Origin of the sequence: Candidatus Palauibacter sp. (assembly GCF_965208055.1) — a bacterium.
GTDB lineage: Bacteria > Gemmatimonadota > Gemmatimonadetes > Palauibacterales > Palauibacteraceae > Palauibacter.
The window spans coordinates 55,788-113,458 of the sequence record NZ_CBDBNY010000004.1; the positions used below are offsets into that span (position 1 = coordinate 55,788).

38 protein-coding genes and 2 pseudogenes (1 of these 40 only partly in view) are annotated in these 57,671 nt (G+C 65.5%); 16 read left to right on the plus strand and 24 right to left on the minus strand.

Going from position 1 to position 57,671, the window contains the following annotated elements; translation table 11 throughout:
• From ACOGXI_RS00630 to ACOGXI_RS00655, 6 genes and pseudogenes are all read left to right on the plus strand, one after another.
• Nucleotides 1–256, plus strand: the final stretch of a protein-coding gene (locus ACOGXI_RS00630) for a hypothetical protein (RefSeq protein ID WP_419936976.1). Its footprint begins 1,196 nt before the window's first position; 256 of the gene's 1,452 nt are visible here — the last part of the coding sequence; the start codon falls outside the window, past its left edge; it ends in the stop codon at nucleotides 254–256.
• Nucleotides 257–1,210: 954 nt separating this feature from the next.
• On the plus strand, nucleotides 1,211–1,447 hold the full coding sequence (locus tag ACOGXI_RS00635; protein WP_419936977.1) for a hypothetical protein: 237 nt from the start codon (nucleotides 1,211–1,213) through the stop codon (nucleotides 1,445–1,447).
• Nucleotides 1,434–3,875, plus strand: coding sequence for an AAA family ATPase (locus ACOGXI_RS00640; protein WP_419936978.1), 2,442 nt, complete (start codon nucleotides 1,434–1,436; stop codon nucleotides 3,873–3,875). Before ACOGXI_RS00635 ends, ACOGXI_RS00640 begins: the two co-directional genes overlap by 14 nt.
• A 97-nt stretch (nucleotides 3,876–3,972) precedes the next feature.
• On the plus strand, nucleotides 3,973–4,521 hold the full coding sequence (locus ACOGXI_RS00645) for a hypothetical protein (RefSeq protein ID WP_419936979.1): 549 nt from the start codon (nucleotides 3,973–3,975) through the stop codon (nucleotides 4,519–4,521).
• 323 nt (nucleotides 4,522–4,844) lie between these two features.
• Nucleotides 4,845–5,759 (plus strand): annotated as a pseudogene (locus tag ACOGXI_RS00650) (type I restriction-modification system subunit M); the annotation flags it as partial.
• A gap of 65 nt (nucleotides 5,760–5,824) precedes the next feature.
• Nucleotides 5,825–8,665 carry an Eco57I restriction-modification methylase domain-containing protein gene (locus ACOGXI_RS00655; protein WP_419936980.1) on the plus strand — a complete coding sequence of 947 codons (2,841 nt, stop codon included), beginning with the start codon at nucleotides 5,825–5,827 and terminating at the stop codon, nucleotides 8,663–8,665.
• Between the two features lie 71 nt (nucleotides 8,666–8,736).
• On the opposite strand, the gene ACOGXI_RS00660 is transcribed toward ACOGXI_RS00655, so the two are convergent.
• A complete protein-coding gene (locus ACOGXI_RS00660; RefSeq protein WP_419936981.1) occupies nucleotides 8,737–8,859 on the minus strand; it encodes a hypothetical protein in 123 nt (40 codons plus the stop codon).
• A gap of 117 nt (nucleotides 8,860–8,976) precedes the next feature.
• The gene (locus tag ACOGXI_RS00665) at nucleotides 8,977–9,372 is read right to left on the minus strand and encodes a hypothetical protein (protein WP_419936982.1); all 396 of its coding nucleotides are present in this window, start codon (nucleotides 9,370–9,372) and stop codon (nucleotides 8,977–8,979) included.
• A 242-nt stretch (nucleotides 9,373–9,614) separates the two neighbouring features.
• Here ACOGXI_RS00665 and ACOGXI_RS00670 point away from each other — a divergent pair, with 242 nt between their 5' ends.
• Complete coding sequence (locus tag ACOGXI_RS00670) at nucleotides 9,615–9,830, plus strand: Fic family protein (protein WP_419936983.1); 216 nt, start codon at nucleotides 9,615–9,617, stop codon at nucleotides 9,828–9,830.
• A 33-nt stretch (nucleotides 9,831–9,863) separates the two neighbouring features.
• On the opposite strand, the gene ACOGXI_RS00675 is transcribed toward ACOGXI_RS00670, so the two are convergent.
• Together ACOGXI_RS00675 and ACOGXI_RS00680 are read right to left on the minus strand one after the other, a co-directional pair.
• On the minus strand, nucleotides 9,864–10,931 hold the full coding sequence (locus tag ACOGXI_RS00675; protein ID WP_419936984.1) for a 5-methylcytosine restriction system specificity protein McrC: 1,068 nt from the start codon (nucleotides 10,929–10,931) through the stop codon (nucleotides 9,864–9,866).
• Nucleotides 10,928–13,087 (minus strand): AAA family ATPase, encoded by a 2,160-nt coding sequence (locus ACOGXI_RS00680; protein ID WP_419936985.1) that lies wholly within the window; start codon nucleotides 13,085–13,087, stop codon nucleotides 10,928–10,930. Before ACOGXI_RS00680 ends, ACOGXI_RS00675 begins: the two co-directional genes overlap by 4 nt.
• 267 nt (nucleotides 13,088–13,354) lie before the next feature.
• Between ACOGXI_RS00680 and ACOGXI_RS00685 the strand changes: the two genes are divergently transcribed.
• Nucleotides 13,355–14,533: a type I restriction enzyme HsdR N-terminal domain-containing protein gene (locus ACOGXI_RS00685; protein WP_419936986.1), complete on the plus strand. Its 1,179-nt coding sequence runs from the start codon at nucleotides 13,355–13,357 to the stop codon at nucleotides 14,531–14,533.
• A 78-nt stretch (nucleotides 14,534–14,611) separates the two neighbouring features.
• Here ACOGXI_RS00685 and ACOGXI_RS00690 read toward each other — a convergent pair whose 3' ends face one another.
• The 6 genes from ACOGXI_RS00690 to ACOGXI_RS00715 form a co-directional block, all read right to left on the minus strand.
• Nucleotides 14,612–15,355: a DUF3800 domain-containing protein gene (locus ACOGXI_RS00690; protein ID WP_419936987.1), complete on the minus strand. Its 744-nt coding sequence runs from the start codon at nucleotides 15,353–15,355 to the stop codon at nucleotides 14,612–14,614.
• 184 nt (nucleotides 15,356–15,539) lie between these two features.
• Nucleotides 15,540–18,809 carry a helicase-related protein gene (locus ACOGXI_RS00695; RefSeq protein ID WP_419936988.1) on the minus strand — a complete coding sequence of 1,090 codons (3,270 nt, stop codon included), beginning with the start codon at nucleotides 18,807–18,809 and terminating at the stop codon, nucleotides 15,540–15,542.
• The gene (locus tag ACOGXI_RS00700) at nucleotides 18,806–20,719 is read right to left on the minus strand and encodes a phospholipase D family protein (RefSeq protein WP_419936989.1); all 1,914 of its coding nucleotides are present in this window, start codon (nucleotides 20,717–20,719) and stop codon (nucleotides 18,806–18,808) included. Before ACOGXI_RS00700 ends, ACOGXI_RS00695 begins: the two co-directional genes overlap by 4 nt.
• On the minus strand, nucleotides 20,703–21,941 hold the full coding sequence (locus tag ACOGXI_RS00705; RefSeq protein WP_419936990.1) for a DUF6361 family protein: 1,239 nt from the start codon (nucleotides 21,939–21,941) through the stop codon (nucleotides 20,703–20,705). The genes ACOGXI_RS00700 and ACOGXI_RS00705 overlap by 17 nt, the downstream gene beginning before the upstream one ends.
• 90 nt (nucleotides 21,942–22,031) lie before the next feature.
• On the minus strand, nucleotides 22,032–22,907 hold the full coding sequence (locus tag ACOGXI_RS00710; RefSeq protein ID WP_419936991.1) for a hypothetical protein: 876 nt from the start codon (nucleotides 22,905–22,907) through the stop codon (nucleotides 22,032–22,034).
• Nucleotides 22,908–22,990: 83 nt separating this feature from the next.
• Nucleotides 22,991–27,361, minus strand: coding sequence for a Zn-binding domain-containing protein (locus ACOGXI_RS00715; RefSeq protein ID WP_419940129.1), 4,371 nt, complete (start codon nucleotides 27,359–27,361; stop codon nucleotides 22,991–22,993).
• A 216-nt stretch (nucleotides 27,362–27,577) separates the two neighbouring features.
• On the opposite strand from ACOGXI_RS00715, the gene ACOGXI_RS00720 reads away from it, so the two are divergent.
• Entirely contained in the window at nucleotides 27,578–28,258 is a 681-nt protein-coding gene (locus ACOGXI_RS00720; RefSeq protein WP_419940244.1) for a hypothetical protein, read from the plus strand.
• 141 nt (nucleotides 28,259–28,399) lie between these two features.
• Here the strand turns inward: ACOGXI_RS00720 and ACOGXI_RS00725 are convergent.
• From ACOGXI_RS00725 to ACOGXI_RS00750, 6 genes and pseudogenes are all read right to left on the minus strand, one after another.
• Nucleotides 28,400–29,263 (minus strand): annotated as a pseudogene (locus ACOGXI_RS00725) (DEAD/DEAH box helicase); the annotation flags it as partial.
• 7 nt (nucleotides 29,264–29,270) lie between these two features.
• Nucleotides 29,271–32,825, minus strand: a complete 3,555-nt coding sequence (locus tag ACOGXI_RS00730) for an STY4851/ECs_5259 family protein (RefSeq protein WP_419936992.1) — start codon at nucleotides 32,823–32,825, stop codon at nucleotides 29,271–29,273.
• A gap of 132 nt (nucleotides 32,826–32,957) precedes the next feature.
• On the minus strand, nucleotides 32,958–33,320 hold the full coding sequence (locus tag ACOGXI_RS00735; protein ID WP_419936993.1) for a hypothetical protein: 363 nt from the start codon (nucleotides 33,318–33,320) through the stop codon (nucleotides 32,958–32,960).
• 117 nt (nucleotides 33,321–33,437) lie between these two features.
• Nucleotides 33,438–34,766: an AAA family ATPase gene (locus ACOGXI_RS00740; RefSeq protein WP_419936994.1), complete on the minus strand. Its 1,329-nt coding sequence runs from the start codon at nucleotides 34,764–34,766 to the stop codon at nucleotides 33,438–33,440.
• A complete protein-coding gene (locus tag ACOGXI_RS00745; RefSeq protein ID WP_419936995.1) occupies nucleotides 34,759–36,207 on the minus strand; it encodes a hypothetical protein in 1,449 nt (482 codons plus the stop codon). The genes ACOGXI_RS00740 and ACOGXI_RS00745 overlap by 8 nt, the downstream gene beginning before the upstream one ends.
• Nucleotides 36,204–37,286 carry a hypothetical protein gene (locus ACOGXI_RS00750; protein ID WP_419936996.1) on the minus strand — a complete coding sequence of 361 codons (1,083 nt, stop codon included), beginning with the start codon at nucleotides 37,284–37,286 and terminating at the stop codon, nucleotides 36,204–36,206. The genes ACOGXI_RS00745 and ACOGXI_RS00750 overlap by 4 nt, the downstream gene beginning before the upstream one ends.
• 196 nt (nucleotides 37,287–37,482) lie before the next feature.
• Here ACOGXI_RS00750 and ACOGXI_RS00755 point away from each other — a divergent pair, with 196 nt between their 5' ends.
• From ACOGXI_RS00755 to ACOGXI_RS00765, 3 genes are read left to right on the plus strand one after another with little or no spacing between them, the layout of a single operon-like run.
• Nucleotides 37,483–37,836, plus strand: a complete 354-nt coding sequence (locus ACOGXI_RS00755) for a helix-turn-helix domain-containing protein (RefSeq protein WP_419936997.1) — start codon at nucleotides 37,483–37,485, stop codon at nucleotides 37,834–37,836.
• A gap of 31 nt (nucleotides 37,837–37,867) precedes the next feature.
• Entirely contained in the window at nucleotides 37,868–38,914 is a 1,047-nt protein-coding gene (locus tag ACOGXI_RS00760; RefSeq protein ID WP_419936998.1) for a hypothetical protein, read from the plus strand.
• A 16-nt stretch (nucleotides 38,915–38,930) separates the two neighbouring features.
• Entirely contained in the window at nucleotides 38,931–39,125 is a 195-nt protein-coding gene (locus ACOGXI_RS00765; protein ID WP_419936999.1) for a hypothetical protein, read from the plus strand.
• A gap of 43 nt (nucleotides 39,126–39,168) precedes the next feature.
• On the opposite strand, the gene ACOGXI_RS00770 is transcribed toward ACOGXI_RS00765, so the two are convergent.
• A complete protein-coding gene (locus ACOGXI_RS00770; RefSeq protein WP_419937000.1) occupies nucleotides 39,169–40,236 on the minus strand; it encodes a hypothetical protein in 1,068 nt (355 codons plus the stop codon).
• Between the two features lie 209 nt (nucleotides 40,237–40,445).
• Here ACOGXI_RS00770 and ACOGXI_RS00775 point away from each other — a divergent pair, with 209 nt between their 5' ends.
• Entirely contained in the window at nucleotides 40,446–41,657 is a 1,212-nt protein-coding gene (locus ACOGXI_RS00775) for a hypothetical protein (RefSeq protein ID WP_419937001.1), read from the plus strand.
• 6 nt (nucleotides 41,658–41,663) lie between these two features.
• Here the strand turns inward: ACOGXI_RS00775 and ACOGXI_RS00780 are convergent, their stop codons facing one another.
• The 3 genes from ACOGXI_RS00780 to ACOGXI_RS00790 all read right to left on the minus strand — a co-directional run bounded on the left by ACOGXI_RS00780 (nucleotide 41,664) and on the right by ACOGXI_RS00790 (nucleotide 44,759).
• On the minus strand, nucleotides 41,664–41,930 hold the full coding sequence (locus ACOGXI_RS00780; protein ID WP_419937002.1) for a hypothetical protein: 267 nt from the start codon (nucleotides 41,928–41,930) through the stop codon (nucleotides 41,664–41,666).
• A 163-nt stretch (nucleotides 41,931–42,093) separates the two neighbouring features.
• Complete coding sequence (locus ACOGXI_RS00785; RefSeq protein WP_419937003.1) at nucleotides 42,094–42,435, minus strand: type II toxin-antitoxin system ParD family antitoxin; 342 nt, start codon at nucleotides 42,433–42,435, stop codon at nucleotides 42,094–42,096.
• A gap of 92 nt (nucleotides 42,436–42,527) precedes the next feature.
• Nucleotides 42,528–44,759 (minus strand): M28 family peptidase, encoded by a 2,232-nt coding sequence (locus tag ACOGXI_RS00790; RefSeq protein ID WP_419937004.1) that lies wholly within the window; start codon nucleotides 44,757–44,759, stop codon nucleotides 42,528–42,530.
• Nucleotides 44,760–44,968: 209 nt separating this feature from the next.
• Between ACOGXI_RS00790 and ACOGXI_RS00795 the strand changes: the two genes are divergently transcribed.
• Entirely contained in the window at nucleotides 44,969–48,013 is a 3,045-nt protein-coding gene (locus tag ACOGXI_RS00795) for an Ig-like domain-containing protein (RefSeq protein WP_419937005.1), read from the plus strand.
• Nucleotides 48,014–48,217: 204 nt separating this feature from the next.
• Here the strand turns inward: ACOGXI_RS00795 and ACOGXI_RS00800 are convergent, their stop codons facing one another.
• Nucleotides 48,218–49,714, minus strand: a complete 1,497-nt coding sequence (locus ACOGXI_RS00800; protein WP_419937006.1) for a pyridoxal phosphate-dependent decarboxylase family protein — start codon at nucleotides 49,712–49,714, stop codon at nucleotides 48,218–48,220.
• Nucleotides 49,714–51,672 (minus strand): RNA-binding domain-containing protein, encoded by a 1,959-nt coding sequence (locus tag ACOGXI_RS00805; RefSeq protein ID WP_419937007.1) that lies wholly within the window; start codon nucleotides 51,670–51,672, stop codon nucleotides 49,714–49,716. The genes ACOGXI_RS00800 and ACOGXI_RS00805 overlap by 1 nt, the downstream gene beginning before the upstream one ends.
• Before the next feature lie 195 nt (nucleotides 51,673–51,867).
• Between ACOGXI_RS00805 and ACOGXI_RS00810 the strand changes: the two genes are divergently transcribed.
• Complete coding sequence (locus ACOGXI_RS00810; protein WP_419937008.1) at nucleotides 51,868–52,470, plus strand: DUF6624 domain-containing protein; 603 nt, start codon at nucleotides 51,868–51,870, stop codon at nucleotides 52,468–52,470.
• A gap of 76 nt (nucleotides 52,471–52,546) precedes the next feature.
• Here ACOGXI_RS00810 and ACOGXI_RS00815 read toward each other — a convergent pair whose 3' ends face one another.
• Nucleotides 52,547–52,771, minus strand: coding sequence for a hypothetical protein (locus tag ACOGXI_RS00815; protein WP_419937009.1), 225 nt, complete (start codon nucleotides 52,769–52,771; stop codon nucleotides 52,547–52,549).
• Nucleotides 52,772–53,390: 619 nt separating this feature from the next.
• Between ACOGXI_RS00815 and ACOGXI_RS00820 the strand changes: the two genes are divergently transcribed.
• A complete protein-coding gene (locus tag ACOGXI_RS00820; protein ID WP_419937010.1) occupies nucleotides 53,391–55,754 on the plus strand; it encodes an ATP-binding protein in 2,364 nt (787 codons plus the stop codon).
• 51 nt (nucleotides 55,755–55,805) lie between these two features.
• Here the strand turns inward: ACOGXI_RS00820 and ACOGXI_RS00825 are convergent, their stop codons facing one another.
• On the minus strand, nucleotides 55,806–57,614 hold the full coding sequence (locus ACOGXI_RS00825; protein WP_419937011.1) for a solute carrier family 23 protein: 1,809 nt from the start codon (nucleotides 57,612–57,614) through the stop codon (nucleotides 55,806–55,808).
• Nucleotides 57,615–57,671: the final 57 nt, after the last annotated feature.

Sequence of the window (57,671 nt, forward strand, 5' to 3'; positions counted from 1 at the left end):
GTGGCTGCTGGGTAGGGATGGCGTTGGTCGTCGTGAGATCTGGGGTGGGCTGCGCGCGGCGTACAAGACAGGCTCCAAGGCCGTCCACCGCGGCGAAGTGAAGGAGGATGATCGCAACGCTGGAGTTCTCGCAGACGCCCGAAACCAGTGCCGGAGTGGGCTCGTCCGCGTGCTGTGCGAGGGCCCCGTGAAGGACTGGGACGGTCTCGTCCTGAACGGCCTCGAGGCAGTGGGAGATTCGCCGTTGAAGCCTTAACGGACATCGCTTGACGTGCCGTAGTCGGTAGAACGGGGGCCCGCGCCATCGAACACGCGCCCCACTCCAAGCCGCCAAGGGTGGTGCTCCCTCAACCCCGAGTACGACAGCTACCAACGCCCGCCGTTGACAAGCCCGGCACGCCCAGGACCAACGGGAAGGTGGAGCGCTTCATCCGCACCTCGCTCGCGGAGTGGGCCTAGGGCCGGTCCTATCCGCACTCTCGCGTGCGTGCGCGAGTGCTCCGCGTCTGGCTCCGCTACTACAATCTGAGGCGACGACACACCGCCATCGGACGGCTCACACCCATGCAAAGGCTCGTCGAGCTAAGGGCCACCAACGGCCTTGGCATCTACATCTAGCTCGCCCGAGGTTGGCCGTCGGCTGGCGGAACAGGGTTACCCGTAGTAATCTCTCCGCGTCACGTTCGGAGCCGTCGCGTGGGTTCAGGCATTGGCGCAATCACCGGCCCAGCGTTCGGCCGCAACTGCGCTACGTAAACGCGGCTAATTCCGAGATCTCGTAGCAAAGCGCCTCACCTCACACTTATGGAGCATCCAATGCCCCGAAGGTCAATGAGCCCTCGCCCGCCTCGTCCGCCCAAACCACCGGATCGCCCTCAGAACCCTCGAACGCCCCGTCCTCCCGGGAAGAACGAATGGGTCAGGGCACATTGGCGCTGGGATTACACACACCGTCAATGGGAATGGGTCCGCGGCCATTGGCGAAAATAACCGTTGGACTCACGGTGCTGTGTACAGAACCATCTTCCGTTGCTTGGGACCCCGTGACTTGAAACAGCTACTTCAAGAACTGTCACCCTACAATCAATGGGACTGCTTCCGAAAGCCACAGGACGCAAGGTCACTGAGGCTCTGATGCACTTCAGGGAGGATTTGGTGATCAGCGAGTCAGACTGGGCTTCTGCGCCGGACCATACGAAGCAACGAGGCGTTGAAGGACGACGTGAAGGTCGTACGGATGAGGAATTTGGAGGGAACGTCGATGCCGAAAGTGTTAGAGGAAATCCTTGAATCGTTCTACGCTGCGCTCTCGAACGTGGATGCTGTGAACGAGCCAACGCTCGACGAATTGCGCACTCTGTTCGCCTCAGAGAGGACGCTGAAGGCTGACGACTTCGTGGCGATCTTCGAGAGGACGACCGAGGAGACGAGCCATGATTCAGATTGAGTCCGTGACGATACGGGAACTTCGGGGGATTCGTGAGCTTGAGATTGAGCTCGGCCGAAAGAATTTCGTTGTATCTGGACCGAACGGCTCGGGGAAGAGCGGCGTGGTGGATGCCGTTCAGTTTGCCCTCACGGGCGAGATATCTCGGCTTACAGGTAAGGGCACCCGTGGACTGAGCGTTAATCGCCACGGTCCTCACGTCGATCGTCGAGATGATCCAGGGTCTGCTGAAGTTTCGCTTAGCTTGTACGTCCCGGACCTCGACAGGTCGGCAGTCCTGACCAGGAACGTGGAGGATGTAAGGAGGTTCGGCCTCGAGCCGGACGATCCCGAAGTTAGGGCCGTCATCGAGGAGGTAGCCAGCCATCCGGAGGTGACGCTCTCGCGGCGTGAGATCATCAAGTACATCCTTGTCGAGGCAGGGCAACGGTCAAAGCAGATTCAGGCGCTCCTGAAGCTAGAAGGGATCGGACAGACCCGTGGTGTGTTAAAAACCACGTCGAACAAGCTCTCCATCGTGGCGCGGCAGGCGCGGAGTGCCGCCGCCGATTCAAGTGAGGCGCTCTGCCGCCACCTCGATGTGCCCACATTGACACAAGAAAGTGTCCTCGGAGCGATCAATCCGCACCGGCGCGCGCTGGGTCTGGCTGAGATCGCCGACCTGGGGTCAGATACTGATCTGAGCGGCGGTATCCTGCAAGGAGTCCGTGACGCAGGCCTCAACAGGTCGGCCGCGCTTCGGGACGTAGGAGCGTTACAGGAGGTTGGGGCGGGATTGCCCACGCTTACTCCACAGGAAGTGGCGAGTGTCCTACGCGACCTCGCCGCGTTGGACAATGACTCGGCGCTCTTCGAAGCGATCACTCGCCACTCCTTCATAGAGCACGGTCTCGAAATGCTCGAAGGGGCGAAGTGTCCACTCTGCGACACCGGCTGGGAGAATGAGGAAGCATTGAGGCAACACCTGAGGGCAAAGCTCGCCAAAGCGGAGGAGGCGGACGTGCTTAGGGAGCAGCTCACGAACAACGCTGCTGAAATCGCCAACGAAGCGCGGCGTATCGCGGGGCTCGTAGATGCCGTGCAACCTCTGGGAAAACAGTACGGTGCTGCGGCACTTGGCGAGGAACTAGAGAGCTGGTCCTCGGATCTGAAGGACTTTGCGGCCGGGCTAACTTCGGTCGAGTCGATCGCCGAGCAGCGAAGTCGACTAGAAGAGGGCTGGAGTATGGCTCCACCGTCGTTCCAAGATCAATTGGAGATCCTCAGACAAGAGATAGAGGATACACCCGACCAGCATGCGTCGATCGCGGCGCAAACCTTCTTGACGCTCGCGCAGGATCGCTTCTTCGCTTGGCAGGATGCGCAGCACGAGAAGAGGCGTACTGAAGCTGCGGTCGAGGCCGGCAGGGTCACTTACAACACGTACTGCGAAGTGACGGACGCTTACCTGCGTGCCCTGTATGAATCCGTGGAGGAAGATTTTGGCTCCTACTACCGACAGATCAACGCAGAGGACGAAGGTCGATTCGAAGCAAAGCTCGAACCTGCCGAAGGGACCCTCGATCTGGAAGTGGCTTTCTATGACCAGGGTATGTACCCGCCGGGTGCCTACCACAGCGAGGGACACCAGGATGCGATGGGGATCTGCCTTTACCTTGCGCTGATAAGGCAACTGCTTGGCGATCAGTTTCGACTTGCGGTGCTTGATGATGTCGTGATGTCGGTTGATCGGGGACACCGAAAGGAATTCTGCCGACTACTGAAGACGCATTTTCCCGACACTCAGTTCATCATCACGACCCACGATAGAGTCTGGGCGAAGCAGCTACAGACCGAGGGGCTCGTCGGGTCTAAGGGAGGCGTGGCCTTCCACAGCTGGAGCGTGCAGACTGGTCCCATCGTGGAGCAGGCCATTGGGATTTGGGACGACATTGAATCAGCGGTGGCTAAGGGTGACACCGATGTTGCGGCGGCCCGGTTGCGTCGGCACATGGAGTACATTGCGGGCGAACTGGCGGACATGCTAGGAGCGAAGCCGCGGTTCCGAGGTGACTTCTCGTACGACCTAGGCGACCTGTTCCCGGCCGTCATCGCCCGCCACGGAGAGCTACTGAGACTTGCTGCGAAGGCAGCGAATAAATGGAAGAATGAGGAAGCTAAGGAGAGCATTGAGGCTCTGAAAAGTGCACGGGCCGAGGCATTAGCTGCCCACCACAGCGAGGAATGGGTCGTCAACAAGGCCGTTCATTTCAATGAATGGGCGAACTTCACGGCGGCTGAACTCCGGGATGTAGTCGATGCGTTCAAGACATTGCTTGCGGAGCTGCGATGTTCGTCATGCGAGTCGTGGCTTTACGTTACGCCTAGGAAGGGCCACCCGGAGGGTCTGAGATGTCGGTGCGCATCTGTAATGTTGAATCTGGGGTAGGGGAGAGCGCCGAAGCGACCCGTGAACCTGTCGAGCTACTGCACAACGAATAGCTCCAGGAGAATGGAACTACAAACCGCAAGAGGAGTGGAGTCCCATGGCGATGAATTTTGAGGAACTAGACGACGCCACACGTCGATGTATGCTGGAGGAATTCGAACTGGAGATGGCCGGCGACAACCCGTATTACGGACAAAACCTGTCTCCGAGGGGTCGTGAAATCTTCCCGGAACTGATGAGTGAGGCGATCCAGCGCGGTAACGAGGAGACGCTTGCGGCGGCCTTGAATCGGGCGGCTCTCTGGAATCCAGCGGAGCAATACGTCAGGCAGGGGGTGATTCACGAACGGAGGATCAATGTTCAGCAACAGTCAGAGCGCCTCGCGCTCACGGAGTTCAACACATGGTACGTTCGGGGGCTGGCGCGACGTCTGCTTAACGAAGGGGAAACTCAATGCCAGGTGTACCGGGCTGCGATACCCAAATGGGGTGAGCCCGCGGCTTGTCAGGAGCACGAAGGGGAGGTGTTCCCGCTAAGGTCAATCTATGAGGGGCACCGCGCACGGTATTGGCCGACTCAGAATCTTGAAGCGCTATCGATCCCGTTCGCCCCCAATTGCCATCACACAATTCGTCGGGTGACATGAGACGGTAGTCGAACGCGGCCGGGTTCGTGCGAATTCGAGGGGTACAAGTACGGGCATCACCTGTCACCGGGGCCTCGCCCGAGGTCAGCGCTTCAACTGGGCCCGACGGTTGCGGGTCGTGTTCCTGGCAGGATCGGCAACGGCTGTGCTCGGAGACCCGTCCGCGACGGGGCGATGTTCGCGCCCCACCCTCTCTTGGGGGTCTTGCGGTGGGTGTGTCCGCTGCCGTACCTGCATCCGCCAACGGGTCCCTGAACGGCTTATGGTGTGGATCCGCACGTCCCAGCACACCCGACGATTCCACGGAGGGGACGAACCGAAACATGACGAACGGCGATCTGGGCTGGATCACGAACTACATCTGGGGGATCGCGGACGACGTGCTCCGCGATGTCTACGTGCGCGGCAAGTACCGCGACGTCATCCTTCCCATGACGGTGCTGCGCCGCCTCGACGCCGTGCTGGAACCCACGAAGCAGGCCGTCCTGGAGATGAAGGATGCGCTGGACGAGATGGGGATCGCCGACCAGAGGGTGGCTCTGAGGGAAGCGGCGGAGCAGCCATTCTTCAACACGTCGAAGTTCACGCTGCACGACCTGCGGGCGCGGGCCAGCCGGCAGCAGCTCAGGGCCGACTTCGAGGACTACCTCGACGGGTTCTCGCCCTCCGTGCAGGACATCCTCGAGAACTTCGAGTTCCGGAATCAGATCCCGCGGCTCTCGAAGGCCGACGCACTGGGCACGTTGATCGAGAAGCTCACCTCGCCGGACATCAACCTGAGTCCGGAGCCGGTCATGGACACCGACGGCACGGTCCGGCATCCCGGGCTCGACAACCACGGCATGGGGACCGTCTTCGAGGAGTTGATCCGCCGCTTCAACGAGGAGAACAACGAGGAGGCGGGCGAGCACTTCACCCCGCGCGACGCGGTGGAGCTCATGGCGAAGCTCGTCTTCCTCCCGGTCGCCGACGACATCGACGACGGCACCTACCTGCTCTACGACGGCGCCTGCGGGACCGGCGGCATGCTGACCGTGGGCGAAGACGTGCTGCAGCAGCTCGCGGAGGAGCGGGACAAGCAGGTGTCCACCCACCTCTTCGGTCAGGAGATCAACGCCGAGACCTACGCCATCTGCAAGGCCGACCTCCTGCTGAAGGGGGAAGGGGAGGCTGCGGACAACATCGTGGGCGGCCCGGAGCACTCCACGCTCTCCAACGACGCCTTCCCGATGCGCGAGGCCCCCGGGGCGCCCGCCATTCTCAGGCTTGTCCGCTCGGTGGTATCCCGAGAAGGCCGGGCCTCATGACGCCCCCCGACGGCCTCCGCCACCTAGTGACGCGATTCGCGCAGAATCTGAATTCGTACACATCCGGAAAATACAACGAGACACAGCTGCGCCGGGAATTCGTCGACCCGCTATTCGAACTGCTCGATTGGGACGTGAGCAACTCCAAGGGTTACGCAGAGGCGTACAAAGAGGTCGTCCATGAAGATGCAATCAAGATCGGTGGTCGAACCAAGGCTCCGGATTATGCATTCCGGGTAGGAGGCGTCCGACGATTCTTCGTCGAGACAAAGGCACCGCATTGGAACCTTGAGCACGACCCCCGGCCCGCGTTTCAACTCCGAAGATATGCCTGGTCCGCTAAGCTCCCTCTCTCCATTCTCACGGACTTCCAAGAGTTCTCCGTGTACGACACCCGCATCCGGCCGTTCAAGATCGATGGAGCCGCGACGGCTCGGGTAATGTACCTACCTTACTCCAACTACATGAGTCATTGGCACGAGATCGCCGAGATCTTCTCTCGTCAAGCAATTCTCCGCGGTTCGTTTGACGAGTACGCCGAGTCGAAGAAGGCAAGGCGAGGCACCACTGAAGTCGATGAATCCTTCCTTCAAGAGATTGAAGCTTGGCGCGAGGCGCTAGCTAGGAATGTCGCGCTGCGGAATCCTGGTCTGGGGTTGCGACTCCTCAATACGGCCGTCCAGAGGACGATCGACCGCATCGTCTTCCTTCGCATCTGCGAGGACCGAGGAATCGAGCCCTATGGCCAGTTACGTGACCTGACAAGCGGGGGCAACGTGTATCGACAACTTGCGTCGCTCTTCGTCGAGGCCGATGCCCGGTATAACTCGGGCTTGTTTCACTTTCAGGAAGAATCGGGTCGTAGCGAGCCGGATACGCAGACGCTGCATCTCACTATCGACGATCGCGTTCTCAAGAAGATCATATCGCATCTCTACTACCCAGATAGCCCATACGAATTCTCAGTCTTTTCCGCTGACATCCTCGGTCAGGTCTACGAGCAGTTTTTGGGGAAGGTGATTCGGTTGACTCCCGGTCATCGCGCAAAGGTGGAAGAGAAACGGGAGGTTCGGAAATCTGGTGGCGTCTATTACACGCCGACCAATGTTGTGGATTACTTGGTTGAGCGCACCGTGGGCACTCTCTTGGAAGAGGCACGAACGCCCAAGAAAGCGGCGTCGTTGAAGGTTATCGACCCAGCCTGCGGCTCGGGATCCTTTTTGATTCGAGCCTACCAGACACTTCTAGATTGGCACCTAGAGCGTTACCATGACGACGGCGTCGCGAAGCACTCCCGGGGACGACACCCCAAGGTATACCAGGGCCCGCGAGGTGAGTGGCGGCTGACTACGGCGGAGCGAAAGCGAATCCTTACCAACAGCATTTACGGCGTTGATCTAGATTCGCAGGCAGTGGAAGTCACCAAACTCTCGTTACTGCTTAAGGTGCTTGAGGGGGAATCCGCGGAGACGCTGGAGCGGCAACTGACCTTGTTTCGTGAGAGAGCTTTACCTGATCTTGCTAACAATATCAAATGTGGCAACGCATTGATTGGTAACGACTTCTACTCCGGACAACAGGCAGTACTGTTCGATGAGGATGAGCTTTATCGTATCAACGCGTTTGATTGGGAAGAGGAGTTCAAGGAAGTGTTTGAAACTGGTGGGTTCAGTGCCGTTATCGGGAACCCGCCATACCTGTCGTTCTCGGGACGGCAAGCGATTCCGTTGTCCGCTGACCAGCGCGAGTACTATGCGCGGCACTACCCGACATCCGGCTGGCAGACCAGTCACGGGTTCTTTATTGTCAAGGCGCATGCCTTGGCGGAGCGAATGGTTGGGTTGATCGTCCCCGATCAGGTCGGGCATCTTGCGGGATATGAACGAATCCGTGCTGCCGTTACGAGCGTTTCATCGCTGGTAACGGTGCGCTACTGGGGCGAGAACGTCTTCCCTGGCGTGGTGACTCCAGCCTTGACACTTGTCACGGACAAGACGTACCGCGGGACCACGGAGATGCGGACTGCCGATGGTCTAAGGGGCGACTGCAACATGCGGTCCGGCAGCGCTTGGGTTCCTCCGTCGCGGCATTCGGAGCTCCTCGCGAAGCTGCGTGCTCAAGCGAAGTCGCTCGACCAATGCTTCGCGGATCCGGGAGTGCACACTGGCAACTGCGCGAAGAAGCTGGTGCTGCCGCTCGATGAGGCCCCGCCGGACTCGGTGCCCGTACTGGAGGGGAAGCAGGTCGCAAGATACCTGTGTCATCCTCCGAAAAAGGTTCTCAGACTCGGTTATGAGGCTTCGAGGGGTGAGTATTTTCGGATCGGATCGATCGATCGCTATCGAAACGCCCCTTTCGTGATTCGCCAGACAGCGAGTCACCCGATCGTGGGGCCGCGGCGGCATGCTGCGTATTTCCGGAATACGCTGCTCGCGTTGTATCCACCTGACGATGGACGTGATGTGCGCTTCGTGGTTGCCATCCTGAATTCTCGCTTGATGCGGTACGTGTACAGCGTTGCAGTGAAGGAGTCTGCCCAGAAAGCCTTTCCACAAGTAAAGGTACGTTCACTCCGATCTCTCCCGATCAGAGCCATAGACCCGGGATCGGAGCGGGACAAAGAGATTCATGATCTTCTGGCAACTCACGTTCAGAGTTTGGTGGACCTTCACGCTCGCGTGGCTACGACGGAGACGGCTCATGACCGGGAGGTTCTGAGCCGTCGGATTCGTGGACTGGACCGAGAAGTGGATCAATTGGTGGAACGCTTATATCACCTATCTGAAGCCGAAATATCTCAGGTCGTACAGTATCTCGCCGACACGGAGGTCGGGTGAGCCTGGAACCGTGTTGGCTCACCAACCACACAGGAACGATCATACGGTTCCGGCCGTTGCAGCTACCCAGACTACCCGACGGCGATGTGGACCTGACGATAGAACTCTTCGATGGCCGAGTGATCCCAGGCCGATTCCGCCGGCATCCGGCGAACCCCTACGTGTCGGGCCAGCGTGTTCGCCAGTTCATTCAATCGCGGGTTCCCGCCAAGTCTCGCGAACAGGTGTTGATCAGTGTGATCGGGCAGCGCTGGCGCCTCTTCGAACCTGATCCGGTAGGTGCGGAGGCGGCACGCTATGGTGTCGACAGACTACGTGCGGTTCACGGAGAGCTGACGGGCAGGGATCTCGATGGCATTCTGAAGCAGATTGACGCGATCAAGAGTCAATCGGGCAGAAGGGAAGCGTACGAGCGGTTGACGCGCCCGGCCGGCCTGAGACACATGATCATTGGCTTGATGGGAGCTTGGTGCCAAGTTGATGGTTGTCACGCTGCTCAGAACACCGCAGCCGAGTGGGATGATGAGGGTGCGGCACGCGCCGTCATCGAGGTTCATCACATCGAAGGGGTCGCCAAGGTGGAAGACCACAGTCCGAGGAATCTCTGTGTCATCTGTGCGAACCACCATCGACTCATCCATGGGTTCGGGCCGTGGGTTGTTGGTCACCAAGGTGATCACGTCGTCTTGACCCGGGGAGACCGACACCTCCGTATCGTACGCGATCTATCAGCGCTTGCGTGAGGGCCTTTGGCCTCTGGTTCGGAAAGTTTGGGTTTTCGGCTGACTACCTCGAGAGCGTCGGCGTGGCGGGAAAGCGCGGCGAGGGTTCGGGCGCGAGCTCCGATGGACCAGGTGTGGACCAAGTGGGGCCGGGGTTGCCGGACGAGAGCGAGCCCGACGGCACGCCCGCGAGATGATCCCTATCATGGCCACCAAGTGGGCACCAAGTGGAGATTCTACGGAAGTCGTTGTCGGCGCGGCCCATCACGGAACTCATGGCGGTGATGGGGAGAAAGGACCGCACCAAGTTCAGGAACCAGATTCTGAGACCGATGATGGATGCAGGGTGGATTGAGATGACCATCCCTGATACGCCTACGAGCAGGAAGCAGCGGTATCGGACCACTGCGGCCGGGAGGGCCGTGCTGGCGACGGTGGAATGAAGACGGAATGACCGTTCGATCGGGTGACCCCGGCTACGCTTGCGTGGCTGCCGGAGCGAGGGTCTTGGAATCCGCTACCAATCTCGTCAACCGTCGCTCGATGACCTTCCACTCGTGCCCCAGATTCACCGAACACACCCGGATCGGCCGGCCCATCAATTCGAACCGGTAATCGAACTCACCGTCGACCGCCGCGTACAGCAGCCATCCCTCCGGCTCAGGCTCACCCGCCTGCGCCCCCTCCGCCCAGTTCATCGCATACGCGAAGATCTGGTAGAGATTCGCAGAGTTCACGCGCTTCCCGCCATGCCAGGTGTTGAGCGGTTCCTTGTAGAATTTGGTGTCCACGATGATCGTGCGCTCCGGCGACCGCAGTACGATATCCGTCTGCATTTTTGGCAGATGATGCAGACTCGTGCCGACCCCCTCCGCTCCGAACCAGTCGATCTTGGGGGCGCTGACCGCGTAGCTCGTCTCCCGTTCGCAGAATCTCCGCACGAACTGCTCGAAGAGGAGCCCCATCTTCTGCTCGTCCTCCCGGAAGTCGTAGAACTCGGCGGTGCCCTCTTCCTGGTTGACCAGGAGGTTGTCGTAGATGATGCGGCACAGGTGCAGCAGGAAGCTGTAGAACTGGTTGTTCCGGTGGATTCTCACGGTGCGGAACAGCCGGGGCCGCAGAGGCACGTCGGATACGGCATCCAGCTTCCGGTACAGTCGCCCCGCGCGCCGCCGCTGCTCCGGGTCCAGGCTGGTCACGAACCCGAGCTGCCGGAGCGTCGCCTTCAGGATCTGGTTCTGCGGCACGTCGTAGCTGAGTTCGTCGAAGGCGCAGTGGGTCTTCCCGGTCAGCAGCAGATTCCGCTTCACCGTGGTCGCCAGGTCGAGCTTCCCCTTGAGGCCTCGGATGTCCTCGCTCACGGCGAGGTAGTCCCGGTCCAGTCCCCGCGAGATGAGCCGCGAGACGCCCTCGTTGAGGACCTTGGCGAAGAGGTCGACCATCCCGCTGAACTCCTCGGAGCCGACATCCACCGTCTCCCCCTCGCGGACGTGATCCCACGCGTAGCACAGGAGGTAGTAGATGTTCCGGACCGGGATGTTCACGCCAGAAGCTGCCTGGTCAGCTTGTCCACGTGCTCGGGGCGGTCGAACCAGTATTCTCGCAAGAGCGGCTCGATCTCTCGCCGCACGACCCCCTCGTACCAGGATTCGTCCAGTTGCTCATCGGCTTCTCGGGGACAGAAGAAGCTGTGGCCGATCTCGAATCCGGGACCGAGGTTCTTGCGCTCCTCGCGAATCTCCCGGTTGAGGGCCGAGAGTCGGTCCACGATCCTGTTTACGAGGGGTTCCTCGACGTCGGCCTCCAGCAGGTGATCGCTGAACTGATCGGTGCCGAACGCCGGCTCGAGGCGGATGAAGGCGAACCGTCGGCGGAGCGCGTAGTCCACCATGGCCAGAGACCGGTCGGCGGTGTTCATCATCCCGATCAGGAAGATGTTCTTTGGGACATGGAAGGGCTCGTCGTCAGGTGAATACGTCAGCGGAACGGCGTACTCGGACTCCCGCTTGTCGGGCTCGATCAGCATCATGATCTCGCCGAAGATCTTGGTCAGGTTCCCGCGATTCACCTCGTCGATGATGAACACGTACCGGTTGTCGGGATCCGCGGCGGCCTCGCGGCAGAACGTGTAGAAGACTCCGTTGCGAAGCTCGAAGCCTCCATCGTCGTGCGGTCGATACCCCTGGATGAAGTCCTCGTACGCGTAGCTCTGATGAAACTGGATCATCCGCACCCGCTCCGGGACCTTGTAACCGATCAGACGATAGGCCAGGCGCTTCGCGATGAAGGTCTTGCCGACCCCCGGCGGCCCCTCGAGCACGATGTTCATCTTGCGCTCCAAGGCGTCGATCATGTAATGGAACTTCGCCTCGTCCATGAAGAGGTCCTTGAGTGCCTCCTCGAGAGAATACGGAGGAGGTATGGGTGGCGGCGGTGGCGGCACGATCGAACCCTCGATCAGGGGCAGCGCGAATCGCAACCAGGGGCGGTATGTGAGTGCGCTATAATCCGTCAGGGTCTTGTTGGTCGTCCATCGATCTCGGGGTAGCGCCCATTCACCCTTCCGTTTCCACTCAACGCGCCGAACATTCTTGAAGTCCGGCCGCGTGGAACGGAACTCGTACTCCGACTTGACGATGCAATGGCCGAGCAGCGCCGAGCGTCCACGCTTGATGATGACGTGGTCACCCGGTTTCATGTCGTGCGCAAATTGGTAGCACGCGAGCGCGTTGTTGATAGGATTTGACTGACCGTAGCTGGCTCGGATCTCTTCGGCGATATTCTCCTTTGTGGCAAGCTCTCGAAGATCGCCCAATTCGTCCCACCCGATCGCGATCATGTTATGGCGCTGGAAATCCCCCCACGCGCGAGCGTTCTGTCCGGCCGACATCACCCAGACCTTGGCCTCACCAAAGCGCTCGGCATACCACTCGTCGGTATCTCCCCCTTCGCCGTTCTCACCACCGTTCGGCGATGGCCCGCGCTGCCACATGCTCCGGAGGGGCTCATCATAGAAGCTCAGATTCTGATGGCTCTCCTGGTTCGACAGACGCTCTCTAACCACCTGAATCTGCCGGTCGACCTCAAGTCTGTCGTTGTAGTCAACCCGCGCCGCATCCGATCGGCCCTTGGTCAGGAATGCCTTAACAATCATGCGTTTATGATTGCTCGTTGCCACCGGTTCGAAGTGTTCCGGAAACAGGAGATAGCAGATGATGTGACGCAGCTGTCGATTGCCGGTGTCGTCGAGACCTAGAAGCCACTCTGCGAACGACCACGGGTCGGCGAGAGGGGCATCGCGCTGCGACCCGGCAAGGTCCTTCCATGCCTCCATACTCCGGACAAGAAACAAGAACTCAAGCCATCTGAGAGTATTGTAAGCGGGTCCAGGAGAGAGGAGACCTTCGTTGAGGGCTTCTTCCAGCTCGAGCGGAGCCTCAGGAAGTTGTTCGCGCGACCATTCCCAGACGGTGCGAATCTGCCGCCGCTTCGTCCCCGGCTGCATCGCGCGGCGACTCAGAGCCAGGTACATGACCCAGAGCATCTCTGCAGCGAGCTGTTTCGCACTTGCCGGTGCGGGTGCTAACTGTCGTTCGAGCTTTTCGAAGAAACCACCCTCACCCTCGTCGAGGTTCTCGGCGAAGTACCGAATCAGGTAGCCGACATTCTCAGCAGTCCATAGCGACTTCTCGGTGAACACGGATCCGTCGTTGCGCAGGCAGCGCTCCCGCCAGCGGGCAGCCGCACGGAGCACGGGATGGTCAGACGAAGGTCGTGGCATCGTTGAACTCGTTGGGTAAGAGGACGCTCGGCCCGAAGACCGTTAGCACGAGAGGATCAGCGCGGCTGGTAACGTTCGAGATCGATCGGGATCCGGCAACCGGTACGTGAAGGATGATCGCTTCGATCACCACCTCGATGACGTTCCGTTGCTCAACGATGCGGGCGGGAGTAGCGTATCGGCTGGTTGTTCCGACCGGGTCCTCAGCACTCAATGCACATTAGGCGGGAGTCACTCAAGCCCATGTCACAACGGTTCGCAGAGGCGATCGAAGATCTCGCGAAGGGTATCGGCGCTGGCAGCTTTCGAAGCGAGGCCGAGATCAGCCAGGGTGTGATAAAGCGTATCCTGCATGAACTGGGATGGCCAGTCTTCAACGTCCAGGTCGTCGCTCCGGAATTCAAAATCGGCACGAGGAAGGTCGACTACGCCCTCTGCCATCCGGCGGGGAAGCCGTCCGTCCTCGTGGAGGTCAAGGACTTGGGGAAGGCCGATAACCGTGGGCAGAAGCAGCTCTTCGAATACTGCTTTCATCAGGGCGTTCCGATCGCGGTGCTCACCGACGGACGCGAGTGGAGTTTCTTCCTTCCTTCCGGCCAGGGAAGCTACGAAGAAAGACGGTTTGCGCGGCTCGATTTCATCGAGGATGACGCCAGGCATGCAGCCGAGACCTGTGAGAAGTACTTGAACTTCGACCGCGTCAAGTCGGGTGAGGCGCGACGACAAGCGGAGCGTGACTACGAGGCGTTTCGGCGTCAGAAGGAAGCCGCGTCGAACTACGCGTCCGTGTGGAGACGGCTACTCGCGGGACCCGACCCGTTGCTGCTGGATCTGTTCTCGGAGGAAGTCGGAAACGAAACCGGCGTTCGACCGGAGCCGGAGAGCGCCGCGAGATTCATCCGCCGTCAGGCTGGGGCCGCGGTCGCGTCGCCCGGAAAGTCGAAGCGGAAGAGAACGACGCGACGGAAGGTGGCGCCCGTACCTGCCCCGGGAGGATCGGACGACCCGCCCTCGCTTACGTTCCGCGGAGAGATCGAGACGTTCAAGACCGGCGCGGAAGTGCTGGTAGCGGTCTTCGAGAAGCTCGCCTCCCTGGACCCGGATTTCTGCAAGCGGTACTCCGAACGGCATCGGGGGAAGGTGCGGCTATACGTGGCGAAGAGCCGAGGCCACCTTTACCCTGGGCGTCATCGTCCCACGAGTTCATCCCACCGTCTCCCCGGTGGTTGGTGGCTCGCCACGCACTACAGCAACCCCGGCAAAGTGCAGCGTGTCAGGGAGGCGTGTGAGGTAGCCGGGCTCAAGTTCGGGCGCGACGTGATCGTCCATATCCCGGTCGGATCGCGGAAGGGAAGAACTCCTTAACGCGTACGCGTGTGATATTATAGCGAGTGCGTTTCGGCCGACCGATGCCGCGCCGTCAGCGGCGAGCGGCATCCGGTTCTATGTGCGAACTCCACTCCTGTGGCTGGCCCTACTGAGGCGGTCCTCGAAGTACCGCCGGAACACTTCATTCTCAGGATAAGTGTCCGCGTCGGCCCAGGCCGCGGCCAGGCGCCCCACCAATCCGGCAATCCAATCCGCTGCCTGGAGCGTCTGATAGCGGTGGCTCTCCAGATGGAAAGGCGGTTCGATAAGATGCCGCCGCGGTTCCTCGCGCGCATACATGCTTCGCGCGGCCTCGGTGATCAGTTCAGATCGTTGATCATGTTCATCGAGGATCAGGACGAAATCCTCGGGCGGCTGGCAGTCCACGTCGCAGCATTCGTCAAGCCGCCGGATGGCTTCGCGAAGGATCGCCTGGAAGAGTCGGTTCGGGTTATGGACACCCGGCGGCTCTGTCTTCCGGATCCCGACATAGAAGACAAAGCCATCGAGCGCCACGATCTTGTTAAGCAGGCGGTTCGTGAACTTCCTGAGTTCTGCGTACCGGGTGACATTCGTGACCGTGTAAAGGCTCGACCCCTTCTTCTCCCATCGGGCCGGGTGTTGCTTGGACCGGTCGATCTCGAATGCGAGAAGCTCGCATTTGCGTTGGAAGAACCAAGTGCCGAAACGGCACACTTCCTCGGAAGGCAGAACGAACCCCGCCAAGCCGAACACGGGGCTGTCGTTGTGAATGGGATCTTGCCGATCGACGTATGGACCGATGTGGCCGAATTCGTCGAGATAGGCGAAGTAGGTCACGGAAGGATCTCCCGGAAACACGAAAGCCCGTGCCGGAGCACGGGCCTCGGAAAGAGGGCAAGCTCAAGAGCTTGCGTCTCAGCGCAACGATACTTCACCGGCCCGAAGACGTCAACCCGGATCAACCGCTCCTCGGGCCGCGCCGACCGTTCATGATTGACCCGTACATGGCGGGTTGGCCGTCTCAAACAGCGCCGGGGCGAACCGTCGGTGCTGGAGCTGGCGAGAGATCGATCCGCAGCAACGGCTCGACCTTCCGCAGCGTCTCGGGGCCGCAGCGCTCCAGGAGAAAGGTCATCAGGTCGTCCTGCCGCGGTTGGCCGAACACCATCCGGTAGACGGCGAGGGATCGCTTGAGGGCTTCGAGCTGCGAGGCGTCCCGGCTCAGCGGAAGCGCCGGCACGTGCCGTTCGATGTACGCGCCATCCGCGAGCGGGAAGAGCCAGTACGGCACCAGCCCGCCCCCCTCCGCCGACTGCTTTCGGGCGGCTTCGAACAGCGTGTGCCACACGTCCTTCGAGGCGTCCGCGAGCACCTCGTCGCCGTGTTTCGTCGCGACGTTCTTGCGCACGGCGTGGCCCTTGTAGCGGTGGACGCGGCCTTCGCGCTGCTCGAGGTCGACCGGGTTCGACGGCAGGTTCCAGTGCATGACGGAATGGCAGTAGGCGTGGAAATCCAGCCCCTCCTGCCCGACGGAGGTCGACGCGAGCACGAAGGGCCAGAAGGGAGAGTTGAACGCCTGCCGCACCTGTCCCTCGCGCGCCCCCGTCTTGCCGTCGTCGCTCTCCTGGGCGCCGAAGCGCATCGCGAAGTGGTTGCGCAACCGGCGGTGGTGGATGCGGACGGTGTCGTCGTCGGGCCGGATTTCGTCCACGCGCGGCGCGCCGGTGCGAAGCGACAGGGCTGCCGTCACGGCCCCGGCCAGCTTCTCCCACGCCTCCTCGTCGTCGGCCGCGAACAGACCCTCGAGATCGCGCAGCGTGTGGATGTACTCGTCCAGCACGGCCTGCAGGTTGCCCGCCGCGCAGTAGTCGACGACCTGCCGCCAGTAGGGCGCGGTCTCATGGTCCCGCCGCCCGCCTCGGATGAGCGCCATCGCCTCCGGCAGGTTGAACAGCGTCCGGAAGCTCCACGCGATCCGGGCGGCGGCATCTCGGGCTGCCAGGGCCGACGCCGTTCCCGGCCCCGAGGCCCGGGTCAGAGCCCTGAGCGCGCTCGTCGCGGGGCCTGCGACGGCTCTGGTCGCGAGGGCTTCCGCGAGATCCTCCGGCGGGCGTCCGAGTTCCAGCGATCCGCGAAGCGCTGCCTCAACCCCCGCTTCGACGAACTTCCTCGCTTCCCGGACATGATCGGCCCACCGTGATCCCTCGTCGTCATCCTCCTGCGCTCCGTTCCAGATTTTCGGAAGATCCCAGCGACCGAACCATTCCTTCGTCGACTCGCCGTACCTCTGGAGATCGAGGAGAATCGGGGCCGCCCAGTACCAGCTTTCGTCTTCGCGCTCGCCGTCGAGATACGGTTTCGTGAGTCTGTCCAGCAGCGGTTCGAGTTGCGTCCGGGCCTGGTCGACGGCATCGGCCAGGGTCACCTCCGCCCCCGACACCGGGACGGGATCGCCCAGTTCCACCAAGGTGGGACTCGGGTAGAGCAGTCCGAGCACGGGCATGCCCGTAAGCCGCTCGTTCGAGTACGCGAAGCGAAGCAGGGCGCGGCGCTTCTTGCGCTCCTCCGCCGTGTTGCGGATCGAGTCGTCGAAACGCTGGAAGAGCCGGCGTTCCACCTCGTAGCTCACCACGCTCGCGACTGCCTTGGGCACGACCGCCCAGGTCGAGAAGATCAAACGCTTGGAGAACTGCTGCTCGCGCGCCGCCTTCCACGGACCGGACTCCGGCCCCGATTCCGCGTAGTAGGGAAGGGCGGGCGGCAGCCAGAGCAGCTTCCACGCCTCGCCGCGCTCCATCCACCCGAGCAGGCTTCGCAGGCGCGCGTTGGCCGGGTCGAGTCTCGCGTAGGCCTCGACATCCTCCCACGAAAGAAACGCCCGTCCGCCCTCGGTCAGCAGCTTGGCGAGCCCGTTCTCCGACGACGCGGCCAGGTTCGCGACCACCTCGGTTTTGAGCTTGTAGTCGTCCATGAAGCTCAGCAGGTACGGTGCGGACTTCCAGTACTCGAGGACCTGCGGCTGCCGCACTTCGCGCCCGATCTTCTGGAGCGCCAGGAAATCCCCCACGTCGGCGGCGGTGAGTTCCAGCCCCGTGCTCGGTACCTGCCGCATCATCCCCTGCGCGTCCCCGGAGATCCGCAGCCGCTCCGTCCGCGACATCACGCGGCGGAGGTGTGCTTCGATCTGTTCCTTGACGCGCACGAGGTCGTCCGTCCCGGACTCGATCCGGTACATCGCCTGGCGGTACTCATCCAGGAGTCGCCGGAGATCGCCGCTTTCCTTGAGCCCGAGATCCAGGAACTCGACGGTCCGCAGGAAATCCCGGTAGTGATCGTCCTCCGCCCTTTCGTGGTGAAGCGTGTACATCTTGTACGGGGTCGCCGACAGGAGGAGCAGGCGAACATCCGAGGTATCGTCGGAGTAGGTGAACAGCTGTTTGGCCAGCTTCGCCGTGGCGTGCTCTCCGTCCAGGAGGTCCTTGAAGCGCTGGAATTCGTCGAGGATCACGAGGTCCGGCTCCAGCGCATCGACGCACACCTCGGCCAGCATCGAACGCAGTTGGCCGATGAAGGTGATTTGCCTCCAGCGGTCGTCCCCCGGGATCCGCGGGCGGCTTCGGCGAAATCGCTGGCAGAGGTCCTCGTACCTTGCCTGGAGTCCCTCCCCCTCGCGTAGGCGGTGCGCGAACGCGTCCGCGATGCCGGGGTCGATCCGGTGCCAGTGCTTGAACTGCTTCAGCTCCCAGCGGAAGTGCCCTGTGTTCTTCACGTCCCCCTGAAACAGGTTCTTGGGACCTGCCCGGGAGTTCGGCCACACGCGCTGGACCATGTGGTAGAGGAGAACGCGCTCCTGCCGGATCCCCATGCTGCTCTTCAGGTCGAACGAGGTTCCCGGTGTGAGGGCGATGTAGTTGACTCTGTTCGCTCTCAGGTTGTGAATCACCTGCGGCAGCAGGGTCAGCCGGGCGGCACGCACGAACTTGCCATCCCCGATCTGGAGTCTGCGCACGTTCTGACGCGCGATCTGGGCGTTGGAACAGATGTAGACGATGTCGATCTGCTCGACGCGACCGGGCCCGTCCCACAGGTGATCGAGCGCCTTCGCGATCACCCCGCGCGCCACGAGCGTCTTCCCGAGACCGACTTCGTCAGCCACCAGGAACCGCCGCGTCGAGTCCGTGGCTGTGTAGAGCCGCTCGAAAGCGTAGTCCACGGTGTCGCGCTGGAAGCCCTTGAGGCCGGCGAGGACGGCGTCGGTGTCGGGGCGCTCGCCCATCCCCCGTCGGTTCATGGGTTGACAGCCTTCCTCGCCTGCCAGACCGGCTTCCATATCTCGTTGAGGCCGTCCGGCAGGAGTTCCTTCCCCTCCTCGGTCTTCTCGAGGTCCGCGATCAACCGGGCGGCCTCGTCGATGCGGTTCGGGTTGCTGCTCAGGCTCTGGAGGAGCGCCTCCAGGAGGGCCGCCTCGCGCCAGCCGCCGAACGACCCGTCGGCAGCCGAGCCGTCCTGGCCTGCCGCATCCACGAATGCGGACACATCGGCCCCCTCGTCCATGAGGATGAGAAGCAGCAGTCTCAAGACCCGGCGGCGATCCTTCAGGAGCGAACGCAGCAGGCGTTCCTTCCGGTTATCGGGCGCCCCGACCAACTCGGCCGTGACCACGAACCGCTGACGGACCGTGTGCTGTCCCTCCCGCAAGGAGACTTCGAACGCGAAGAACCCGGTCAGCGCCTCGAACGACAGCCCGTTGAAGGTCGCGATGCGGTCGGCCCGGTTATCCGGATCGCTTTGCCGGACGGTGGGGCCCGTGACTCCCTGAGCGGCCTCCGAAGAGAGCGTGGCCGGCCAAACCGTGACGGTCGCCCCGCTCGGGATCTCCGGAAGCTGGCCCGAGAGCGTGATATCCCAGCGCTCCTCCGCGTCTGCGTCGCTGACGTTCGCCGTCAACCGTGCCGCCCCGAGAATGCGAGCGAGCCGCTCGGCCTTCCTCTCCAACTCCTGCTTGGGGTCCGGCTCCGGTTCCAGGTCGCTCGGAGGCGTGTACTCCTGAAGCAGCGATCGAAGGGTCTCGAGCTGCGCGTCGTCTTCGGAGCCGAGCAGCGAGGCGATGCCGCAGTCCTTCTTCGTGCCGAAGAGTTCGACCAGCACCTCGACGTTGAGTCCGAAAGCCGCGGCCGTTGCGTTGGCCGAACCGGTAAACAGCCGGGCCTCACGACCGTTCTCGAATAGGAACAGCTTGGCGTGGAGCCCTGCGAGTTCGACCTCGTCGTGGGCTGCCGCGGGCTCCGCCGGCGTGTCCGTCTCCTCATCTCCTTCGTGTGCTTCGCGGGAGTCGAGGTCCGCTCCCGGCGAAAGCACGTAACACGTCTCCGGGAGAGCTTCGCGCCCAGCACTGCGGGTGATTCCTTGGAACGCCTCCGGCCTGGAGATCAGCACGTCGAGACCGTGTTCCCTCACCAGCCTCTGAACCACGGAACCGACGAGATAGGGCGATATCACGAGGCTCCGCGAGGCCGTCGGCAGCGGCCATCCGCGCCTGCGCCACAGTCCGAAGTGATGGATTCGGAAGTCGGTGAACGGTCGGGGCGGCTGGAAGTCCACGCGCCGGATCTCGTGCGCCATCCGTTGGAGATCCTCACGCAAATCGCCCTGGATTGGGCGCGTGGCGAGTTCCGGAAGCGCCAGAAGCAGGTCCGCCAGCGGCTTGTTCTTCGAGTAGCCGCGCTGACGGTCCATCAGTGGCCCCTCGAGGGACAGGCATGTGTCCCACGACCGAGCGAACGTCAGGTTGCGGGAGAGGCACAGCACGCGGTAGACGGTCGGCGCCTCATCCGCCTCGAAGGCAAGCACCCACAGCTTGGGGTGGAAGATCCCTTCCTCGATCGGCGGCTGCACCTCGACGACGGAGCCTTCGAGATAGGCCAGCAGCGTCTGTTCCGGCTTCGGCACCGCAATCGCCCCGGCCTGGCAGAAGAGGGTGACGTTCTCGGCATGCCGCCTCAGCGCTTCGAGCAGGGCAACCGGATCGGTCACCGGCGCCCCGTCCTCGTCGTGCGCGTCAAAGAAGGTGAAGGCGAGTGGAGCCGTCAGGAGGGCGATGAGGTCCAGCGTGTAGCTGGTCCCCACGGCGCGACGCAAGCGGTAGCCGGGCGGTGGACGCAGGCTCTCGAGGAGCAGCGTCCGCTCACGCGTTCCCAGCATCGCCCTCACTCCGCTCCAATCCGTCGAAGATGTCCTTGAGGAGCACCTTCGCCGCGCCCCACCGGTACGCCATGCGCCCCGTGCCCGACCGTCCTCCCCACAGTTCGAGGCGCCGCGGATTGGTCAGCCGCGCACGCCCGCGCTTGAGTTGGACCTCGCGTTCCCGTACCAGCACCCGGGCTACCGAGCCTTGCGGCACCAGAGCTTCGGGTCCATCCCGCTTCAGGTTGTCGATCCAACGCGTCACGAAGGACCGCGTCGGATAGCCCAGCGAGCGGCTCTTGGCCCGCACCACGCTCCACACGCCGTCCAGCCGCCAGTCCGCCAGGTCCGACTCCAGGTCCTGCACCTCGGCAACCCAGTCCGCGAGTTCGGCCTGGTAGGTCTCGATACGTCCGTCATGCGCCTGCTTTTCCGAGAGCATGAGGTTGTAGAGAAGCGCCGCTCCCTGCATGCAGATCGCGAACAGCCTGGCATCGCGAAGGTGTTCCCGCAGGGCCGGCGACACCTCGGGGAGATGAGAGAGTTGCCATGGGCGACCAGCCGCGAGGTCCGGTGGGGAGGCGCGGCCTGCGAGCACGGCCAACAGGCTCTCGGGATGCCGGGCCTGGATCCGGTCCCGCAGGTACTCGGCGTCCTGACGGCGCAGTGCTACGGAGACGTTCTCGTACGGAAATCCGGAAGGAGGCGCCGGGAGGTGCGGGTGCCAGTTCCCCGGCGCTGCGCTCCGGCCTTCCGGGTCTCGCGGAGTGTTCGTGAACTGGGCGCCGCGCCGGTAGAAGGCATCGAGCGACCGAAAGTACGCCCACATGTGGCCCGAGAACGTGCGGATCCCCCAGCTTCCAAGGCCGCCCCAGTACACCTCGCTCGGAAGCCGCTTCAGCGCGTCGCCCGCCTGGGACCCGAAGACCCCCGCGGTATCGCCCCCCCTCAGCATGCGATGGTTGAGGTTGACCTCTGCCTGCCGAGCCCGCGCGACGGCCTTGCTCGATGAGACCCGCAAGCGCTCCAGCCGAAGGAACGTCCACGGCAAGAGGAGGAAGTAGCACGCCCGAGTCTGGATCGTGCTGGTACCGGGGAAGAAGAGATCCGAAAAGCTGTTGCGAACGCCCGCCAGCCCGAGCTCGTCGACCGTCCCGGTCTCCCGAAACAGGTCGATGACGTCAAGCGCCCGACGCCGGTCGCGCTCCGAGTAGTCGAGCCAGGTCAGTGTCGAAGCCATGGTTCGGTCTTTCTGGGGAAACCATAATCCGCCGGCCGCCGCTCGTCGGAAACGGTGTCCCGACGCGCTTCGACTTGGAGTCCCCGTTCGTCACGCTGCAAGGAGTCCAGCTACGACCTCAAGCGAGATCGTTGCCAGCCGGATGGCGAAAAGGGCTTCGACACGGGTGTACTCACGTGCCGCAGGGCGGTGCGCGTTGATGTTACCCATGCCCTTCGCGCGTGCCACGATGCCTCCGTACAGATCGGCATGCTCTTCGTCGATCCGATCGGTCAGGACGGCCTTGAGTTGATCTCCGGACGCTTTCCTGACGGCCCCCTCCATGAGGCTCACGGCCTTTCGCGCCTGCATAACTGCGCCGTTGAAATCGCCTCGGTCTACCGCGTCTCGCGCGCGACGAAGCTCCGAGAGGCTCGTATCATAACGATCCGCGTACATGAGGTGGTAACGGATCTCCAGGACATCGACTTGCTCCCCGGTGGCTGTACGAACGACTTCAAGCCAATCGTCCCGTGGTATCCGAAAACGAATTTCCTCGACTCGGGCATCAGTTGTCACTCCGCCGATCTCGACACGGGGCCAGAGTTGCATTTTCATGATGAGAACGCCACCCGCCCGGCACTCTTCGAGTTGCTCCAGTCGATACCTGCCTAGATCGAGGGCAACGGAGCCTCCTTGAGTATCCACATAGTCGAACGAGCGGAGAGGATACGCTGCTCCGTCCCGCACGAGTTGGCCGACAAAGCGGTCATCTGGCCCCAGCCGTAGTTCACCGCCAAAGTCGACCAGCTGGTATTCGTCCCGCCGATTCCCTTCTCTCGTATGAACGAGATGTCCCAGGGTCCAGGAAAGCCCGAAGCGAATTCGCGGGGTTAGCGCGGGGACGGTCGCAACATTTGTTACAGCTACGCGGCCTACCATGGTGGACCCAATCGTAACGCGCCCATCGCCGTAACCGGTCGTCATGTCAGCATCTCCAATCGAGTTGATGTTCGTGAAGCGTCAGGCCGTCAGCCAGCATCGAGTTCCGCCGTAGAAAGGTGCTGTCGTTATTCGAGGCCGAAAACGTACGCACGGCCCGGGCCAGTTGTATCCAGGTCGAACCGGGCAGAGGCAAGCGCCTTCGCCTGCCGTTGTGGCGAAGCGTCGAAGGCATGTGGAACGTCACGAGCCGGGCGGAGGAAACCGAATCCGTGATCGAGATGGCAACGCCAGCGCGTTTCGTCGTCCCATGTGATCTCGAATTTGCGTTCATGCGGGACACGCTTGCTGTTGCGGAAGACAACCTCAAGCGGTAGTGGCGTGGTGCCGAAGAGATGTTCGATCGCTGGTTTTGCTTCTCGGGTCAACGTCCAGTCGTCCTGAATCCACTGACGCTGCGAGGCACGCTTCGTCGGGGTCGTAGTGAGGATGCGAAAACGTGCGTCGCGCGCCCCGTCTCCCGCGGCCGTTGCCAGCTCGGTCACGACTTCCAGGAGGATACGGGCGACCAGCGGGGAGCGAACGTAGCGATCTTGATACACCACGCGCTGAATAGGTAGACCTCGCTCCAAGCGCTCGGACAGGGCGGGAGACGCGCTCCGGATCGCCTGCCAGAACGCCGTACCGGTCTTGTTGATAGGGACACGGAGATGGTCACCGAGCGCGAGGCTGCTCGCTTGGCCGGGCGGCGGCGCGTCGAGTTGAGACGCTTCTACTGGATCCAGCGCAGCCGGGACTTCCGTCGAGTACCCCCTAACTACGTGGGCGCCTTCTCCAGACACGCCCCATTCGGGGCCGGGGATCAGCGCGTCAGGGGTTCGAGCGGCGAACGTAACGGTTCGGCCCGGAGAGGAGAGTTCCGCAATGACGGATCGTTTGGGGCGGCGTGCGCGACCGCGGAGCAGCCGCAGGCCAAACGTCTGCCCCCAGGCCATGAGTTGCAGCCGTTCTTCGCGCGGAATCGCAGTCACGTCACGCGGAAGAACCAGTTCGACCTGATGACGCTTGTCGGTCCAGCGCAGCAGATCTCGGGCGAGCGTCCAGTCACGAAGAGACCACTGAGATTCGTCGCCGCCCAAGTGCAGGCGCACCGTGTCGGTCGAGCCAAGTTCTCGGCGGATGGCGTCGTCGATCGGCTGGAACTCGAACCGTGTGTCGGGACCGAACAGTTGTTCCTCGACCGGGAGATCGAGTGCCGCCAGGAAGGTGTCGCTCAGGATGTTACGCGCCCGATGGCGGTCCAGGCGGTCCACATCGTGATGTGTGTCGTATGAGAGAAGACACGCGTGACAGGCCTTGTCGCAGCCTCGCGCGCAGTCGAGGGTTCTGCGCGCCTGGCGCAGCAACGCCCGCAGGTGTTCCGGAGCCTGAGCGACGAAGCCTGCGCCACCCGTGGCGTGGTCGTAAAGGAGGATCGACACGTTCTTTTCGCCCGTCTCCTCGACCCTGGCCCTCTTGATAGCCCAGCCGATTTCGCGACTCTCCACGCCGATCCTCTGGGCGAGAGCCTCGCGCAACGCGACGGCGATGGAGGAGGCTGCCACATCGTCGATGCCCTCCCGGGAGTCGGTACCCTCGGCACCATCGCTGCCCGGCGCCAGGTGGGTGGGACGTACCTGAAGTTCGAATACATCGGTCTCGCGGGAGACGCCAAGCCACTCATTGCGACGGATCGTGTAGGTGCCGTCGTTTCCCGAACAAAGGTCGTCCGGTCCAACCGTCGATCCGCCACGGAGCGGCTTGTGCCCTCGCATTCGCTTGGGGACTTCGCCCTCCTTCTCGTGCTCGGCCACAGCGCGACCGCAGTGCAGGCAGATCGCGAATCCGTGCCCGTACTCGCCTGCAGTATGGTGGAACACCTGCCCGGAGGCGCTGTACCTGAAGCGACCCAGTGCGGAGACTGCGAGACTCTGCCACGGTTCGCCGCCCGTGGAGATTTGAGGGGGCTGCGTCGGAACGTGAGAGAAGCGACTCAGGTCGTTGTTGAGCGAGTCGCGGATGTCCACCGCGAAGCCGGCGGGTTCGATGTAACTGTGCACTTCGAGGGGCGATTCACGTCCCGCGCAGTAGCTGGATTCGCACAGCTCTGGTCGTCGGATCCCGGTGCCCACCGCTCCGCAATACCTGCAGCGCCACGAGTGCCGGAGTGCCTGTATCTCTCTCGCAGCCTCGTCGGTCGGAGGGATCTTCCAGTTCAGAGTGAGGCCGGAGGACGTGAGGGCGCGCCCATCGAGGATCACATTCGCACCCGGGCCATACTCGTACAGCGCGGCCGACAGGTGGCGCGTCGGATATTGGCGTACGCGAGAGAAGTTGTCCTCCCGGCCGCTCCGAGTGTCAGTACGTCCTTGTCGCCTCCACTTCAAGTCATCCTTCGTGGTGGTGACAAGTGGAACGACCTGGGTCGGGAATCCATAGCCAGGCAGGAAGTTCCGTACGGCGAGCTCCCGCAACAAGTACTCCCCGCGTAGGCGGCGCAACTGAAGTTCGATCGCTCGGCGAGCTGCGTCAGTGGACGGATGTTCAGCGAAGCCTTCCAACTCGCGGAGCAGCGGTTCGATCTCCGCGGCCCACGCCTTCGCGGCGGCCGCGATGCGATCATCGACCATCGACAACAACCGGTCGATCTCGGTTCCGACCAAGGTGGAGCCGCGCAACAGCCGCTGGAAGCCCGTCTCGAGCCACCGATCAGTGCGGGCGTCATTCTTCAGCCACCTGCGAAACTGGTCGCACACCGACGACGCCTCGTCGCGCTGCTCGAAGAACCAACCGGCGGACAATCGGTGAAACTCCTGTTCATGCAACCGGCTCGCGAAGAAACGCGTGAGCGTGACGGCGTTGACGTGCCGGCTTACGATTCGCTCGCTGTCGAGACCCACACGGGTCACGTGCAGCGGGGTCTTGAACGGCCACAACGGATTTCGAAAGACGTGCTCACCGTGCGCGGACGTGTTGCAGAGGGTGAGACTGATGGCTCGCGACTCGCCACGGCGACCCGCTCGGCCCGCCCTCTGCAAATAGTTGGCCGGACTCGGGGGTGCGTTGTTCATCGCGACGGCCGACAGTCCTCCGATGTCGACTCCCATCTCCATCGTCGTGGAGCAACTGAGCACGTTGACCCGTCCACGCCGGAACCGGTCCTCCAGGTCTCGGAGACGTGCCGCGCTGAGCTGGGCGGAGTGTTCCGCGACCTGAAAGTAGTCGACATGCTCGAAAATGCGGCGACTCCAGCCGCGCCAAACACCGAGCCGTTCGAGCTCTGCGATCTCGGAATCGCCGCGTATCTCTTCGTCGATCTCCTCTCGGCTATAGGAGCCGCCCATGGGCTTACGCCAGAACGGCGTCTTCAGCATGGGCATCCGAATCGGTGTGGCTGTGAGTTCTTCTCGAGGTAGCCCGGGTACGACGTATGGCGTTAGCCCCCGCACGGTGGTATCCAGGACGCGACGGGTGATTGGACAGAGCCACGCATCTCGCACCTCACGCAGAGCCACGCCCGCCCCGAAGTTCAGTCGATGTCCCCGTGCGCCGCTCACCAGGACGGTCCTAACTTGACGCCACGCCAGCCGCAGACACGCGTCGATACCGGCCCGCGCCTCGGTACTCTCCAACGGGTCAACTTCCAGCAGCAACCCAAGAAGCTGGACGAACCGAGACCGGAGGGTGGCGCCCGCGGCGAGGGGCCACCGCACCGCGCCCTCGAAACGCTCCGCGTCCGGCCCAATCAGCACCGTGGGCCTGTGCGGAACCCCAAGCCAGGGGATGAACTCGCCCCTCACCTCGATGCTGCGCCGCCCCCGCACCAAGTGGTCGAGCATCAGCTTCAGGAAATTCCGCCACTCCGTCGGATCCAAGCCGCGACGTCGCCAAGGATTGGGCGGCTCCAGGCGGTCCCGCAGAGCAGGGTATTCCACCGAGACGAAACCGAGGGTCTCGAGTGACGTCTGTCGCTTTGGGCGTCGCGCGAACTCTCGTAAGAGGGCGATCTCGGCAAGCTCGGCCGGGTCCAGATCCGCGAGCGGTAGATGCCGCCAATGGTCCGGCAACCACTTGGATATCTCCGTCTCCTGCGACAGCTTATCAATGGCATCGTTCCATGTCCGACAGCCCAACTTCGGCGCCGTGAGGGTCGCCAAGTCGGCTTTCAGGTTGGTGATCACCCTCTGTACACCGGGGCTCTCCGACTGCTCGGCCTCGAGGTCTGCGATGTCCTTCGTCAGATCAGTGATGCGCGCCGGATCTGGGGCATGATCGGTGCGTGCGGCTGCGGTCAGGTGGTAGATGGCCCCGCGCGTGTAGTTCCGTTCGGAGTCGATCTGCGCTGCGAGCGCGAACCGGGCCGTGCCTTGGCGACTGTCCGTGAACGTGAGGAGCCGGCGTCCACCAAACGGGAGCGACTCGGGCTCCCGATCCGTCAGTTCAGGCGTGTAGTCGAGCATGATGGGCGTCGTATTGCGGAGGATAAGCCGCGCACCCCCACGCAGCGGCCGCAGCAGCCAGTCGGCTCGGCGGCTCGTGCGGCACTCGGGACAGCGAGGGTGTCCCGACGACCCCGGGAGCACTTCTCCAAACTCCAGTGCGGCGTCGGTGTCCGGAGCCACCCAGCGACCGCTTCTCCGATCAAGATGAATCGGCGGCACTTTGGGCGTGGTGGGATGGGCCAGGTACCGGTCGAGCCCGTCTCCGCCTGCATCGTCCTCCTCGTCGTCACCTTCGTCGCCGTCATGATCGACAAGCTCCGGCACCTCATCGGTTTCCTCAACGCTGCCCACGTTGCGCGGCACGAGCGTCCGATCCTCGAGGACCATGCGGCCCGCGAGATACTCCTTCCCGCATTCCGCGCACAGGACCATCGCGAGGACGAGGGAACCGCATTCATTGCATCGTGCCCGCCGCTCGAAGAACAACTTGCCGAAGGCCCACTCGAAGTCGGCCAGCGGCGTCCCGTTCCGCCCGGGGCAGTGCTTCGAGACGCACGCCCACACGCCCCCCTGCGTCCGGTGAAAGAAGTGGCCCCTGACGCGCAGGAACCACTCGCCATCGACCTGCGCGCTCGTCGCGATGTCGATGAATTCGAGAGTCTCTCGGCGTTCCGCCACAGCCGACGACGCCGGCTCTGTCTGGTCCGCGGCATCGCGCCGGATCTTGGTCAACTGGGTCAGGCTGACGACGCCGTCGGATGCAAGGAGTTCGCGCCGGAGTCGCTGTCCTACTGCCGACGACGCCAATCTCGCTCCACGCTCTGTCGGCTCCATGCGGCGGAGTTCGTCCATGGCCGGAAGCGGCTCGTCGAGATCGTCGGGGGTTGTCGCGGCGACATCGGGAGAACTGCGTGAACCACGAACGACGTGGACCGAGTCGCGGTCGATACCTCCCAAGTCTGCGAGGAAATCCCTCAGCCGTCCCTCGCTCTCTTTGCTTTCGTCGCCGATCGTCGCCGAGGTGGCGATGAACCGGACTTGCGACGGGTCGACAGCGAACGCGTGCAGTACACGTCGCAGGAGCAGAGCAATCTCGGCGGAGCGGGAGCCCTGATATGTGTGGGCCTCGTCGAGGACGATCCAGCGCAACAGACCTTTGGACTGGTCGATGATCGGTTTGTCCTCGAGACGCACCAGCATGTACTCCAGCATGGTGGCGTTGGTGACCAGGATAGGAGGCGGATCCTTGCGCAGAGTTGCTCGGTCCTCGACCAGTTCCGGGGCGAGCCGTTTGGCCTCGGCCGCCGACAGCTCGTTCGGCGTGTCACCTTTGTACAGGCAGTAGCGAATGTCGCCCTTGAAGGGGCGCGACCACGCGCTCAGCCGATCGCGCTGGCTGTTGATGAGCGCGTTGAGCGGATAGAGAAACAGCGCCCGCACTCCACGAAGCCGCTCCTGTTCGGCGCGGCGGACGAGGTCGTCCAGGATAGGGACCAGAAACCCTTCAGTCTTCCCCGACCCCGTCCCGCTCGTGATGAGCACGGATCTCGGGTCTTCACGCTTGAGGTGCTCCCACGCCTCGTATTGGTGAGTGAATGGTCGGCGGCTGCGTGGGAAAACGTACTCCTTGAGGCGGTCGTCGTCGGCCTCGGTGTCCATCGCCGTCACCAGCGCCTCGGCGAGGAAGTCCATCTCGGCGAGGTCTGACATGGTGATGTCCGCCGTTTCCCAATCGAAAATCGCCTCGAACACCGGGTCCGCAAGGAAGCTGTGGCGGTGCCCGGCGGGCTGCTGGAGGATCTGCGACAGGTACGTGCGTAGGGGATCGGTGCGGGGTCCGTAGATTCCCAGGAGCGAGCTCGCCGACCGTTCTACGAGGTCACGCGCAAGCGGTTCAAAGAAACGAGTCGAAGTGTCCATACGCAGACTATTCTTCAAGGTGTCCTTGGATTCTATCGGCCTCTCGCAGGCCGAAGCCGATACGTTCGGCGAGTTCCAACGTGCGGTCGAACCAACCCGCGTGGCCCGAGCGCGCTCCCCGGATCCGTCGTGCCAGGTCCTGTTCGACTGCGTCCTCCGCCACCACGAGAACGGCTGTCAGCGCAGGCGCGTACACGAAACTCGCGTGCCTCGAGGCCATCATCGCAGTGTCGTCGGTCGTGCGGAACAGCCGGGCGGACCAGGGGTGAGCCGTCTGCGTACGCTCGATCTCCTCCTGCACGCCCGGCAGATCCGGAGGACCGGCCTGCTCCGAATAGAACGATGGGCCGCCACGGAGTTGTTCAACGTAGTCCCCGAATAGCGCATCCAGTATTGCGGGGTTCACAATGCGCCGCGAGTCCGGAGGGATCAGGCGGCCCGTCGTGCGGCCGTTCAGGAAGCCGAAAGCTGGCGCCAGCCCGCCCAGCTTGACCTTCACGCGATCGAGGCTGCGGTCCATCTCACCGTCGAGGATGTCACACGCCAGATCAGTATCGTCGACTTCCTCCAATTCGTTCTGCCAGTGTTCGGCATAGGCGCAGAATGCTCGCTCCCACCCCTGCACCGGCAGTTGCCACCACGCGAACGGGAAGGTTTCCATCCGCTCCCAGAGGAGCGAGAAATCGGCCGCTCCAGCGTGGGCGGCGGCCATCGCGCAGGCATTGGCGTCGCGAGCCAGCGCCCGGAGCAACGGGAACACCATGAGCGGGAAGGACTCCAATCCGAGATACCGGAAAACCAGCGGCCAGTCCTCGTGCCCCGGATCGGTGGCCAGGGCGCGGACTACGGAGCGGAACGGTTGGTCCCCGAATGCCTGATCCTTCGCGAATGCAGCAGCGTAGGCTTGGGCTACGGTGATCGGGTCCTTCGACGGGGTGCGGGCGACCGTCTCATTTGGCAGCGGGATATTCAGAGGCAGCGGGCTGACCCGCTGTTGATCGCCCTGGCGGCCGCAAATCAAGTAGGGACCGGGCCTAAGGTCCGGCGGTAATCTCCACGCATGCTCAGACGAGGGCCGTAAACGGATAGGGTCTTGGTCGGGTTCAAGGAGGGCGAGCACCTCGACCGCCAGCGAAGTCAGGTCTTCGCTGGAGATCTGCTCCTGGCTCCGCGCGTCCAGCATCACAAGCGGTTTGGATCCGTCTCCAGCGTTCCGAAACCCGAGATCGAAGCGGGTGACGAGAACATCGGCGTCGGGAAGCGTGGCGCCCGACCCTCGATCTGCGATGCGTAGCCTGATCGAGGCATCCAAGTAGTCCGCAAATTCCAGCCGTTCCGCGACATCCTCGCCCACCTGCCCCAGGTCGAGCACATGATGTCCGTAGCTCACCCGCGGAATCTCGCGAGTGAAGACATCGGGACGTGCGGTGGAGTCGTCCCGCCCGTCGGCAGAGCCCCGGCCCTCGCCCCACAGAACGTATTCCGCGCGACCAGGAGCGATGACCTCCGCCCGGACCCCCGCCAGAGATCCCTCCGCGACGCGAGCGCCATCCGGCAATCGGCCGCCATCGGACGTAATGAACGCGGCGCGTCGGGCCGGGAATGGCAAGATCGGCATCATTCTGCCACCCTCGGACCAGTCTACCACAAGCCGGACGTCCCGCGGCGGTTCTCCAGAGGCGCGCAGCTGAAGACCGAAGCCGTCCCGGTCGGGCGACGCCACCGCGTGAAGCCCGGGAGTCTCTGGAACTGCGGCCACAACGTCACCAAACCGCAAGAACCGGATGTCGCCACATGCGGGGTCCGACGAGGGTCGAATCTCGATGTCGGCCTCGGGCGGCAACACGCAAATCGATATCGAATGGTGCACGATGCCGTTCGTGATGTACCTCAGCCGACCTTCGCCAACGATCGCCCCCGCGGCCACCGCCGCACAGGAGTAGTCGACCCAGCGTCCGTCAGGTGCGCTCGATCTCCATTCGAGGTGCCGCTCTGGCACCCGCTCCACGAATTCTCCTCCTCTGCGTTTGTAAACTGCAGGCCCTCCGAGGAAGACGATCACCGCGTCGCCGAACCGTTTCGTGGGGCCCGTCAAGAGATACTCGAAGTTGTCGGTGTCGACGGAAGCGCCGGTTTCCACGATCACGCGGGAATCGTCCGCCTCCGTGATGGTTGCCTTCCCGCGTACTCGGTAGACGCGGCGCGAACCCACGTTTCGGACGGAGCCCACGGGTTCCACCGACCCTTCGTCGCTCGCGATCGACGCTCCTGCCTCGACTGCGAGGAGGGCCCAGGGTGCCCGCACTCTCATCGTCCCCTGTCCGGCTAGGTGGCAGGTTGAACGCGGCGGGTCGGTCGGTTCCATCGGTTCAAATACCCAAGCGAGCTGTCCCAATGCTGCCGCACCGGGGAAACGATCTGTACAGTACTCTGGATCGTATGTACGTGCGATGAGTTTGCGCGGACCCGTCAGGTCCTCGGCTTGGAGCTCGTGAGCAGCCGGAAGCGCCTCCACCCGATAAACGTCTTCGCCATCGAGCCCGGCCTCCGTCACAAGCGCCAAGGCACGGAACGCCCGTCTCTCCGTCTGGACGCCCATGTGCAGACGCGAAGGAACCTCTTCAGGTGATTCAAAGCCGAATAGAACCTGGAGGGCCTCGCGGCTGATGGTCGCTGGCATGTCGAACGATCCCCGCAACTCCCAGTCGCCGTCGGCAACAGGCGCGAGGCACAGGTTCCATCGAACATGGCTGCGTGCGCGACGCGCGACTTCAATGGCATCTTCGATCAAGCCCTTGAGAAGAACGGTCGCTACGTCATCGGTGACCCTGAGAGGAAGTTCGTTGCGCCAATCCGGCCGCCTTCGGTCCAGCTCTTGGACGGGCGTATCGCCGTTCTTGGGGAGTTCCGCCTGCAGCCGCCAGATGGTCTTGATTAGTTCACCCGCCAACTCGTAAACGACGTCTCGGCGCCACGCTGCGGGAAGCAGCTTACGCGGCCCCGAGGCCAGATCGCGCGGCGGAAGGTCCGTGGCGCCGAGGAGACGGAACTCCTCCAGCACTGCCTTCAGATAACGGCGCAGATGTGCGTTTTCACGCAGAATGAGCTTCAAGGGAACCCCACCCTCGCACATGATGGTCACCAAGAAGCCTTTGGCCGGGCCGAATCTGTAGATCGTGCGGCGCCACCCGAGGAGCCCGCGGGTGACGACATCTTTGAGCACATGGTACTGGCCGCCTGAAGGAGCGAATTCGGGCGTTCCGAGCGCGGCAAGAAGCGGTTCCCATTTCCATGGCCCGCCATCGTAGTTTCGATGCCACCACTCGGAAGCCCACAAGCAGAAGGCCCTCGCCGCATCCATCGAGATGCGACCCTGCCCGAACGCTTTCTGGCGGAGCTCCCAATCGAGCACGCGCCCCAAGTCGGCTAACTCTCCGGCGCGGATACGGTATCGGTACAGAGGTCGACCGTCTGCCCCGGAGAGGTCGCGCGCGGCAAAGAAGTCCTCGAGGAAGGCCTTGGCTGTCTTCATGCGTTCAAACGGTGCGTCCGGATTCGTCATCAGTCGGAATCCCTCCTCGCTGGTACTGTCCATTCCTGGAGTTGCGGCACTTGGTCGAGTCTTCAGTCCAATACGCCTTCGGGCAGCTCGCTTTGAGCGCGAAGGAACGCCATGCAGAACTGTGCCAGCTCATCAACGGTCAAGTAACTCTTGCACATGTTCGTCCGCTGGCCGCAGATGGCGAAATCCGCTTTGCCGGTCGAGGGATCGATATGGTCGACTGTTGGCCGCATGGCGAATCTGCGCACATCCTTCGGGGTCGTAAATGACAGCCAGGAGCGACCAATCCAGCTCCTCACCGGTATAAAAGTCGCGCCCGCCCGACTCCAGTACCGCGTCGTGGATGTCGCTGATGTAGCCCGAAACGCTCGTGTCGGAGAATCCTCGCTCCCGATCCCCCACTACGTGCGATTTCGCCTTGCCTTCGAGCCACTTGTTGTAATCACCATAGGAAATCACGCCTCTCAGGAACGTCGGCAGCACCTGCTTGGCCATACCGCTCTCTCCTTACACGGTCTCAACACGAATAAGCGCGCCGTCAGAACTACCTGCCACGTCCGAGAGGAGCAAGCCGAGCCCTTGCTCCGTGCAAGGCAATGGCGAGGCGCAAGGCTAAACGCCGATAGCCCGGCCCGTCTCCGTCACGCGCTCCCAGAACCTGAGGTGCGCCTGGTGGCCGCGCCCCGTCACGTCCGGGCGCCCGACCGGCTGGTCGGCCACCGGGATGTGGTTCTCCAGCGTGGCTCGGATGTGGTCCCGGCTCACCACGATCAGGCCGGACCGGTGGCGGGAGATCATCACGCACAGGCGGCCCGTCTCGAGGTCGAACGATGAGGGCGCCGTGACGCCGGACAGGGGGTGGACGACGATCATGAGTTTGCGCTCCAGACCCTGCCACCGCTCGGGCGTGTCGGCGACCACGTCGGCCCGCAGCGCGGCGGGGAGCGCGTGCTGCATGGCGGAGTTCATCACGCGGTGTGTCGCGGCGAGTCCGATGTCGCGGGGACGAAGCGGCCGTTCCTCGCCGTCGTCGCCGGCCACCACCCGGGCGCCTCGCTCGAGCACCCGCGCGGCCGTCTCCGCGGCCAGGACCGCGATCTCCTCGTCAAGCTCCAGCGGGGGACCCTCGGCCGGCGTCGGCATCGTGAGGGCCACCATGGATCCGGAGCCGAAGAGGTTGAGGGCGGGGTCCACGCGCGAGTGCCAACCTTCGGCGGGCGGGACTCGGACGTACCGTTCGCCCGGGCCCGCCCACGATGCGAACTCGAAATCATAGAACGGACGAACGAGTTCGACGGAGTCGTGGGGGAGCCGCCGGCACGCGGGCAACTCGAGTTCCAGCCGCGGAGGGTGCGGGTCGGCGAGGATGACCTCCGGCGCGGGATGATGCGGCGCGCGGGACGACGTTTCCCACCGCTGCGCCGGGATCGGAACGACGGGCGGAATCTGTCCCGGGTCTCCGATGAGCACGAAGCGCGGCGCCACCTTGGCGCAGAGCATGAAGTCCGCCCACGCCATCTGCCACGCTTCGTCGACGAACAGAATGTCATACGCGTGCTCGAGTTCCGTCAGCGTCCACTTGGCGACCGTCGCGACGACGATGCATGGCCCCCGCGGGAGGGCGCGCTTGTGGTTCGCCCAGGACACGTTGTTGCCGAGATCCACCGCGCTTCGGCCGGCGGCCGCGAACCGGGTGACGCTGAGGTGGGGATACTGGGCGTTCAGTCTGCGGCAGATATCGTCGGCCTGGCTGTTGGTCTGCGCCCCCACGGCGACGCGTAGCCGCTTCCCGCGCGCGTGCGCCACGCCGCGAAGGAGGAGGAACGTCTTCCCGGATCCGGGGGGCGCCCTGACCACCACGAGCCCCGTGTCCGCATCGATGGCGCCCTTGAGCCGCGTCTCGACGAGAGACGACTTCGCGGAGACCCGCGCCCTATTCATTGAGGGCTGCGTGCGTGAGCCAGCTGCCGGGCTCATCGTCGGACCAGATCAGGCTGCTCTTGCGTCGGCTGAGGTGATGGTTCGAACTCTCGACGAACCCGATCGCGCTCCCGACCGTCCTCCTCGGATTCCGGCGGAATTCGACCTCGAACGTGCGGCGACCATCGGACTCGTCCCGCAACGCGAGGAGCGTGCCGCTGGACTCGGGCGAGCCGATCACGCACACCCAGCTTCCCGCCCTGAGCCGGAGCGGCCCCGGGTTCTCGTCCCTCACGGTCAACACCGTGCGCGCCCAGCGCCCCGAGCGCCGTTCCCCGACGCCGGTGACCGTCCCGCGAAAGCCGTCGCCGCGTGCGATGGCCTCATCCTGAAGCTCGGGGTCATCGTGCAGCAGCACGGACTCGACGAGCGAGGCCGAGGCGAGGTGCGCCATGTAGCGCGCTCCAGCCGCGGCCGGGTCCCGGTCCGTCTCGGGCGAGGGCGTGAAGGGCGGGGGATCGTCGCCGGCGGCATGCCCCGACTCGAGGCGCGTGTGCTCGCGCCACTGCTCCGCCAGCGCTTCGTCCACGAGTTCGGCCACGCCCCGGTTCGTCCGCCGCCCGTCCGCGCGCAGAAGCGATATCGCCTGTTCCGTGAGCCGGTATCGGCGTCCGAGTTCCTCCTCCAGGACACGCGTGATTTCCGACGCGTTCGCATGCTCGCGACCCGCGTCGCCCTCGTCCCGGGCGTCATGCCAATCGTCGAGCGGTTTCGCGAGCCGGGTTCGCTCGAGGGTGGGGTCCAGCGCCGTGGAGACCGCAAGCTCCTCCGCCTTTTGGGCCGCCGCGGGGCGCTCGGCGGGCGCCAGCTCCCCGTCGAGCCACGCGAGAAGGAAGCCCAGGTGTTCGAGCCTCGTGGACTGCGCGGGGAACGTGTACGACGTGCGCAGCGCTTCGGTGGCCGTGATCACGTGCTGCTGCCCCGGCCTCTGCGCCTCCCGGAAGAGCCAGCCCGCCGCCCGTCCCAGCGGATTCAGGATCGTCCCGGCCACGGGTCCCCGGCGCGTGAACGTGTAGGCATAGGCGAGGTGGTGGAGCATGTCGGCGTGACTCCCGTTCGGAAGCCACACCTGCCGGAGCGGCCGAAGCTCCTCCTCCTCGGCGGGCGGGAGGCCGGCGAAGCCCGGCGTCCGAAGGTGCCGCAGGAGCACGGGCGCGAAACTCGAACACATCCCGGCGACCAGGTCGCGGTTCCGGCCCTCCGGGACGGTGAGAATCTCGGGGTCCGCGCCGGGGTGCCCGAAGGCGATGCCCCACGGACGCGACTCTCCCCCCATGCGCACGAACGCGACGATCAGCAGGTCCTCATCCGCCGCGATATGGAGTTGCCGGGTCGTGCCGCGCGGCAGCGGTCGCCCCTGCGCGAACGCGATGAGCCGCCGGACGACATCGCGCTCTTTCACGGCGTCGGCCCCGCCGCACCCGCGCGCTGAAGCCTCCGCAACAGATCCTTCTCGCCGCCGGTGCGCGGATCCCCGCCGTCCAGAAGAACGACCGCACGGCCGAGGTCCACCTCACCGAGAAAGCGGCGCACATCATCGCCGAGCACCGCGGGGTTCCCCTCCTCCAGGGCGGCGGCGTGGCACTGGCTCTCTCGGTCGCAGAACCGGAGGCAAGCCTCGGAATACTCGGTGTCCGCCCGCATCACGGCCTCCACCGGGTCGTCGTCGACCGGCATGAAGGGCGGCAGCCCGCGGGCGGCGGCCTCCAGGAGTTCAAAGCCCCGCCGCGCCCGCTCCGCCTGGTAGTGGAGGTCTTCCTCCGCGCGCACCGACGGAAAGTTGGAGCCCGGCCGCGTCAGTACGAGGAACCCTTTCCGCCGCAGCCTGACGCGTTCTCCGCATCCGAGTTCGGCCAGGACGAGTTCGAGCGCGTGGAGGTAGAGACCCGCCTGCGCGCGGGCGACCGCCAGCTTGTGCAGGTCGGTATGTCCCCCGCGATCCGCGTACGTCTTGATCTCGCCGACCATGAGTTCGGGGCGTCCGCGATCGTAGCGAACGGCCAGCACATCCAGGATGAGCACGGCCTCGGGCAGCATGACGCCCCTCGGGATCCGCACCGTGGGGCTGGCGATGATGGCGGGACGCGGGGCGGAGCGGGAATCGGCTTGGCCGGCCAACTCCCGGATCAATGCGTTCGTCCGGGCAATCGCCTCCGGAAGGGAAGGGAGCTGGCCCCCGTTCATCCGGACGCGCAGGTCGGCGAGTCCCTTCGCCCCCTCCGGGAGCACATCCTTCCGCACGAGCGCCGCGAGAAGCCGGTCAGCCTCGTCCGCGAGTATCTGCCGCTCGAAGTTGTTCCCCCGCGTGAGCGCGAACACGGACTGCCCGAAACTGGGACGGGAGCCGAGACGCCGGGCCACGTCGGCCATGGGGACGTTATGCACCGCGGAGAGCGTATTGGCCCGGCAGGCGGGGTTCTTCGCCCACTGCTCGAAGCGCGCGCGCGTGTTCCCCGTAACTGTCCCCGAACCGTTCCCCAAACGACCTCCGTGCAAACGGCGTCGCGCGGCCCCGCCGGGAGACCGTCTCGTCAACCGCGCGAGGTCGCGGTCTCCGCAGCGCGTGCGCGCCCGATCCTACTGCCCGGTTCGAAGCCCGGCGACCTCAAGGTCCCCCGCGGCCCGCGCCGTTCACCGTAGAGTTGACAGCGCTTCGAGTGTGTAATATTTACGACACATGACACAGTTTGGGGGCACGGTTCGAAAACTCCGGGAGCGGCTTCGGCAGGACGATCCCCGCTTCTCGCTGCGGCAGGTGGCGAAGCGCGTCGGGATCGAACCCGCGTACCTGAGCAAGATCGAGCGGGGCGACGTGGCGCCGCCCTCGGAGGCCACGACGGGACGGCTGGCGCAGGAACTCGGCGTCGACCGGGACTGGCTTCTCGCGCTGGCGGGGAAGGTCTCCAGCGATCTCCAGGAGATCATCCGCAAACGGCCGGAACTGTTCGCGGAGCTGATCCGCCAGCTCAAGGGGGCGCCGGAGGATGCGATCCTCCGTGTCGTGCGGGAGGTGAGGGACGGGGAATGGTAGAGATGACGAGAGACACGAGGAGCGACGAGAGATGATCACTCTGGAGAACGACCGCCTGCACTTCCGGTTCCCCGAAGTCCACGAGAGCGCGCACTGCTCGGTCTCATTTCAACGTACGCTGCGCATCCCGGATGACGGGACGCCACATTCCCTCCCGCCGGGCCTGGGCGGCTTCCCTTTGCGGCACGTGGACGACTACAAGTCCCGCCTGCCGGAGGAGTGGCTTCGGCGCGGCGGCGTGCTCATGCCGATGCACCAGGCGGAGGCGATGTGGATCAGCTTCGGCTCCCACTCCGGGACTCCCGATTACCCCTTCGCCGTGAAGATCGCGACCGGCAAGGTGTGCGCCGTCAGCGGGGAAACGTGGACGGAGCATCTCAACCGGGACCCGCAGGACTACGTCGTGCTCCCCGACCAACCCTGGATCGACGGGTACTGCGTCGAGAAGGGCTTGATCCGGCAGTTCGTCGCGATGCCCCTCGGAAAGGGCTACACGGTCGAGGAGCAGATCACGGGCGTGGCCGAGCATGGCGGCATCCAGATCATCGCCTACCCCATGAAGGCCGAGCGCTACGAAGCGATCCTCGCCGCTCGCGAGGCCAGGTTCGCCGATCATTTGGCGGTCTCGGACGTTATGGTCCTATCCGACGTACTGCCGTCGCCATCCTCCCTGCCCAGGCACCGGAGCATGGGGCTCGCCCCGGGCGGCCGCATGCGGCAGGAGATCTACGACGATCCCTACGGTCTCGACGCGTGGGATCAGCGCCACGCGAGCCGGTGTTTCGTCACGATCGCCAATTCCGAGCAGTGGATGGCGATCACGGGCGAAAAGCCCCCCACCACGCCGCCGACAGCGAAGCAGTACGCCGACGCCGGACTGCCGTGGTTCGACTACTACGACGGGGATGCGACGGCCGTGGGGGGCGCGGAGAAGTTCGCGGACCTCGCGAGCGTGGCCGAGATCGGCGCGAAGAAGGGCGAAACGCCGCTGCCCGAGAACGAACCGCTCACCGAAACGCGTGTCGTCAGACTCGGACGTGCCGGCCCGCGGCAGGTCCGTGAGCCCAGCCTGAATTGAGTAACGAGAAACAAAGATGAAGAAGCAAGGATCCACACTCCCGACGTTGTCCAAGCACAGCACGAGAGAACTCCTCGCCATGCACGAGCGCGTAAAGGACAGGATCGAGGCAGACGAAGAATACCACTTGCGGCGAGCGCGCGAACTGGATGACCTGAGAATGTTCGAGACCTTGATCACGGACGAATTGAATCGCCGCAGACATGAGTGATGGTGACCGAGCGTCCTGCACGCAGTGGGATCGGCCATGGCGGTCAGTGGGAATCGCTTCGCGTTGAGGAGATGGCCGTTGCGATCTCCTTAAGACGCTCGACGACGGCATCGAGCACGGCCTCATACTCCCTCCCAACCGGCAAATCGATCGGGACGGCCCTGTCGTCAAAGAGTTCAGGAGGGTTCGCGTTCCGAAGTGGCTCGAGCGCAGTTCGTTGTGGGGCAAACCACAGCCACAGTGGGGTAGGCCGGGTCCGAGCCCAGCGGACGAAACTGACTCCGAACCAGGCCTGCTCATCTGCGAGCCGCAGGTATCGACCGTATCCCCATGACCGAGGCGTCACGTTGAGGCCCTTCACGTCGATAAAGCCCGACCGGACTCCGCGATTGGTTGCGTCGCCCACGAGTCGTTGAAGCCCGAGCATGCGCCGAGGGAACTCCAGTGCGAACTCCTCGGATCGCAACGGTAGGAACGCCTCGCCGTCCTCTCGCTCGCAAAGCCCGCGCAGCTGACGGAGGTCGGCTTCCGTGTGAGAGTCGGCGGCGTGAGCAACTTTGGTCGCCATCCGATCCAGAAGGCTCGTCCAGCTCGTCAACAACATGTGCGCGCCATCGTCGACCGTCGCGCTTCGAAGCCCGTCGGAATCGTCGCGGCTTGAACCCAGCGCCATCTCGGACATCGACACTTGACGGCACAATTCGGCCCACAACGAATCCAATCTCGCCAGGGGCGCCACGAAGAGGAGCGCGGACGGCTTGGCGCCCTGCTGTCGTTCAGGGCCGTTTACGGTCAGGCTCTTCAGGTATGCGACGGGCTGTGATTCGGTCAGTCCGGCCCAGAACTTCGCCTCGATCAGCAGACGTTTCTCCCCATCCCGGTCGAACCCGACCAGGTCCGGCCGCTCGCCCTCCCTGCCGGTGACTTGTGTGTCAACCTGAGCGATGTGACCGAGATCGGCGCCGCCGGAATTCAACACGTCGGCGAGAGCGCTCCGTGCTTCTTTGGATCCGGACAGAATGTGACCGAGCGCCTCAACTGCAACGTTCTCCGTCTGGACACTGAATTGCGGAGCCAGCTTCGCCAGTAGTGTCTTGCGGCTGGCAGTCATGTCGATCCCCCCTGGTTCGGTAACGGCTGGCGCCGGTCCCGCACTTATGTGTTTTTGCCTTGCCTTCGAGTCACCTATTGTAGTCAGCACCGGCCACTACGGCTGCCCAGCAGGATACGGGTGACGCGAATTGAGTCAAACGAGCCAACTCGAGCGGGTCCGCGCGGGAGAGAACCTTGACCGGGAGCCGCAAGCCGCAGGAAGATGGAATGACAATGCAGATCGGTTCGATCGCCCGTCTCGGGAGTGCCGCCTTGCTCCTGCTGTGCAGTCTCGTCGCCTGCAGCGACGGCGATTCGGGCACCCCCCTCGTCGTCCGGCGCGACAGCGCGGGCGTCCGGATCGTCGAGGCGATGCGGCCGCTCTGGGGCGATTCCAGCCTCTGGCGCATCGACCCGGATCCCGTCGTCGACCTCACGCTTTCGGGCACCGGCCCGGCCCACGAGTTCTACCGGGCCGGCAGCATGAAGCAACGCCCGGATGGCTCGCTTGCGATCGCCGACGGGAGTTCGCGGGAAGTGCGGGTTTTCTCCGAGACCGGCGAGTTCCAGGCTTCCTTCGGCGGCGAGGGAGACGGTCCCGGAGAGTTCAGACGTCTGCGGCGTATCGGGAATGCCGGCGACACCCTGCTGGCCTTCGGCGACGGACGGGTCACCGTGGTCGCTCCCGACCTGTCGGTGGTCCGGACCTTCGACGTCGATTTCTTCACGACCGATCTGCACGTCCTGAGCGGGGGCGCGATTCTGCCTGAGATGTCCAGGCCGGTGTTGCCGATGGACGGCCTCGCGGGACGGGTGCGGCGTCCGGAACCCCTCATCCTCTTCGATCTGGAAGGGACGTTGATCGACAGTATCGGCGAGGTGCGCGGACCCGAGCTCTACGTGCTTGTCCGCGACGGCTCGTACGTCGGGAGCGCCGCGCTCTGGTTTGCCGACAGATCTCACGTCGCGGCCCTGGGGCCACACATCCTGCGGGGTTCGTCCGACATGATGCAGGTGGAGGAACTGGACGCGTCCGGGAATCTCGTGCGCATCCTGCGCATTCCCGACTATCCTCTCGACCTGAGCGCCGCGAAGATCGCTACTGAGCGAAGTCACGTTCTCGATGGGTTTCCGCCCGGATCTACCTCGGTCCTAAAGACGGTGTTGGAAGCAGTTCCCGCGTCCGGCAACCGGCCCGCATTTGCAGACATCCTCGTCGATCCTTCCGGGGCGGTCTGGCTCGAACTCTACCGGGGAGAAAGCGAGCAGGACCAGCCGCAGGAATGGCTGGTGCTGCGAGCCGATGGGATCTGGCTCGGAACCGTGCGGATTCCGGACCGCTTCACCCTGTCGGATATCACCATGGACGCGGTACTCGGCGTCTGGCGGGACGAACTGGACGTAGCGCATCCGCAGGTGCTGCAGCTGACGCGCAACTGAAGCGTCCTACGGCATCATCGCGGCCACCGCGCGCATCCGCTGCGCCAGGTTCCGGACGGCGTCGATGTAGACGCGCTCCCACCCGGGCAGGTCCGCGCGGTCGTCCGTCTCGATCTCGTAGCGGAGCCCCGGCAGCATCCACGAGGCGTAGCCACTGAACGGGTCCGGCGAGACGTAGATCGAGCGGCTCCACGGTCGGCCCTGGACTCCCCGGTCGTTGGCGAACCGGAGCGCGCGGACCCCGTCGGCCCGGTCGATCATCTGTTTCGTCACGATCGCCAACTCCGAGCAGTGGATGGCGTTGACCGGCGAGAAACCCCCCACCATGCCGCCGACGGCGAAGCAGTACGCCGACGCCGGACTGCTCCGCCACGTAGAGCAGGATCTCCGCGAGTTCGTTCTCGGCGGTGCGGCCGAGCCGGTAGCCCGCCGACACTCAGCCGCGATCGTCGATTCGCTCTCTCAACCGCTGCATGGCCGCGGGCCCGTCGCTCACACGACCTTCGGCGACGTCGCGAAGGGCGGCGTCCACGAGTTGGCGGAAGTGCGCTCCGACCTTTTCCCGGAGCGCGCGCGGGACCCTGTCACTCTCGTCTTCGCTGAGCCCCTCGTACACCCACTTCTCGAGGAGTCTCCGGTGCTCCGCTTCCTCCAGAAGGCGCAAGCCGTGTCGCACGACCTCGCTCGCCGTGCGGTAGTGCCCCCGCGAGACCAACCGCTCGATGAACGCGTCCTGTTGCGGAGGAAGCGAGATGTTTCGGGTTTGCCGGATAGCCATGCTTCAAGGTCGCACGTCCGACCGTGTGTAGCGATATTTGCCACAGGTGCCAGGAATCGCTCCAAGACGTTCCCGCGGGAACGTGCCGCGTCCTACGGCATCATGCCGGCCACCGCGCGCATCCGCTGCGCCAGGTTCCGGACGGCGCCGATGTAGACGCGCTCCCACCCCGGCAGATCCGCACGGTCGTCCGTCTCGATTTCGTAGCGGAGCCCCGGCAGCATCCACGAGGCGTAGCCGCTGAACGGGTCCGGCGAGACGTAGATCGAGCGGCTCCACGGCCGGCCCTGGAGTCCGCGGTCGTTCAGCCAGGCCTTCTCCAGTCCGATCAGCGCCCGGTTCACCGCCTCGGCCTCCGCCGCGTCCACCGCCCCGGAGCGGAGCCAGCGCTCGCGCGCCGCCACCAGGGCCGCGGCGTCGTCGTCCAGCTCCCGCGTGGTCTCGACGAGCCGCGACAGATCGACCGTCAGGCCGCGCTGGGCCGCGACCGCGTACAGCGTCTCGACATGGGTGCGGGTGTCGGTCGCGTAGCGGACCACGTCGTAGGGGAGCACGTCGGCGTTGGCGAAGCGGAGCGCGAGGATCCCGTCGGCCCGGGCGATCATCGGCCCGTGGGCGAACGTGGTGTCCCCGAAGCGCTCGTACCACGCGAAGTTGTCGTAGTTGGAGTGGTAGACGCCGCCGGGGTTGCCGGACGAGAGCGAGCCCGACGGCACGCCCGCGTGGGTGTAGAAGCCGACATGGTCGGAGCCGCCGCCGAGGTTGCCGAGGCCCGGTTCCGCCGCCCCCTCGCCCGCGCGCGCCAGCCACCAGTCGTACAGCGGTTCGCCGGTGCCGGGGTATGTCACCGCCTTCGTGGCCTCGATGATCTGCCCCTTGAGCGACGGAGAGGAGGAACTCCCGAAGTTGGCGCCCGACACCGCGGCGTCGGCGTTGATGTAGGCGATCGCGTTCGCTTCCAGCGCCTCGCGGAACTCCTCGACCCACTCGGTCGACCCGATGATGCCGTACTCCTCCGCGTCCCAGTGCGCGATCATGATCGAGCGGCGCGGCCGGCACTCGTCGTCCCGCGACAGCTTGCCCAGCGCCTCGGCGAGGGTCAGCAGCATCGCGGTGCCGCCGTTCGGGTCGATGGCGCCGAAGCCCCAGGGGTCGTAGTGGGCGCCCAGGATGAACCACTCGTCCGGGAACTCGCTCCCGCGCACGGTGCCCACGACGTTGGTCGCGCGGGTGAGCTTCATGGGCTGGTTGACGCGCACCCGCACCGTGAGCTCGGGGCCGCCCGTGATGCGGTAGTCCACCTCCATCCCCGCCGCCCAGCCGGGCGGGACCTCGAGGCCGGTCATGCGGGACAGGATCTCGGTGGCGGCCTCGTAGCCGATGGGCAGGACGGGGATGTTGTGCAGCGGCACCTCGGAGGGGTCGAGGCGCTCCACCTGCCGGCCGCCGTTCCGGTCGTCGCCGGCCGCGCCGTCCACGGGCAGCGCGGGCTCGAACGGCGTGAGCGGGTCGCCCGTCCACGGGAGTGTGAGGACGGAGCCGCGCTGGATGGTCTCCCCGTTCATCATCGGGCCCTCGGGGTAGGCGCCGAGTCCCGAGAAACCGGGATCGTTGAACATGATGACGCCCGCCGCCCCGCGCTCCTCGGCGAACTTCACCTTGTAGCCGCGGAAGTTCCCTCCGTAGCGGGCGATCACGACCTTGCCGGCCAGGGACACGCCGATCGAGTCCAGCGCCAGGTAGTCCTCGCGACGGCCGTAGTTGGCGTAGACGACCTCGCCGGTGACGTCGCCCGAGCCCGAATAGGCGTTCCACCCGTTGAGCAGGTCCGCGTGGCCGGAGAAGCGGTCCTCGGGAAGTGCGGGCTCGCGGTTGGAGAGCTGCATCGCGACCGGGGTCACGATGTGCACCTCGACATCGTCGGTCAGCTCCGGCAGGTAGACGTCGTAGGGGTGGCGCGTCACCGCCAGCCCCGCCCGCTCCATCGCCCGGGCGAGGTAATCGCCGACCCGCACCTGGGCCGCCGACCCCGCCGGGTGCGGGTGCTCGGTGATCGTGCGCAGGTGCTCGCGGAACGACTCGGCGCGGGGCAGGTCCAGGAAACGGGCCTCGCAGGCGAGCTGCGTGACGGCGCGGGCCGCGGTGAAGCCGGTCAGCGCGGACTCCTGCGCGAGCTCCCGGGCGGGCTCCCGGGCGGACGCGGCGAGCTCCTGGGCGGACGCGGGCGCGGGGCCGGAGCCGGCCGGAAGCACGACGGCGAGGAGGGGAGCGATGGCGACGAGCACGGGGGCGGCAGCGCGAGCGGAGGCGAGGGACGCTGGCATCTTGCGGATCTCCTGGCTGGTCGACGGACTCGGGATGTCGGGGCGGATCCCCGCCATGATAGGGGCCATCGCGCCCGCGCGCCTCCGCAAGCGCCGGTAGCGTGCCGACTTCCGAGGGCGCCGCCGGGCTCGTTGGCGCTGGTGATCATCGTCGTTGCTTGCGGTGGGTCGACGACGGAAGTTGCCGACCGAATCGAATGGAGGAACACTTGTCGAATCGGCTCGGTGCAGGATCCACCTTCTCCGGCGCGCACGCCGCGGGTCGCCGAAGCCTTGTTGTCGTCCTGGCGTGCGCCGCCTGGATCGCGGGATGCGGTGACGGTTCCACGGATCCGCTCCCGTCCCCCCAGCCGCCCCCTCCGCCGCCCCCGGAGCCGCCGCGGGCGACGACGGTCACGATCACGCCGTCCACGGTCGCGCTGACGGCGCTGGGCGCGACGGCGCAGTTGGCGGCCGAGGTGCGCGACCAGAACGGTCAGGCGATGGCGGGCGTCACGATCACCTGGTCGAGCGGCAGCCCCGCGGTGGCGACGGTGGACGCCTCCGGGCTCGTGACGGCGGTGGCCAACGGGACGGCCACGATCTCGGCGGCGGCGGCCGGCGTCTCCGGCACCGCGACGGTGACGGTCGATGCGTCGAGCACGGATCGCGACCGGCTGAGAGACCTGTACGACGCGACCGGGGGCGACGGCTGGACCTATCGCGACAACTGGCTCACGGACGCGCCGCTCGGCGAGTGGTACGGGGTTACGGTCGACGATGAGGGAGCGGTCATCGGGCTGGTCCTCGAGCGAAACAACCTCGCCGGGCCGATCCCCGCGTCGCTCGCCGGCCTGGCCAGTCTCGAGTCGTTGCACCTCGGCGACAACGAACTCACCGGGCCCCTTCCGCCCCAACTCGGCGGCCTCGCCGCCCTGCGGGAACTGGTTCTCGTCCGAAACAGCCTCGAGGGGCCGATCCCTCCCAGCCTCGGCGGCCTGACCGCGCTCACGCGGCTCAATCTCCTTGCCGCGGGTGTGACCGGGCCCATCCCGCCGAGCCTGGGCGGCCTGGAGCACCTGGAGGAACTCTGGCTGCATGGGAATCGTCTGGCGGGTTCCATTCCTCCGGCACTCGGCGACCTCGCCAGCCTGCGACTACTCACGATCGGCGGAGCGCTTCCGAGCGATCTCGTCGGCTCCATCCCGCCCGAACTCGGCCGTCTCGCCAACCTGGAGAGGCTGTCCCTGTTCTGGACCGAGGTGACGGGCCCGATTCCGCCCGAACTCGGTGACCTTCGCAACCTTCAGCTGTTGCACCTGCACTCAAACGAACTGACGGACCCGATCCCCCCGGAGCTGGGTCGCCTGGCCGCACTTGAGGAGCTGCTGCTTTCGGGGAACAGCCTTGCGGGCGCGATCCCGTCCGAACTCGGCGACCTCGCGCGTCTCCGCTCGTTGTCCTTGGACGACAACGCGCTCACGGGTCCGATGCCGCCCGCCCTGGGTGATCTCGCCGCGCTGGAACGGTTGGATTTTTCGACCAACGATCTGACCGGAGCCGTGCCGCCGGAGTTCGGCGGGCTGACGTCCCTGCGCGAACTGCTGCTGCGCGACAACCCCGACATGGCCGGGCCTCTTCCGCCGACGATCACGCAACTCACGGCTCTCGAAGCGTTCCAGACGCACGGGACCGGCCTCTGCGCCCCCTCCGATGCCGGTTTCCGGGCCTGGCTCGAGACCGTGCCCAACCAGCGAGTCGCCGTCTGCGGCAGCCGATCCGGGAGCTTCTATCTCGTTCAGGCGGTCCAGTCGCGGGAGTTCCCGGTGGCGCTCGTCGCCGGCGAGGAAGCGCTGCTGCGCGTCTTCGTCACCGCCGGGCGCGAGAACGACGTGGACCGCCCGCCCGTCCGCGCCTCCTTCTACCTGGATGGTGCGCTCGCCGAGACAGTCGACATCCCGACCGGCGCGGGTCCCGTGCCGACCGCGGCGGACGAGTCTTCGCTGGCGAGCACGGCCAACGCCGTCGTTCGCGCGGGGTTGATCCAGCCGGGGGTGGAGGTGGTGGTCGAGATCGACCCGGATGGCACGCTCCCCGAAGATCTGGGCATTACGAAGCGGATCCCGGAGACCGGGCGGGCGCCGGTGGACGTGCGTGCGGTGCCGCTGTTCGACCTCACGCTGGTGCCGTTCCTGTGGACCGAGGATCCGGATTCGACGGTCCTGACGGCCGTTGACGGGATGGCGGACGACCCCGAGCACCACGAGTTGCTCCGGCCGACCCACGCGCTCCTGCCGGTCGTGGACCTGCGCGTGAGTGGGCACGAGCCCGTGATGAGTTCGAGCCGAGACCCTTCGGACCTGTTGAACCAGGCGGATGCGATTCGCGCGATGGAGGGCGGCGCCGGGCACTACATGGGCCTGATGTCGGGCCTTCCCGAGGAGGGTGGCCAGGGATTTGCCCACATCGCGGGCCGGGCAAGTTTCTCGGTTCCGGACTCGCGCATCATGGCGCACGAACTCGGGCACAATCTCAGTCTCCTCCATACGGCGTTCCCACCTCCCGTGGACCAGACGTACCCCCACGACGAGGGCACGATAGGGGCCTGGGGATACTCGCACGAGGATGAGGAACTGGTCCCGCCGGACTGGTACGACCTCATGTCCTATTCGTCTCCCGGCTGGATAAGCGACTATCACTACAGCAAGGCCCTCCGCTTCCGGCTGGCCGATGAGGGCGCGCCGGGTGCGCAGGGCGCGGCAACCGTGTCGGCGGTTGAGTCGCTGCTGCTCTGGGGAGGGGTGGACGCCGCCGGAGCACCGTACCTGGAGCCGGCCTTCGTCGTCGACGCCCCGGTCGCGCCGCCCCCCGCGGGCGGAGCCTACCGGATCGCGGGTGCGGACTCCGAAGGGCGTGAGCGGTTCTCGCTCCGTTTCGCCATGCCGGAGACCGCCGATGGCGAGGGCGGTGCCTCTTTCGCCTTCGTCGTGCCCGCCGATCCCGCGTGGGCCGGCGCTCTGGCGAGCATCACGCTGTCGGGCCCCGGAGGATCCGCCACGCTGGATCAGGACACGGACCGGCCGATGGCCATCCTGCGGAGCCGGGCCACGGGACAGGTCCGAGCCATGCTGCGCGACCTGCGGGACCCCACCGGGCAGATAGCCGACGCGGCGGCCGCGGTGGCTGATGCGGTGGCCAGGCTGGGGGTCGCGGGCGACGACCTGACGGTGCTGTTCAGCCGCGGAATCCCCGACGCCATCCCCCGGCGCCGCTAAAGGGGCCGGGGGTTTTTCCGAGCACGAACGGCCTTCCCGCGCTCTCTGCTTGATCCCGCGCACTCTTCTGTAGCTTCTCACCGATCTCGCAAGCTCGCTTCGCTCGTTCGATCTTCTCGTACCAATCCGGGTCGTACGACGGCTGGCGCGCGCCAGCGTCCGGCGGTGGCCCCAAAACTGAACCCGCCTCTCCTTGCATCGTTTCTACCCCTGTCCAACGGACGAGAGCGCCTCCGTCCCGAACCGCTCCGCGGCCTCGAGCACCTCCCGCACGTCGTCCCAGGTCGTGTTGTGGTTCACGATGCAGATCCGGAGCGCGAACTTGCCGGACACCTCGGCGGAGGACACGAACGCGGGGTCCTCCCAGAACAGGCGGGCGAGCACCTCGCGGTTCAGTTCGTCGAGGGCTTCCTCGGCCATCTCGCCAGCCATCTCCCCGGCCATCTCGCCGCCGGCCGGGTTCACCCGGAAGCACACGATGCTCAGCGTGGCCGGGCTCAGGCACTCGAGCACCGGGCTCGCGTCGATGTACGCCTCCGCGCGGGCCGCGCAGTCCAGCCCGTTCGCGATGCGCTCCCGGAACGCGGCCATCCCGAACGTCTGCACGGACATCCAGATCTTGAGCGCGCGGGCGGACCGGCTCATCTGCAGTCCCCGGTCCACGAGGTTCGGGTGGCCCGCGCCCCACAGGGAGTCCTGGAGGAAAGTGGGCCGGACCCCGAACGGCTCTTCGAGCGTCGACACGTCCCGCACCATGAGACAGCCGGCTTCGTAGGGCTGGAAGAACCACTTGTGGGCGTCCAGCCCGATGGAATCGGCGCGCTCGATGCCGCTCAGGAGCTTCTTCCCGCGCTCGGTCACGATGGCGAACCCGCCGTACGCGGCGTCCACGTGGAACCAGATGCCCTCCGCCGCGCAGAAATCGGCGAGTTCAGGCAGCGGATCGATGGCGCCGGTCGCGGTGGCGCCGGCGTTTGCGCACACGGCGATGGGGTTCAGTCCGGCCGCGCGGTCCTCCGCCACCATGCGCGCGAACGCGTCGACGTCGATGCGGGAACGGTCGTCGCTCGGCACGATGCGTGCGTGGTCCGGACGGATGCCCGCGATCTTCACGGCTCTGACCTGTGCGGGGTGGCTCTGGTCGCTCATGTACACGGTGGCGCGCTCCGGGTAGCCGGCGGCCTCCCGCGCCGCCACGAGCGCGTCCAGGCTCGCCGCGGACCCTCCGCTCGTGAGCAGCCCGCCCGCCGTCTCCGGCAGTCCGAGCCAGCGCCGGAACCACTCGATGACCACGCACTCGAGCTGGCTGGGTCCGCTCGCCACCAGCCAGTTGCAGGCATTGACGTTGTAGCCGGAGGCCAGGAAGTCCGCGACGATGCCGGGCCAGGTCGGAGAGGACGGAACGAAGCCGAAGCAGCGGGGATGATCGAGGCGAAGCGTGAGCGACAGGACATCGCGCACGGCCCGCTCCATGACGTCGGTCGCCGGCTGTCCGTCCTCCGGCGGATCCTGCAGGAGCCGGTCCTCGAGCGCCTCACGGAACTCCCCGTCCCAGGCGTCCTCCCCGGCCAACTCCCCATGGCGCCGCACGAGGACTTCCGCCGCCTCCCGGGCCAGGTCGAGCATGGCCTCCCGGGACATCTCGAGGCCGTCGGCCGCCGCGGAATCGGAGGTCGTGTCCGGCACCCTGTCCTGTCTCATCACCGTTGTCTTCGCTCCTCGCGGAACTTCGTCTCGTCCGGCGCCAGCCTGATCGCGTTGGCATAGGCTTCGTCCACGGCGGAGGCCGGTTCGCGAAGCCAACGGCGGACCCGGCCGAGTTCACGCCAGGCCCAGGCATGCCGGCGCGGCGTCGCCTCCATTCCCAGAAGACGCTCCAGAAGCGTGCGCGCATCTTCCAGAAGCAAGCGGTTCTCACCGGCGCGTCCCTCGCGATGCGCACTGCCGGCGAGCCACAGCTTGTTCTGGGCACTCTCCAGCAGCGCTCGAGGATCGTCGAGAATAGCGGGTCCGGCGGCGTCAAAAAGTCTGGTAGCCAGATCGGCGTCCCGGAGGCGTCTCGCGACGATCGCGGCCCCGACCGCCTCACGCGCAGAGAGCCTTGACGACTGTCCGTCCAGGAAGCGCTGCGCCCGCTCCCGCTGTCCGTCCGCGACCAGGGCCTCAAGCCATGGCACGACGACGTCAGGACGCTCGATGTCGGTGGCCAGATGCACGTTGGTTCCAACCACGGATTCGGCCCGGTCGAGGTCTCCCGACGCCACGCATTGACGCACGAACTCCTCGGCGAGAACGAGCGATCCGCGATTGGCGCGCCACGCGGTCTCAAGCTTGTCCAACGCCTCTTCGGACCGGCCGACGGCCCTCAGTTCGCCGGCCTCGCGAATCGCCGCGGCGGCGCTCCGCCACGCAGGGGCACGGAGGGTTGCCTGGAAGAAGGTGCGTTCCTCGTCGAAGTAGAACTCCGGGGGCGGCGAGCCGTTGCGTTCCATCGCCTGGTACACCTTGTCCAAGCCCGTTAGGCGCTTCTCCGCCAGTCCGATTTCCTTGAACAGCTCCCCGACGCGCGGGTTCCGTGGCGGCGCCAGTCTCGGGGTCGCACCCCGGACGAGTTCGTCGCGGCCGACTCCCGGCACGGGCCCCGGCGTGCTCCGAATGTCGATCCGGTCCGATGTGATCCGAACCAGTGTCGTGTGGGGTGAGTCCTCATCGTAACCGCGATGATAGAGCGCGTTCACGAGTACTTCACGCAGCGCCTCCTCCGGGTAGCTCGGCCGGCGTGATGCCTGGACTCCGTTCGCCGCCTTGTGGATCGCCGACCCGATGACCTCGCGCCGGAGGTAGGCCAGACACCCGCGGACCTGCTCCGCGAGACCCCCGCGGAAATCCTTTTCCTCCAGAACATCGCCGCCGGCCCCGGCGCGCAGGATGCTGGTCTCGATCCTTGCTCCGGGGAACCATCGCCCGGGCTCACGCGAAAAAAACAGGAGCCCGACGTTGCGAGGCACTTCGTGATCGTTGATGCGCCGGACGATGTCCATCTTTCGGTAGATCGTTCGCCCGTCCGGCTCCTCCACGAGCGCACTGCCGGAAGCCCGCAGGTGCTCCCGAACGAGAGTCTCGCTGAGGTCGTCGAGCGTAGCGGCCTCCGCCGCCCGGGAATCCCAGGGCACGACCGCGGACTGGTTCAGCAGTTGAGTAAGAAGCTCGTTATGCTGAGCATCTACCGTCCTCTGGTCGACTCGCACCCAGTACTTCCTGTCACCCTTTTCTCCGTCGGGAGCCTGGTGTGGCGGCGTCTCGCTCGCGGGCGCCCAGATGACCAGGATGCTCCGGCCCTCCACCTCTTCGCGGGAGATTCTGGGGACGTACCGCGGCACGATCCGGCGGCAGTTTCCGGTGATCCACCTGCCGGCAGCGTCCATTTGCTCGGGACTCAGTCCCCTCGGCGGCAGGTCGGCCCTGCCGTCCTTCTCCGCGACGCCCAAAATCACGTAGCCGCTCCCGTGCCTTCTGAGGTCGTTTGCGAACGCGCAGATGGTCTTCAATACCTGGTAGCCCGTCACCTCCCCGGCCCAGGTCGCCTTGAACTCGATGCGTTCGGACTCGACGCTCCGGGCGTGGAGCAGGTCGTCCAGGTTGATTCGGAGGTCGCTCATCGCCTCGCGGGTCGGGGGTTACCGGTGCCGATGGTCGTGGCGGTCGGGCCAGCGCGCCCGGGAAACTAACGAACCCCGGCGGAGACTGGCAGCCGTGGCGGTTTGGCCCGATCCCGTAGCCAGCCGACGCTCAGCGCTTGCTACGAACAACCGGGCCTCCTAGCCTCGGATTTCAACCGTATCTCTCCGTGACGAATGAACGAGACGCTCAGGGACGAACTGCTGGAGATGGCCCGGCTCGACGGCAAGGTGCGCGCCGAACTCGCCGCCTCGGGCGAACTCTTCGACGCCGGCTACGAGCCTCGGATGGCGCGCGTCCACGAGCGGAACGCGCGGCGCCTTCTCCGGATCATCGAGTCGGCCGGCTGGCCGGGAACGGACCTCGTCGGCCCCGACGGGGCGGAGGCCGCCTGGATGATCCTCCAGCACGCGATCGCGGAACCCGGCCTGCTCCGGCGCGCGCTGCCACTCCTCCAGGCCGCGGCGCGCGAGGGAAGGGCGTCTCCCCGGCACGCGGCGATGCTGGAGGACCGGATCCGATTCTTCGAGGGTCGGCCGCAGCGCTACGGGACGCAGTTCGATTGGGATGCCGAGGGGAAGCTGTCGCCGGGCGAGGTGGAAGACCCGCAGCGGCTGGATGAGCGGCGACTCTCCGTCGGACTCCCGCCGCTGGCCGAGCAGATGGAGGAAGCGCGCATGCGGGCGACCTCCGAGGGAGACCGGCCGCCGGCGGATCACCCGGCGTACGCGAGGGCGCGTGAGGAATGGGCCGCGGCGGTCGGATGGTGGACCGACTGAATCTGACTGAATCTGACTGAATCGGGCTGCGCGTAACGTCCCCGGCCCGGCCCGAACCAGGCCAACGCGCCGCACGCTATTCCGACGGTCGGAGCGATTCACCCAGGTCGCGGCCGAACGGCGTGAGCTTGTAAATGCGTTCGTGGCCGCGCACGCGGAGTACCATGCCGGTGCTGATCAGAGAATGGAGCGCGCGCTCCGCACGTGCCGTACGGCACGTGAGCAGCCGGCGGACGGCAGTGACGCCGAACGATTCCCCGTCGGCGAACTCGTACAGGATCCGCTTCGCGTCCTCGGTCACGGCGCGTCGGCCATGTGCACACGAAAGCACGAGCCGCAGACTTCGTCCGTCGCATGCCGCAGGAGGCGCCCCCCCTCGGGCGGTTCTCGCGGGACAAGGAACCGAGGCTCGTCGGCCGCGAACGTTCTCCGGCAGCGCCGAGACCCGTGGGGGCATCGGGGATTCCCGCAATCGCACGGATCGCGCACCGCTCGAGAAGCCCGGCGGTAAGGCGTGTCCAATCGAATGTTCGTCACTCCTTGCACCGTCAGCTTCGGCGTTACGGGCCTGCCTTCACACCGGTATCGGTTTCGCACTGATGCCGCGCCGCGCGCGTCGCGGATGGCGTGATATGGCGACCATTTCGCGATTTATCGGCTGGGACGCACGAGATTATCGTCGCTTCCGAACGCCTGCAAGGACGAACGTAACCCCGCGCGGCCCGGCCCTGCGGCGCCGCGCACGCGGTCGAACGCCTGAGCGCGGGCCCGTTGTTGCTTGTCGCGTGACAGGTCGGATATAACTTCGTGACAAGTGGGCGATACGATGAGGTCCGCCGCACCGGGGACCGCCGGGGGGCGCCAAGCTCCGCGCGACTCACGGGCGCGGACAGGCGCGGCCAGCGGACAGGAGGGAAAGAGTGACGGACGATTCCAGCGAGTTGCAGAGAGAGATCGAGGCGCTCCGGAAGCGCGTGTCCAGACTGAGCGCGGCCGTGCTGCGCACGAGTGCCAGCCTGGACCTCGACACGGTGCTGAAGGAGGTCGTCGACAGCGCGCGCGCCCTGACCGGGGCGCGCTACGGCGTGATCGCCACCGTCGACGGCGCCGGAGACATCGAGGAGTTCGTGACGTCCGGGTTCGCTCCGGCCGAAGAGGCCGAGTTGGTCGCCTGGCTGGACGGCCCGCAGCTCTTCGAGCACTTCAGGAGTCTTGCCGCGCCGATTCGCGTGGGGGACCTGCCCGCCTACGTGAGCGCGCTAGGCTTCTCGTCGGATCTGATGCCGTCCAGGACGATGTCGGGGGCGCCGCTGCGACACCGCGACATCAACGTCGGCAACTTCTTTCTCGCCGAGAAGGAGGGTGGTCGGGAGTTCACGAACGCCGACGAGGAAGTCCTGACGCTGTTCGCGGCCCAGGCGGCAACCGCGATCGCGAACGCTCGCGCGCACCGCGAGGAGCGCAGGGCACGGGCGGATCTGGAGACGCTCATCGAGACTTCGCCGGTGGGAGTCGTGGTATTCGACGGGCCCACCGGCCAGCCGGTGTCGTTCAACCGGGAGGCGAGCCGGATCGTCGACGCGCTGAACGTACCGGGGACCGCTCCGGCGCAGATCCTGGAAGCGGTCACCTGCCGCCGCGCGGACGGGCGAGAACATGCCTTGGCGGAGTTTCCGCTGGCCCAGCTCCTGGGGACCGCGGAGACCGTGCGCGCCGAGGAGATGACGCTCTCGGTCCCCGACGGCCGGAGCGTGACGACCCTGGTCAACTCGACGCCGATCCAGGCGGACGACGGCAGGGTCGTGTCCGTCGTGGTCACGCTGCAGGACCTGGAGCCGCTGGAGGAACTGGAGCGCATGCGCGCCGAGTTCCTTGGCATCGTGAGCCACGAGTTGCGAACGCCGCTGATCTCGATCAAGGGGTCCACGGCCACCGTTCTGGGCGCCTCGCCGCCGCCGGACCCGGGCGAGATGCTGCAGTTCTTCCGAGTCATCGACGACCAGGCCGACCACATGCGCGGCCTGATCGGCGAGCTGCTCGATCACGGGCGCATGGTGACGGGCACGCTGTCGGTGTCGCCGGAGCCGGCGTCAGTCGCGGCTCTCGCGGACCAGGCGCGGAGCACCTTCGTGACCGGCGCCGGCACGCATGCGCTCGACATCGACCTCCCGGAAGACCTCCCGCGCGTGCTGGTCGACCGGGCCCGCATCGTCCAGGTCCTGTGCAACCTCCTGTCCAACGCCGCGAAGTACTCTCCCGAGTCGTCGCCCATACGGATCGACGCGAAACGGGAAGGCGGGCATGTCGCGATCTCCGTGAGCGACAAGGGTCGTGGGGTGGCGCCGGACCGACTGTCGCACCTGTTTCGCAAGTACGCCGCGCCGGCCGGCACGGAGGGGGAGCGACGCGGAGCGGGAGCCGGGCTCGGCCTCACCATCTGCAAGGGCCTGGTGGAGGCGCACGGGGGCCGGATCCGGGCCGAAAGCGGCGGCGTCGGACAAGGCGCGCGATTCACTTTCACGGTGCCCGTGACCGCGGAGTCGGAAACCGCCTCCGAGGATCTCGCGGTGGCCGGCCCGCGCGCGGCTCGGCAAGGGCAGGAGACGACGCGCATCCTGGCGGTGGACGACGACCCTCAGATGCTCCGGTACCTTCGGGACGTGCTCACCGGAGCAGGCTACACTCCCGTCGTGACCGGGGACCCGGAGGAGGTACCAGACCTCGTCGCGACGCACCGGCCCGGCCTGGTCCTGCTCGACCTGCTGCTGCCCGGAACCGACGGCATCGCGTTGATGGAGCGGGTTCCGGAGCTGAGCGACGTGCCCGTCATCTTCATTTCCGCGTACGGCCGGGACGAAACGATCGTCAGGGCGCTGGATGCGGGCGCGGCCGACTACATCGTCAAGCCGTTCTCTCCCTCGGAGCTGACGGCCAGGGTGCGGGCCGCGCTCCGACGGATAGCCGGGCCCGAGCCTTTCGTCCTGGATGAACTCACGATTCGCTACGACCAGCGCCGGGTCGCCGTCGCGGGCCAGACCGTGCAGCTGACACCCACCGAGTACGAACTGCTGCGCGTGCTGTCGGTCAACGCGGGACGGGTGCTGACGCACGAGTCGTTGCTGCGCCAGGCGTGGCGCGGAGGAGATCGACGCTCGCCGGACCCGAAACTCGTGCGGGCGGTCGTGAAGCGGCTGCGGAGCAAGCTGGGGGACGACGCGGCCAACCCGGCCTATGTCCGCAACGAGCGCGGGGTCGGCTACTTCATGCCCGCCGGTTCTCCCTGACGATCCGGGCCGGGTTCGCCATCATCGGGAACGCTGCCGCGATCCTCCCATTCACGATTCGCGCTCGGGCACGGCGGAAACGCGGAGGGTCAGTATGTCCACGTCGTGGAACTGCTGGTGCCGGACCGAGGAGGCGAGGTGCCGGAGCAGCCGGAGCGAGATCTCCTGCTCCACGTCGACCGCCCGGGTCTCCGCCTCGAGCCACGCCAGGCGGTCCTGAAGGTTGAGTTCGTCGCTGCCCGCGGCGCCCACCCTGAACTCAAGCACGGCCTCGCCGTCCTCCTCGCTCGCCGTCAGGAGCAGTTCGCGTCTCCCGTCGTCTGGTGTTGCCTCCGCCTCAGCCGTCCCATCCGCCTCAGCCGTCCCATCCGCCTCAGCCGTCCCATCCGCCGCGTTCCGCAACTCGAGCAGCGTGAGCAGCGTCTCCTCGCTCGCGGCTTCGAGCCGCTCCGTGACCGCCGTCATCCCGTGCCGGGCCGAGAACGCCTGGATGAACTCCCGGATCCGGGCCAGTTCGGCCACGTCGAGCGCGACTCTGAGCCGGCTCTTCCGCCGCGTCGTCAGCGCCGTGAGCAGCAGCGCCACCAGGCCTCCCGTCGTCAGCCCGTTGCTCAGCAGACCGCCCGCGAACTCCGCGAAGTAGGCGGGAAAGATCAGGTCGAACTCGAAGGCGAGACCCGTCCAGAACGAGACGCCCGCGATCAGGCCGTTGCGGGGATTCGCGCCCATGCTCTGCACGACTTCGCGCGTCCCGACCGTGAACAGCATCGCCATGACCACGGCGATGGAGGCGGCCACGACGGCGTCGGGAATGGCGAGAATGAGGGCGAGCGCCTTGGGGAGGAAGGCGAGGACGCAGAAGGCGAGTCCGGCTGCCGCTCCGACCCTGCGCGCGGCGACGCCCGTGACTTCGATGGCCGCCACGCCGCTCCCGTTGGGCGTGTTGGGCAGCGTTCCCGCGACACCCGCGAGCAGATTTCCGGCGCCTTCCGCGGCCACGGCGCGCTGCACGGCGCGAAAATCGACCGCCCGCGACCGGCGCCACGACACGCGCTGGGCGGAGACCGCGACGGCGACCGACTTGGTCGTGCCGACGAGCGCCACGAACAGGAACGCGGGCAGCAGAGCCCAGAACGCCGGGCCGAAGCCGATGTCGAGCGCGGGCAGCCCGCCGGCCGGGACGCCGATCCACTCGGCGTCGGCCACGCGGCCGGTGTCGTAGATGCCGAAGGCCGCGCCGACCAGGGAGCCGGCGATGATGCCGACCGCCGGGGCCCAGAGGCGCAGGGTCCCTTTCGCGCGGAGCGCGATGCCCAGGATGGCGACGATCGTCACGCCGGCGCTCAGCGGTCCGGCCCGCACGGGGGCGCCCGGCGGCAACTCGTTGAGCATGTCGAACAGGATCGGCATCACCGTGACGGGCATGAGCATGACCACCGTCCCGGTAACGACGGGCGTGAGCACCCGGTGCAGCAGCGAAAGCCGCGCGGAAAACGCCGCCTGGGCGAGCGCCGAGATGACGACCAGGATGGCGAGCAGCCCCGGTCCGCCCCGAATCAGAGCCTCGGCGCAGACGGCGATGAAGATGGCCGAACTGACGTGAGGGAGGGCGTACCCCGCCCCGATCCGTCCCACTCGCAGGCCCTGGAGGATCGTGGCGACGCCGCACGCGAGCACGGAGGCGAACACCGCCCACAGCACGAGGTCCTCGGCGCCGCCCGCCCGAAACGCGATCGTCGGGATCAGCACGACCCCGTTGATGCCCATGGCGGCGAGCTGAAAGCCGAGACCCAGCGCGACCGGGCCCGGAAGCCGGTCCTCGACTTCGTAGCGAAGGTCTTCGTTGGAGCCCGGCCTCATGGGTCGGAGTCTCGTGGGTCCATCTTCCCTCCTGGTCGCGAGGTTTGCTCCAGCCGA

What these genes read in the sequence shown, in the direction of transcription:
- ACOGXI_RS00825 (WP_419937011.1), bottom strand. Translation starts at nt 57,614, where the DNA reads ATGAGGCCGGGCTCCAACGAAGACCTTCGCTACGAAGTCGAGGACCGG.
- ACOGXI_RS00785 (WP_419937003.1), bottom strand. Translation starts at nt 42,435, where the DNA reads ATGGCTATCCGGCAAACCCGAAACATCTCGCTTCCTCCGCAACAGGAC.
- ACOGXI_RS00800 (WP_419937006.1), bottom strand. Translation starts at nt 49,714, where the DNA reads ATGAGACAGGACAGGGTGCCGGACACGACCTCCGATTCCGCGGCGGCC.
- ACOGXI_RS00645 (WP_419936979.1), top strand. Translation starts at nt 3,973, where the DNA reads ATGGCGATGAATTTTGAGGAACTAGACGACGCCACACGTCGATGTATG.
- ACOGXI_RS00735 (WP_419936993.1), bottom strand. Translation starts at nt 33,320, where the DNA reads ATGGCCAAGCAGGTGCTGCCGACGTTCCTGAGAGGCGTGATTTCCTAT.
- ACOGXI_RS00715 (WP_419940129.1), bottom strand. Translation starts at nt 27,361, where the DNA reads ATGCTCGACTACACGCCTGAACTGACGGATCGGGAGCCCGAGTCGCTC.
- ACOGXI_RS00755 (WP_419936997.1), top strand. Translation starts at nt 37,483, where the DNA reads ATGACACAGTTTGGGGGCACGGTTCGAAAACTCCGGGAGCGGCTTCGG.
- ACOGXI_RS00710 (WP_419936991.1), bottom strand. Translation starts at nt 22,907, where the DNA reads ATGACGACCGGTTACGGCGATGGGCGCGTTACGATTGGGTCCACCATG.
- ACOGXI_RS00705 (WP_419936990.1), bottom strand. Translation starts at nt 21,941, where the DNA reads ATGGCTTCGACACTGACCTGGCTCGACTACTCGGAGCGCGACCGGCGT.
- ACOGXI_RS00770 (WP_419937000.1), bottom strand. Translation starts at nt 40,236, where the DNA reads ATGACTGCCAGCCGCAAGACACTACTGGCGAAGCTGGCTCCGCAATTC.
- ACOGXI_RS00720 (WP_419940244.1), top strand. Translation starts at nt 27,578, where the DNA reads ATGGGCCAGGTACCGGTCGAGCCCGTCTCCGCCTGCATCGTCCTCCTC.
- ACOGXI_RS00695 (WP_419936988.1), bottom strand. Translation starts at nt 18,809, where the DNA reads ATGAACCGACGGGGGATGGGCGAGCGCCCCGACACCGACGCCGTCCTC.
- ACOGXI_RS00805 (WP_419937007.1), bottom strand. Translation starts at nt 51,672, where the DNA reads ATGAGCGACCTCCGAATCAACCTGGACGACCTGCTCCACGCCCGGAGC.
- ACOGXI_RS00730 (WP_419936992.1), bottom strand. Translation starts at nt 32,825, where the DNA reads ATGACGAATCCGGACGCACCGTTTGAACGCATGAAGACAGCCAAGGCC.
- ACOGXI_RS00640 (WP_419936978.1), top strand. Translation starts at nt 1,434, where the DNA reads ATGATTCAGATTGAGTCCGTGACGATACGGGAACTTCGGGGGATTCGT.
- ACOGXI_RS00810 (WP_419937008.1), top strand. Translation starts at nt 51,868, where the DNA reads ATGAACGAGACGCTCAGGGACGAACTGCTGGAGATGGCCCGGCTCGAC.
- ACOGXI_RS00765 (WP_419936999.1), top strand. Translation starts at nt 38,931, where the DNA reads ATGAAGAAGCAAGGATCCACACTCCCGACGTTGTCCAAGCACAGCACG.
- ACOGXI_RS00740 (WP_419936994.1), bottom strand. Translation starts at nt 34,766, where the DNA reads ATGAATAGGGCGCGGGTCTCCGCGAAGTCGTCTCTCGTCGAGACGCGG.
- ACOGXI_RS00700 (WP_419936989.1), bottom strand. Translation starts at nt 20,719, where the DNA reads ATGCTGGGAACGCGTGAGCGGACGCTGCTCCTCGAGAGCCTGCGTCCA.
- ACOGXI_RS00655 (WP_419936980.1), top strand. Translation starts at nt 5,825, where the DNA reads ATGACGCCCCCCGACGGCCTCCGCCACCTAGTGACGCGATTCGCGCAG.
- ACOGXI_RS00790 (WP_419937004.1), bottom strand. Translation starts at nt 44,759, where the DNA reads ATGCCAGCGTCCCTCGCCTCCGCTCGCGCTGCCGCCCCCGTGCTCGTC.
- ACOGXI_RS00760 (WP_419936998.1), top strand. Translation starts at nt 37,868, where the DNA reads ATGATCACTCTGGAGAACGACCGCCTGCACTTCCGGTTCCCCGAAGTC.
- ACOGXI_RS00775 (WP_419937001.1), top strand. Translation starts at nt 40,446, where the DNA reads ATGACAATGCAGATCGGTTCGATCGCCCGTCTCGGGAGTGCCGCCTTG.